Genomic DNA, 57528 nt, shown 5'->3' on the forward strand with positions numbered 1-57528 from the left:
CGGCGGCTTTTATCTGACCTGCGTGATCTTCATCATCGTAGCGCTGGGGCCGGTGGCGCGGCTCTGCGGCTTTTCGCTGCTCAAGCTGATCCGCTACATCTGGGAAGAGCTGCTGATCTGCATCGCCACGACGTCGTCGGAGACGGTGCTGCCGCGGATGCTGACCAAGCTGGAGAAGGCGGGCTGCGAGAAGAGCGTGGTCGGGCTGGTGATCCCGACCGGCTATTCCTTCAATCTCGACGGCACTTGTCTGTATCTCGCCGCCGCCTCGGTATTCCTGGCGCAGGCGACCAACACGCCGTTCGGGCTCGCCGAGCAGATCGAGCTTCTGCTGATCCTGCTCGTGACCTCCAAGGGCGCGGCGGGAATCGCGGGCGCGGCCTTCGTGGTGCTGGCGGCGACGCTGTCGGCCACAGGCTCCATTCCGGTGACGAGCGTCGCGCTGGTGCTCGGCATTCACCGCCTGATGTCGCAGGGGCTGACGCCGACCAATCTGATCGGGAACGCGGTCGCGACCATCGCGATTGCCAAATGGGAAGGCGCGCTCGATAGCGAGCGCCTGAAGCGCGTGCTCGACGGCGAGGAACAGGCAGCCGTCGTCGCCTGATGAAATTGCTGCCGGCGTGAGGCCGGCGGCCTAGGATGTTGACGAACGAAAGAGGGGAGTAGTCCCATGAAAACAGGTCTCGTGATCACCGCCCATCCCGGCGATTTCGTCTGGCGCGCCGGCGGCGCCATCGCGCTGCATGCGAAGAAGGGTTATCGCATGAAGATCGTGTGCATGTCCTTTGGCGAGCGCGGCGAGAGCCAGTTCGCCTGGAAAGAGAAGGGCGCGACGCTGGAATCGGTCAAGGCTGGCCGCAAGGACGAGGCCGAGCGGGCCGCTAAGCTGCTTGGTGCGGAGATCGAGTTCTTCGATTGCGGTGACTATCCGCTGAAGCTGACCGAGGCGCATTTCGACCGCATGGTCGACATTTACCGCGAGCTCAATCCGAGCTTCGTGCTGACGCATGCGCTGGAAGATCCTTATAATTTCGACCATCCGAACGCCGCGCACTTCGCGCAGGAGACCCGCGTCGTCGCACAGGCCATGGGTCACAAGCCCGGCGCGCAGTACAAATATTCGGCGCCCCCGGTATTCCTGTTCGAGCCGCATCAGCCGGAGCAGTGCAACTACAAGCCGGACCTCCTCCTGAAGATCGACGAGGTCTGGAAGGAGAAGTACGAGGCGTTCCAGATCCTGGCCGCGCAGAAGCATCTCTGGGGCTATTACGAGCGCGTTGCGCTCAACCGCGGCATCCAGGGTAGCCGCAACACCGGCGTGCCCATGACTTATGGCGAGGCCTATCAGCGCCTGTTCCCGACGGTTGCGGAGGAGCTGGCATGAAGCCGGTCGTCGTTCGCAACATCAAGCGTGCCGATCCCGCCGGGATGGCTGACTACGGTGTCTCGACCGTGCACGAGGCCTACGGGCGCATCGGCCTGATGAAGCCGTATCTGCGCCCGGTTTGGGCGGGGGCTTCGATTGCCGGCCCCGCCGTCACCGTGCTGGCGCAGCCCGGCGATAACTGGATGATTCATGTCGCGGTCGAGCAGTGCAGGAAGGGCGACATCCTCGTCGTCGGCTGCACCACCGACAACACCGACGGCATGTTCGGCGAGCTGCTCGCGACCTCGCTGCAGGCGCGCGGCGTGCAGGGGCTGATCATCGATGCCGGCTGCCGCGACGTCAAAGCGCTGCACGAGATGAACTTTCCGGTCTGGTCGCGCGCGGTCTCGGCCAAGGGCACGGTCAAGGCGACGCTCGGCTCGGTCAACGTCCCCGTGGTCTGTGCCGGCGTCAATGTCGATCCCGGCGACATCATCGTCGCCGATGACGACGGCGTCGTCGTGGTGCCCAAGCGCTATGCGGCCGAGGTCGCCGAGAAGGCGAAGAAACGCAACGCGGACGAGGGCGGCAAGCGCAAGCGGCTGGCCTCGGGCGAGCTCGGCCTCGACATGTACAGCATGCGCGAGGCCCTGGCGAAGGCCGGGCTCGTCTACGTCGACAATCCCGAGGACGTCTGAAGCAATCAGCGGAGTGAGCGGATGGATCGTCTGAAGCTGAAGGCCGTGCTCGGCAGTCACCCTCATGTGCAGGCGGTGAAGAGCGGCGAGCTGCGCTCTGACCGCTTCGACCTCGATTTCATCGAGTACGCGCCGACCAACACGGCGTTCAAGCCCATGGTGCGCGACCAGGCCTTTGACGTCTGCGAGATGGCGATCGTCACCTATCTGATGGCGAAGGCGCACGGCAAGCCGCTGGTGCTGCTGCCTGCGACCATGCTCGGTCGCTTCCAGCATTCCTATGCGCTGTACAATCCCGCGCGTGGACGGCTGGGGCCCTCCGATCTCGAAGGCAAGCGCGTCGGTATCCGATCCTTCACGACGACGACGGGCGCCTGGATCAGGGGCATCCTCGCCAACGATTACGGTGTCGATCTCGACAAGATCAAATGGGTGACGTTCGAGGATCCGCACGTCGCCGAATATGTCGACACCACTGAGCGCGCACCCAAGGACAAGAAGGTCCTGCAGATGCTGCTCGACGGCGAGCTTGATGCCGTCCTTGGCGAGACCTCAAACGATCCCAAGCTGAAGCCGCTGTTCCCCGATCCTGCCGCGGAAGCCGCCAAATGGTACGCCCGGCGCGGCGTCGTCCCAGTCAATCATCTCGTGGTCGTGACCGAGCAACTGGCGAAATCGCGCCCTGACGTGGTTTCTGGCGTCTATGATCTCCTCAAGCGGAATAAAGAGCAGGTCGGGCACGTGGCTACGCCCGACCTCGTTCCGTTCGGGATCGAGGCGAACCGAAAACCGTTGGAGCTGATCGTCGACTACGCATTCCAGCAGGCGCTGATTCCGCGCCGCTATGCGGTCGAGGAGCTCTTCGACGAGACGACACGAGGACTGAACTGATGTCGAATCCGCGGCGATGGCAGATCGGGTTGGTTGGCTACGGCGAGGTCGGCAGGATTTTGGCCGAGGATTTGCGCCAGCAGGACATCAAGGTCGCCGCCTATGACATCAAGCTCGGAGGCGAGCAGGGCGCTCCGCTGAAGGAGCATGCGGCGAAAATCGGCGTGACGCTTGCGGCGTCTCACGCCGAGCTGACTGCGAAATCCGATTTCATCATCTCCGCGGTCACGGCGAGTCAGGCCGTACCAGTAGCAAAAGCCTGCGCAGCCGCGATCAATCAGGGCACCTGGTTCCTCGATTTCAATTCGGCTTCGCCCGGCGCCAAGCAGCGCGCCGCCGCGCTGATCGACGGCGCCGCCGGGCGCTATGTCGAAGGTGCGGTGATGACCTCGGTGCCGCCTTATCGCATCAAGGTGCCGTTGCTGCTCGGCGGCCCCGGCGCCAGGGAACTCGAGCCGCTCCTGAATGCGATCGGTTTTGCCGCGAAGGTTGCGAGCGACAAGCTCGGCGTATCATCGGCGGTCAAGATGTGCCGCAGCATCATGATCAAGGGCCTGGAGGCCATGGTGATCGAGAGCTTCACCACCGCGCGCGCCTATGGCGTCGAGGATGCGGTGCTGGCCTCGCTTACGGAGACGTTTCCCGCGATCGACTGGGAGAAGCAGGGCGCCTATTTCTTCCAGCGCGTGATCGAGCACGGCCGCCGCCGTGCCGAGGAGGTGCGTGAGGTCGCCGAGACCGTGCGCGAGGCGGGGCTGACGCCGTGGTCGGCGCAAGGCACCGCCGAGCGGCAAGCGTGGGTGGCCGATCTCGCCGATGAAGGCCTGTTCGGAACGAAGGGCACCACGGAGTTCGCCCGCAGCGCGGATTGGCGCATCGAGGCGGATCGCATCCTGGCAAAGATCAAGCGCTGATGCAGCTCAATGCCGTGCGACCGTCGCGATAGTCCGAGATTTCGTGGCGGGCGTGCTCGATCAAGTCGATCAGGCTTTTGGCCTCGCGAACAACTTCCGTTGTGCGCTCGCTGCGGAACTCGGCGAGGATCATGCGAATGCACTTGTCGGCGGTATCGAGCGTCCAGAGCGCGCGGGCGATGTCGTCCTGCGTCTGGATCGCCGAGATGTCGAACCCCGACAGAACTTCGCCGATCCCGCTCAGTCGCTTGACAGCCGCTTCGGCGGGCGTGCTGGACCGAATGGAATGGTAATCGATGCTGCTGAATGCGCTGAACATGTCCATGCTTCCCAATTGAATGCAGATGATCAGAGCACCCGCTAGTATGATCAGGAAGGGCGGTCGTGCAAGGCGCGCGGTTACGGTCCGGGATTCTACCGGACTCGGATTGTGAGCGAGATCACGGGTAAAATGGGATGGGATTGGCCGGTAGTCAGTCGCGTTTCCCGACAATCTTACCGTTCAATGCGACAAGCCGGCCTTCCTTGTAGACGGAGCGCCCCTGCGGCACCGCGACGACGGCCTCGGGAACATGTTCCGCGTGCAGCGTGACGAAGTCGGCCTTGGCGCCGAGGCGCAGGCCGTAGCCTTCGAGGCGGAGCGCCTTGGCGCCTGCTGCGGTGACGATATCGAAAGCGACGCGCAGTTCCTCGTCGATGTTGAAGCCCGAGCGATAGCCGAGCGTCGTCGCCCGGCGCAGCATGTCGCCGTCGCCATAGGGCCACCAGGAGTCGCGGATGTTGTCGTTGCCGCTGAAGACGGTGACGCTGGCGTCGCGCAAGGCGAGGATGGGCGGGAAGGGCCGTGCGCCCGGCGCGTTGGTCATGATCGCGACGCCGGAGCGGGCGAGGATGTCGGCGATCTTCCTGAGCTGATCGATGGAGATGTCGCCGAGCCCGTAAGCATGACTGACCGCAACGTGTCCCTCCATGCCGAGCGCGCGCGTGCGCGCTGCGATCTGCTCGATTTCGAACGCGCCCAGCGTGCCCATGTCGTGCAGATGGATGTCGACATCGACGCCGTGTTTGCCGGCCACGCCGAACACGACGTCGAGATGCTTCTCGATGTCGCGATCGAAGCTCTCAGGATCGAGCCCGCCGACGAGGTCGGCACCGAGCCCGATGGCTTCGTCGAGGAGTTGCGGCGTACCGGGGCTCGCCAAAATGCCGCTCTGGGGGAAGGCGACGAGCTGGATGTCGATCAGGCCCTTGTATTCCTCGCGCACGCGCAAAATCGTCTCGAGCGATTTCAGGCCGACCGAGCCGTCGACCATGACGTGGCTGCGCATCTGTGTGGTGCCGTGGGCGATGCAGAGATCGAGCTGATTGCGTGCGCGCACATCCATCGGCGCTGACACGGCCATGTTCTGGGCCTGGAAGGCGACGCGCTCATGCACGTTGAACCCGTTGGTGCATGGCTTGTGCGGACGCCAGGCGTCGCCATAGAAGCTGGTGTCGAGATGGATGTGGCCTTCGACGAAGCCGGGAACGACGAGGGCGTTGTCGAGGTCGATGGTCTCGGCGCCGGTGGACGGTTTGTCAGCCGGTGTGATCGCGGCGATACGGCCGTCCTTGACCGCGATGTGGTGCCGCGCCCCGCCGTCGAAGCGTGCATTCAGGAAGATCGTGTCGAACGTCATCCGGTTCCTCCGTTGGTGGAGTTAGCTCCGTGGCCTGAACAGAGTGGGCCGCTGTCGCGCAAAAGTCTGCCGGCCAGCCTTGAAGCCCATCATGATGTCGGGCAGCTCCGCAATGGCAAAACGGCTTTCCTGCGTATCGAGCACGATGAGATCGGCGGGATTGCCGATCTTGATGCCGTAATCGCCGAGGTTCATCAGGCGCGCGGGCAGGTCGGTGACGAGATCGAGGCAGGTGTCGAAGTCGCTGACGGAGGCGTGCGCGACATTGGCATAGAAGTTCGCCATCCGTAGCAGCGAGGCGTCGCCAAAGGGCGTGAAGGGATTGAGCACGTTGTTGGTGGCGACCGAGCACAGCACGCCGTCGTCGGCGAGCTTGTGCGCCAGCGTCAGCCCGCGCGGTGCGTTATGGGTGGCTTCGCGGCCCATCAGATAGAGATCGGTTGCGGGCAGCACGGTGACGGCAACGCCGGCCTTCGCCAGTTGTGCAGTGGCCGCCTTCAGCCGCTCCGGCGGCAGTGCCGAGAGTTTTGTGGCATGACCGATCGCCACGCGCCCCCCGTAGTTGCGCCGCTCGGTCTGCCGGCAGACCTCGTCGAGATGCCACCAGGAGGGATCGAGATCGAAATCGAGATGGAGGTCGACATCGACGTCGAACGCCTCGGCGAGATCGAAGATGCGCTCGAGATGGGCGTTCGGGTCGGTGTCCATGTAGGGACAGCCGCCGATCACCTCGCCGCCGTCGCGCAGCGCCTGGACCAGCAGTTCCTCAGTTCCAGGGTCGTTGGTCAGGCCCTCCTGCGGAAAGACACAGAGCGACAGGTCGATCGCCCAGGCGTAGTCGCGCTTCAGCGACTTGACCGCCTCGAAGCCGCGCAGGCCGATGCGCGGGTCGATCTCGACATGGGTCCGCATCCGCGTCGTGCCGTGCACGATCGCGCGTTCGAGCACTTTTGCGCCGCGCGCGTAGACGTCCTCGACCGTAAAGTCCTTCTTCATCCCGGCAACGGCGCGGATGGCCTCCGAGACGCTGCCGTGATTGTGCCCGCAGCGGCCGAGCAGGCAGGCCTTGTCGAGGTGGATGTGGGTGTCGACGAACCCGGGCAGGGCCAGGCGCCCGCCGACGTCGACCTCGACGGCCTCGCAGGCAAGCTTTTCACAGGTGGGCTCGATCGCGGCGATGCGGCCGTCCTTCACGCCGATATCGACGGGGGCGGCGGATGATCGCAACAGCGTGTTGCGGAAGATCAGGTCGAAGGCGGTCTGCGTGGTCATGGCGTCGAATTCAGTTGTGATAGCCTAGCGGAAGGTTTTGGAATGGGCAGCTCCAGATTGTGTGCAATTATGCCACCAGATTGTCTAAAAAATGTGCATGCAGTTTAGGGCGTGAATTGTAGGATATCGATACTCCGGAGAACCCGCCATGTCTGCCCCCGCAAAAACCGAACGCCCGATGACCGACGCCGAGATCGTGGAGGCCTATCTCACGGCCTCGATGATCCCCGATCCCGATGCGGCCGCGGCCTATATGAAGCCGGGCACGGTGATCACGTTCACGGGCGGGCGCGAGTTCGATCATCCGCGCGGGCCGACCGGCTTCAATGCGAAGCGCTATCGCTGGGTCAAGAAGAAGATGGACCGGTTCGACATCTGCCCCGGCGCGGACGAGACGATCGTCTACAGCGTCGGCACGCTGTATGGCGCGTGGATGGATGGCACGCCGTTCGAGGGCAACCGTTATGTCGATCGCTTCGTCGTCAGGGGCGGGCAGATCGTGAAGATGGACGTCTGGAACGACAGCGCCGAGCGCATTCTCGTCCAGCGCGGGATTGAGGCCTAGCTCCTCCGTGCGACCTTCGCCAGCTTGACGACGCGGTCGCCCGCCACCTCGTCGGCATAGGGCGCGAGGATGTCCAGCAGATCGCGGCCGCGCTGCGGAGTGGGGGCGACCAGAGCGCGATTGGCCACGGAATCGAGGTGATGATGCATCAATTCCATCACCTTGGCCTCGTCGCCCTTGGCCAGCGCTGCAATGATGGCCCGGTGCTCGTTGATCGCGCATTCGGTCGAATGCGGCCGGCTGTAGAGCGACAGCGTCAGGCAGCAGCGATAGGCGACCTCGCTGACATAACGCACCAGGATCGGGCTGTTCGTCATATGCGCGAGCAGGATGTGGAATTCGGTGGCGAGCCGGATCGAGGCTGCGTCCGTACCGCCGCGCGCGCGGTCCTCGGCGTCGACATGGGCATTCAGCTCGGCGATCTGGGCCTTCGTCAGCTTGCCCGCGAGCTGGCGGACGACGAGCCGTTCGAGCTCGATGCGGATGTCGAAGGCATCGCGCGCCTCCTGCCAGCTCGGCGTCGCCACCACCGCGATCCGGTTGCGGCGGAGTTCGACCAGGCCTTCTGCGGCAAGCTGCCCTAAAGCGTGGCGGGCGATGGTGCGGCTGACGCCAAAGCGCTCGCCGAGCGAATCCTCGGGCAGCTTGGCGCCGGGCTCGAGCGCCTGCTCGATGATCGCGCGCCTGAGCGCGCGGCAGATCACGCCGACCTTGTCCGATGATTCAGAAGTCTTGCTGGTCTGGCGCGCCGCCATCGGCGAATCCTTGAGAGTGCGGTCGAAACCTCTCTGTAGCACAGGCTCAGCGCAATCCGGCGCTCCAATTGCATGCAGTTTGCTGTCCGGATTGCCTAATTCGAATCCGGCGACCGGGCCCGCCATCCAGCCAAGTCCCTGAATTTCCGAGCGGCGTCGGCTGGCATCCAGCTTGCATGCACTTTGGCTGTGATGCGCATGCAACCCAACGTCCAATTCGACGGCCAGTCCGTTCCTGAAGGCTCCGGCCCTGTTGCCATCGAGCTGTCCGAGGCCTCCGTGACCTTCGGGCGCGGCGACCGCGCCGTGCCCGCTTTGTCGACGACGACACTTCGGATCGCCAATGGCGAGTTTGTCGCACTGGTCGGCCCGTCCGGATGCGGCAAATCGACCATCCTGCGTCTCGTCAGCGGCCTGGTGCAGCCCACCAGCGGCGTCGTCATCGTCGGCGGCCGCGAGGTCGCGGCGCGGGCGTTGCGCGTCGGCATGGCGTTCCAGAATCCGACCATGCTGCCCTGGATGACGATCGAGCGGAACATCATGCTGCCGCTGAAGATCGTCGAGCCGTTCCGCTCGAACTTCCGCAAGCTGCGCAAGACCGAGTTTCGCGACAAGGCCAATGCGCTGCTGGAGCAGGTCGGCCTAAAGGGGTTTGGCAGCCGCTATCCCTGGCAGCTCTCCGGCGGCATGCTCCAGCGCGCCAATCTGTGCCGCGCGCTGATCCACGAGCCGCGCATGCTGCTGCTCGACGAGCCCTTCGGCGCGCTCGACCAGTTCACCCGCGAGGAGCTGTGGGCGATCCTCCAGAACCTCTGGATGACGCACAAGCCGACGGTGCTGCTCGTCACGCACGATCTGCGCGAGGCCGGTTTCCTTGCCAGCCGTATCTGTGTGATGAGCGCACGCCCCGGCCGCATTCTCGACGACAGCCGCGTCGAATTCGCGCGCCCGCGCACCGTCGCCATGACCTTCGAGCCGGACTTCGTCGCGCTGAACCAGAAGCTGCGCGCCTTCATCGAGGATGCGCGCAGCGCGGCTGAGCAGGGGACAGGCTGATGATGTTCGGAATCAATGTCAGGCAGAAGGCGTGGTCGGCGGGGCTGATCGTGCTGTTCTTCGTCGCCTGGGAGCTGTTCTGCCTGATGACGGGTATGTCAGACCTGGTGCTGCCGCGGCCGTCGCAGGTGTTCGTCACACTGTTCCAACGCTTCCCCGTGCTGTGGCCGCACATCGTGCAGACGCTTGCGACGACCATGTTCGGTTTCGTCCTTGGCGTCGCGCTCGGCGTCGCACTTGGTGCCATCATCGGTGTTTCCAAGACCGCCTATGATACCTGCTATCCGTTGCTGATTGGCTTCTCGTCGATCCCCAAGGTTGCGGTGGTGCCGATTTTCGTACTGTGGTTCGGCTCGGGCACGGTGCCGGCGGTGCTGACCGCGCTTTCGATCTGCTTCTTCCCGATCGTCGTCAACATCGCCACGGGCCTTGCGACAACTGAGCCCGAGCTCGAGGATGTGTTGAAGGCGCTCGGCGCCAGCAAACTCGACATCCTCTGGAATGTCGGGCTGCCCAGGACGATGCCGTTCTTCTTTGCCTCGCTGAAGGTCGCGATCTCCTACGCTTTCGTCGGCGCGGTGCTGTCGGAGACCGTCGCCTCCAACCGGGGCATCGGCAACGTCATGATGACCGCGTCCTCCAATTTCAACGTGCCGCTGGTGTTTGCCGGGCTGTTCGTGCTCGCCGGTCTCGGCGTCGCGCTCTACGTCGTGTTCTCGCTGATCGAGGGCCGCGTCACCGGCTGGGCCACGCGCAAGAACGACGTGATCGCCACCTGATTTTTCCAATCGTCACGCAACGAAGCTTGAGGAGGTCTCGATGTTGAGAAACGTAACTGCCGCACTGCTGGGATTGGCCCTGTCCACGAGCGCCGCAATGGCTCAGGAGACTACGATCAAGTTCACGCTGGGCTGGAAGACCCAAGGCAGCGACGCCGCGTTCTTCTACGCCAAGGACAACGGCTATTTCAAAGAGGAGGGCCTCAACGTCGTCATCGACCAGGGCGAGGGCTCCGGCGCGACTGTTACGCGCGTGATGTCGGGCGCCTATGACGCCGGCTTCGGCGACGTCAACGCCATCATCCAGAACGCCTCGACCAAGCCGCAGGAGGCGCCCGTCATGGTCTACATGATGTGGAACCAACCGCCCTTCGCGATCGTCGCCAAGAAGACCAGCGGCATCAACACCATCAAGGACTTTGAAGGCCACACACTCGGCGGCGCGCAGGGCACGCCGACGACGCGCCTGTTGCCGGTGTTCACACGCAAGAACGGTCTCGACGGCGAGAAGATCAAGATCTCCAACATGGCGCCGAACCTCCAGGAGCCAATGCTGATCAAGGGCGACATCGACGCCGCGCTGGTCTTCAACATCACCAGCTATTTCAATCTCGTGCTCAACCGCCAGGACCCGGACAAGGACTTCAAATGGTTCTCGTTCGGTGAATACGGCCTCGATCTCTATTCCAACGGCGTGATGGTCTCGAAGAAGCTGATCGCGTCGAACCCGAAGGCGGTGGCCGGCCTCGTGCGCGCCATCAACAAGGGCGCGATCGCGGTCGCCAAGGACCAGAACGCCGGCATGAAGGCCGCGTTGAACTATGACAATCTGATCGACGTCGCGGTCGAGAAGCGCCGGCTGCAATATTCCTTCGATAAGTTGATCGTCTCGCCCGAGATGAAGGAGATCGGCATCGGCGACATCAAGGACGAGCGCATGACCCGCGCCATCGGCATCGTGGTCGAGGGCTATCAGCTCGGCCGCGCGCCGACCCCGGCAGAGGTGTTCTCGCGCGAATTCCTGCCGCCGCGCGCCGAGCGGGAGTTGGTGTACACTGCCAACTGAACCCGGAGAGACGATCATGGCCACGGAGATTTCGGCAAGCAGCCTGTTCCGTGGCCCTGACCTCGTCATCAGCGATAACGTCGTGTTGCGGCACGACGGCGGCGTCATCACCGGCATCTCGGAAGGAGTGGGGCCCGCGAGTGGGCCGCGCTCCTTCGTTGTTCCGGCTTTCGTCAACGCCCATGACCACGCCCGCGCCACCGCGTCGTCCTTCGGCGCGGTCGGCATGCCCCTCGAAAGCTGGATCCTGCGGACTGCGCTCGGTACGCCGGTCGATCCTTACCTGACCGCAGCCTCCGCCTTCGCACGGTCGGCCAGGGCCGGCTGCGCGGCCATGATGGTGCACTATACTCGCCCGAGCGGAACGATGCCGTTGGTCGACGAGGCTAAGGCCGTCGCCAAGGCCGCGTCTGACGTGGGTATCCGCATCGCTTTCGCGATCGCAGTGCGCGACCAGAACCCGATCGTCTATGGCGACGCCGAACCGGTGCTTTCGGGTCTGTCCAGCGAAGACCGCAAGACCATCGAAGACCTCTTCGTCCGCACGCCGATGTCGCCGAAGGCGTATGTCGAGCTGACTGACGCGATTGCCGCGGCCATCGCCGGTCCGATGGTCGACGTGCAACTCGGGCCCGCCGGCGTGCAATGGTGCTCGAAGCCGCTGCTGGAAGCGGTGGCGGAAAACTCGGCGCGAACCGGTCGCCGCATCCACATGCATCTGTTGGAAACCGTGCATCAGCGCGCCTGGGCCGATCAGAATTTCCCGGACATGGTGCGGTGGCTGCGCGACATCGGCTTCCTCTCGGAGCGGCTGACGCTGGCGCACTGCATCCACGCAAGGCCGGACGAACTGGAGATGATAGCGGCCTCGGGCACGCGGATCGTCACCAATTTCAGCTCGAACATTCATCTGCGTTCGGGGCTCGCCCCGATTGCCGCCGCGTATGAATGCGGCTGCGCCATCGCGGTTGGCGTCGATGGTCTCGCGCTCGACGAGGACGACGACATCCTGCGCGAGATGCGGCTGGTGCAGATGGTCCATGGCGGGCTTGGTTTCAGGGCGACATGGACGCCGGTCGAGCTGTTCGGGCTTGCCATCCGCAACGGCCGCCGTGCCACCGGCGCGCCCGGGACTGGCGAGCTTGTGCGCGGCAATCCCGCCGACTTCGTCGTGATCGATCTCGACCGTCTCGATCGCGACCGGATCATGCCGGTGGACCCCATGGCCCTGCTGTTCGCGCGCGGCAATGCATCCCTGGTGAAGGAGGTCGTCGTTGCCGGCAAGTCGATCGTGCGGGATGGGGTTTGTGCCGGTGTCGATCTCGCGGCCATCGAACAGGAGCTGCGGGGCATGTACCGCGCCAATGTCGGCAAGCTCGAAGGCTTCCAGCGGATGTGGCCGCCGCTGTCGGAACGGCTGGGCAGCTGGTTCGAGCAGCAGCTCACCTGCGAATAGGATGGGGGACGACGCCCCCCTGGGTCCGGCCGATATAAAACCGCGATAGCTGATAGGCGGAACCTCGTCTGGCGATTGGTCCGGCTCTGGGTTATCACACGCGCGGCTGCGCGCTGGCGCGGTCCATGACCCCCTTGAGGAGCAGCCGATGCGTCTTCCCACCGTTATCCTGGCCCTGACCTGCCTTGCCGGCACAGCTTCAGCCGAAGACCTGTCGGGCACGCTCCAGAAGGTCAAGGAGACCAAGAAGATCACGCTGGGCTATCAGGAGGCTTCGGTCCCGTTCAGCTATCTCGACGGCAACCAGAAGCCGGTCGGCTTTGCCATGGACATCTGCCTCAAGATCGTCGATGCCGTGAAGAAGCAGCTCGCTATGCCCGACGTCGCCGTCGACTATCTCGCCGTGACTTCGTCGAACCGAATTCCGCTGATGGTCAACGGCACGCTCGATCTGCACTGCTCGGCGACCACGAACAATGCCGACCGCCAGAAGCAGGTCGCTTTCACCAACACGCACTTCCTGAGCGCGACGCGCTTCGCCGCGAAGAAGGCTTCGAAGATCAACACCATCGATGATCTCAAGGGCAAGGCGGTGACGGCCGTGGCTGGCTCGGTCAACCTGAACCAGCTCGCCAAGGTCAATACCGAGCGCAATCTCGGCATCAGGATCATGCCGGCCGTGGATCAGGCAGAAGCGTTCCTGCTGCTCGAAACAGACCGCGCCCAGGCCTACGCGCTCGACGACGTCCAACTCGCGGTCGCCATCGCGCGCTCCAAGGAGCCGGCCCTGTTCATGATCAGCGAGGAGACCTTTGCCAAGGCCGAGCCTTTCGGGATCATGCTGCGGCGGGAGGACGCGCCGTTCAAGGCGCTGGCCGATCGCGCCACCGCCGAGCTCTATGCGAGCCCCGAGATCGAGGTGCTCTATCGGAAATGGCTGGAATCGCCGACGCCGCCGAACGGGATCAACTACAACGTCCCGATATCTCCGGCCCTGCGCAACGCCTTCAAGAACCCGAGCTCAAGCGCCGATCCGGACGTGTATCTGATGAAGTGAGGCGAGGGCGCTAGCGCGTCCGCGGCGTGTCCAGCAGTTGCCCCGCCAGCGCCGCACCGATCGCCGCGATCGCAGCCATTGCGAGCGCCCACGGGACGAACAGCCGATGACCGATTAGCGCGCCGCTCAGCAAGGGCGCGCTGATATTCGCGCCCGACATCAGCGACTGGTTGAGGCCCATGATCATGCCCTGGCGGTTGATCGCGGTGCTCCGCGACAATTCCGCCGTCAGCGTGCTGCGCGCGAACATGGTGCCGACGATGATCAGTGTCAGGTTGATTGCGAGCAGGCCGACATTGTCGCGCGCCGCAAGACCTGCAAATCCGATGCCCATGCAGGCGAATGCCGCTATCACGATGCTGCGGTCAGAGACGATCAGGCTCACGCGCGTGATGAGAAGCCCTTGGACCACCATGCTGAGGAATCCGGCATAGGCGAACATCCAGCCGAGCTCGCGTGCGCCGAAGGGATGTCCGTCCCAGGAGAACCGCGCCGATAGGAACAGGCCGATCTGCGACAGGAACATCGAGTTGACGAAGAAGAATACGATGAGCAGGCCGAGCAGCCGCCAGGCGTAGCGTAGGCCGAGCAGGCTGCGCATCCGCGTCGGCTCGGGCGTGAGGTGCTGGTGGAGCGGCTCGGACGCCGGGTGATCCGGCGGGAGCAGGGCGATCGTCGCGACGATGCTGATCAGCGAGAGCGCTGCTGCGGCCCAGACCGGCGCGGTCTGGCCGTAATGCACCAGAAAGCTCGACAGTGCCGGGCCGAGCAGAAGTCCGGTCCCGATCGCGCCGCTGGTCATGCCGAGCGCCTGCTTCCGGGTCGCTGGCGCACTGTGCTCCGCGGCGTAGGCGTGTGCGACCGAGATGTTGCCTGACGTCAGGCCGTCGATGATACGCGCCAGGAACACCAGCGTCAGATTGCCGGCCAGCGCGAGCAGCACGAACCCGATCAGCGTTCCGATCTGGCTGACCACCAGAACCTTCCTCCGCCCGTAGCGATCCGAGAGCATGCCGACCGCGGGGCCGGCAACAAGCTGGCAGGCGGCATAGACCGAGATCAGCGCGCCGAGCAGGAAGGGCGTTGCGCCGAGCCGCTGCGAATAGAACGGCAGCAGCGGCAGAATGATGCCCATGCCGGTGGCATCCACGGCCACGACGACGAAGGTCGGAAGCAGCGTGAGCGCGCTCTCGCCCGCCATCGCCTCCCGTGCCCCGGTCGCGGAACCCGATGCCATCTGCGTGGTCCTCGTTCGCTTTTGCGTGATCGATCCGAATATACGAGGCTATATAGTTGCAGGCTAATAGTTTGCGTCCTATCTAATTTGCATGGCTCCCTCGCAGGCTCATATCCAAGCCGAGATCGGCCGGCTCATCGCGCGCCTGGCCCGCGTCTGGCGCCGCGAGTCCGATCAGGCGCTCTCCGATCACGGGCTGTCCTATGCGACCGCGATCCCGCTGCTGGTGCTGTCGCGGCAGGGCGAGAACGTGCGGCAGGGCGTGCTCGCCGACGAGCTCGGCATCGAGGGGCCGTCGCTGGTCCGCCTGATCGATCTGCTCCAGGCCGAGGGGCTGGTTGAACGCCGCGAGGATCCGAGCGACCGCCGTGCCAAAACGCTACATCTGACGAAAGCGGGCGAGGCCAAGGTCGAGGAGACCAACCGGATCTTGCGGCGCGTTCGGGCAAGCCTGCTGAGGGATATCGGGCCCGAGGAACTTGCGATAACCTTCGAGACTCTTCAGCGCATCGAGCAGCGCGCCAGTCGCCTGCAGGACACCAAGACCGGTCCAGAGACGAAATAGCATGCGTGCGCAAGAGCCGTTCCTGGTCCGCCACGCGGACCTCATTTTTGCTTTGAAGACGTTTGCCGCGTCGATCCTGGCGCTCGTCATCGCGCTCGCCATGGACTTGCCGCGGCCCTATTGGGCGATGGCGACGGTCTACATCACTTCGCAGCCGCTGGCGGGCGCGACCAGCTCGAAGGCGTTCTTCCGCGTGATGGGTACGCTGGCCGGCGCCATCATGACGGTGGCGCTGGTTCCGAACCTGATCAATGCACCCGAGCTCCTGTGCCTTGCCATCGCGCTCTGGGTTGGGCTGTGCCTTTATCTGTCGCTGCTGGATGGCACGCCGCGCAGCTACGTCTTCATGCTGGCGGGATACACGGTCGCGCTGATCGGCTTTCCGTCGGTCTCCGAGCCCGGTGCCATCTTCGATACCGCCGTTGCGCGGGTGGAGGAGATTTCCCTCGGCATCATCTGCGCGAGCCTCGTCTCCACCATCGTCTTTCCTCGCAGCGTCGCGCCGGCTGTCGCCAACCGCGTCGACGCCTGGCTGTCGGATGCGCAGCGCCTGAGCGAGGCGGTGCTGCTTCGTCAGGGAACGAGCGAAACGCGCCGCGGCAGGCGACTGAAGCTTGCGACCGACATCGTCGAGATCGACACGCTTTCCACCCATCTTGCGTATGACCGGCTGACCGATCGCAATGCGGTGACTGGCCTCGCCGAGATCCGGCTGCGCATGCTGATGCTTCTGCCGGTGATCGCCTCGCTGGAGGATCGGCTGGCCGCGCTGGGGGAGGAGGCGCTGCGCCGGCAGCCCGAGCTGAAGCGGCTGCTGGAGGATCTGGCGCAGTGGATTGCCCGCGACGTCGGCGCGCGGCTGCCGGCAAAGCGGATCCGCGCCGAGATCGCAGAGCGTCAGGCGGTGCTCGACGACAGCACGTCATGGGAGCGGATCATCACCACGAGCCTGCTGCTGCGGCTGCGCGAGCTGGTCGACCTCTCGCGAGACTGCCGCGCGCTGAGCGAGGCCATCGCCGGGAGCCACGATGTTTCAACGCTCGATCTGGCCTTCCATTCGGAGGCCGGTGCCGCGCCGGTGCGCCATCGCGACCGCGGCCTTGCCTTGTGGTCGGCGGCCGGCGCGGCCACGGCGATCCTGATCTGCTGCGCATTCTGGATCGGGACCGGCTGGCCGGACGGCGCGTCGGCACCGATGATGGCGGCGGTCGCGTGTTCCTTCTTTGCCGCACAGGATGAGCCCGCGCGTTTTATCCGCAGTTTCGGCCTGTGGTCGCTGGTCGCCATCGTGGTCGTGGCGATCTACCTGTTCGCGCTGGTGCCTGCGATCTCCCATCTCGAGGTGCTGGTTCTCGCGCTGGCGCCGACCTTCCTGCTCTACGGCTTCCTGATCGCGCGACCGGCAACGGCTGGCACCGGCATGGCGCTCGCGGCCAACACCGCAACGCTGCTGGCGCTGCAGTCGACCTACAGCGCGGATTTCGCATCCTACGCCAACTCCGCGGTCGCGTTCTTTGTCGGCGTCGCCATCGCCGAGCTCGTGACCCGGATCGCGCGCGGCGTGGGCGCCGAGTGGATCGCCAATCGCCTGGTGCTGTCGAGCTGGAAGACGCTCGCGGTCGCTGCCGAACGCCGCGGCAAGCGCGATCGGGCGGAATTTGCGGGCCTCATGCTGCACCGGCTCGGTCTTCTGGTGCAGCGGATCGCCTTTCTGTCCGAAAGCGATCGCCGCGACACGGACAGCCTTGTCCAGCTGCGCATCGGCCTGAACATCATCGATCTGCGACGCGCCCGCTATGGCCTGGCGGCATCGACCATTGCCGTCATCGACGACATGCTCGACCAGCTGGCCATCGCCTGCCGCAAATATACGGGCGATGGAATGCCGTTCGAGCTTCTGGCAAGCGTCGATCAGGCGCTGGCCCGGGCGGTGAAGGATCCCAACGACAAAGCGCGCGAGGATGCCCTGATCGGCCTCGTCGGCATAAGGCGCGGCCTGTTTCCGGACGCGCCGGCCTATCGACCGCGTGCAGGCGAGAGTGTTGCGGCATGAGATACCAGATCGACATCTACGGCGTGCTCGTGCCGGCGCTGCTGCTGTGGATCATCGTCGCTTACGCCCTGAGCGCGCTTCTGCGCCGGCTCATGCAACGCTTCGACCTCTATCGTCTGGTCTGGCACCGCGCGCTGTTCGATTTCGCGATTTTCGTCTGTCTTCTCGGCGGCGTCGTCTACCTCTCGGAGTTTCTGCCATGAAAGGGAATGTCGCCTGGCTTGGCCGCATTGCGCTGACCGTCCTCGCCGTTGTTGCCGCGCTCGCGGTCGGCCGCGAACTTTGGGTCTACTACATGGAGCAGCCCTGGACCCGCGATGGCCGGGTCCGCGCCGACGTGGTGCAGGTCGCGCCCGATGTGTCGGGCTTCGTGACCGAGGTGCTGGTCAAGGACAACCAGAAGGTCCACCGCGGCGACGTGCTGTTCAAGATCGACCGCGAACGTTTCGCGCTGGCGCTGCGGCAGGCCGATGCGTCGGTGGCCGGTCATCAGGCCACCCTCGATCAGGCCAATGCCGATTTGAAGCGCTACAGCGCGCTGACGACGGACGCGGTATCGCAGCAGAAGCAGGAGCAGGTTCTGGCGACCCAGCTTCAGGCCAAGGCGGCGTTCGATCAGGCCGTCGCCGACCGCGCGGTCGCCCAGCTCAACCTCGATCGCAGCGAGGTCCACGCTTCCGTGAACGGCGTCATCACCAACATGGATCTGCGTCCCGGCGCCTACGTCACGGCCGGCAAAGGCGTCATGGCGCTCGTCGACGCCGACACGCTGCACGTGGAGGGCTATTTCGAAGAGACGAAGCTCGCGCGCATTCGCATCGGCGACAAGGTGCAGGTTCGTCTGATGGGCGAGAAGGTCACGCTGTCAGGCCATGTCGAGAGCATCGCCGCCGGTATCGAGGACCGCGACCGTGCCGACGGCGCCAGCCTGCTTGCCAACGTCAACCCGACCTTCAGCTGGGTGCGTCTCGCCCAGCGCGTGCCCGTGCGCATTGCGCTGGACCCTGTGCCTGAGGGCATGTCGCTCGTTGCGGGACGTTCGGCGACGGTGGAGGTATTGGACTAACGCAGCGAGCAGATGGATCGCACTTGGTCTGGGGAAAACCGGCAACGAGCGTTTCAATGCCAAATCGTAGAGCTAATCCTGACTCGCGTGTGTGAGTCGGGGAGCTGTATGGGCGTTTGGTTTTTAGTCCTAGCGGTCTGCGTCGTCGGCGCGTTGCTCCTTTTGGCATTCTGCCGATAGGGCCGACAGCGGATGCACTTGTTGCCGCGAAGCATCAGCGAGACGCTGAATAGCGGTTCCAGACCGATGGTTTTTGACTGTGCATGGATGAGCGCGTTCACTTCCGGGATCGGAGGCGGACGTGAGTTGGTTGCTCGTATTTCTCATTGCCGCGAGCGCAGTCGTTCTGATCGCTCATGCGATTGATGCGATGCGCTCCTGATAATCCCTGTGCCACGTTTTCGTCGGTAGCCCTGTACGCGACGAGAATGTTCCAGCGCGGACGAGTGTCAATTTGAGGAACGTGGCCTGTAGGCCAAGGTTGTCACAGCAGGAGGAATACGATCATGCTTGCTTTCTATCTGCCGATCATCATTTTCGGAGCGATACTCGAAGCAATTTCGAAGCAGAGTGCGTCTGCGTCCATCGAGGAGACGCCGAGCTTCGATTAGACTCCGATTCGCATGCGAAGGCTCCAGTCTGACGAGCCCACGGCTCGTTAGGCATTCGAGTACTTCTTCAGCTCGAACCGCGCGATCTGGTTCCTGTGGACCTCGTCCGGTCCGTCGGCGAGACGCAGCAGGCGCGCGGTCGCGTAGGCCTGGGTCAAGCCGAAATCGTTCGACGTGCCGCCGCCGCCATGGGCCTGGATGGCCCAGTCGATGATCTGGCAGGCCATGTTGGGCACGGCGACCTTGATCATCGCGATCTCGGCTTTCGCCACCTTGTTGCCGACCGTGTCCATCGCGTAGGCGGCGTTGAGCGTCAGCAGCCGGGCCTGCTCGATCATGATGCGGGCTTCCGCGATGCGCTCCTGCGTCACTGTCTGCTCCGAGACCGGCTTGCCGAAGGCGACGCGGCTGCGGACGCGGCGGCACATCTTTTCTAGCGTGCGTTCGGATAGACCGATCAGCCGCATGCAATGATGGATGCGGCCGGGGCCAAGGCGACCCTGCGCGATCTCGAAGCCGCGGCCTTCGCCGAGCAGCATGTTCTCCTTCGGCACTCGCACGTTGGTGAAGATCACCTCGGAGGCCCGATCGGGTACGCCGTAGAAGCCGAACACGGGCAGGGGGCGTTTGACCTCGATGCCGGGCGTGTCCATCGGCACCAGGATCATCGACTGCTGCTTGTGGCGGTCCGCATTGTCGGGATCGGTCTTGCCCATGAAGATGCAGATCTTGCAGCGCGGGTCAGTCGCATTGGTCGTGTACCATTTACGTCCGTTGATGACGTAATGGTCGCCGTCGCGCACGATCGAGCTTTCGATGTTGGTCGCGTCGGACGAGGCCACCGCCGGCTCGGTCATGGCGAAGCAGGAGCGGATCTCACCGGCGAGGAGCGGCTTCAGCCAGCGCTCCTTGTCCTTCTCCGTGCCGTAGCGCTCCAGCACCTCCATGTTGCCGGTGTCGGGCGCCGAGCAGTTGAACACTTCGGGCGCCAGATGCGAGCGCCCCATCACCTCGCAGAGCGGGGCGTATTCGAGATTGGTGAGACCGGCGCCGTGGGCGGACTCCGGCAGGAACAGATTCCAGAGGCCTTCGGCGCGCGCCAGCGGCTTCAGCTCCTCCACGACGGGATAGACCTTCCACGGCCCGAGCTCTTCCGCCTCGCGATAGAAGCGCTCCTCGTTCGGATAGATGTGCCGGTCCATGAAACTCTCGAGCTTGCGCTTGAGCTCGACGACCTTGGGCGACATTGGGTACAGCATCTCTCTGGTCTCCTTGATCGATCGGCCGTGGACTACCCTATTTCGAGATAGTCCGGTCCCGGCAGCTTGGGGAACGGCGCCGTCGGCAGCGTCTGGTACCAGAACGCGACCGAGGCGATGTCGTCCTGCAGCGGAAGATATTTTGCTTCCTTGACGCCCGGCAGCCAGCCGAGCGCCTGGATCGTCACGCGCAGGTCGGAGCGGAAGCGCACGGGATCGGGGATGTGCCAGCGGTACATGCCGAATCGCTGCTGCGATTTGTAGACGCCGTCGGGGCGGATCACCTGCGGCAGGCCCGCATAGGGCGTTGTGAACTCGACGTAGCGGGATTGACCCTGGCCCGCATGCGCGACATGGGGATCGAAATTATAGGCGCCGCAAAAATAATCCTCGGTGCCGGTACCGCAGATGGTCGGGAACGCGCCGTCGCCGTCGATGAAGAACTTGATCTCGCCTTCGCCCCACCAGCCGTTGTTGTTCACGCCCCAGGCCATGTAGGTGCCGACATAATGGCCGCTGCCGCTGACGCCGTCGAGGATGGTGTAGACGTCCTTATAGGGTAGCGGATTGGTGCGCCGGAACTGCGCGTGAAAGTACGCGCATTCTTCCGGAACGTCGGTCAATGTGTAGTTGATCTGGTAGTAGGCGGTGAGCTGCTCCTCGCTTCGGTTCTCCAGAGTGAAGCGCGCGCGCTTGCGGAACGGCATTTCCCAGTAGCAGTTGAAGGCGCGGCCGGGATTGACGCAGACCGCGAGCGAGGACACCTGCGCGAACTCCTCCCATCCGCAGGCGAAGAAATCACCGGCCGGACATTCCACGCTTGGCAGCTCCTGGTCGTCCCAATAGACGCGCAGGATCGAATGGCGCAGCCGCCCGCGCGCCAGGGTCATCCAGATTTGCTGGATCGCGCCCTGGCCCTCGATGTCGGCGAGCGTGAAGGTCGCGCCCGGTTCGATGACGACGTAAGGAGAGACTTTCCAGCCCTGGCCGAGATCGCGGGCCTGGCGCGCGGCGGCACCGTCGACCGACATGCCGCCCTTGCCCTTTTCGCCGGTAAAATTCTCGGGGCTGATCGAGCGCGTCTGCGCGTTCGACAGGCGCGACAGATTGCCGAGATGCAGGCCCAATCCGGAAAACGCCATGGTGTCCTCGATAAGGGATTAGCGACGTTCCGATATATCGCCCGCGAATCTACCAAAAGATGAAGACCGCGCACGGAATTGTCCGCACGCGATCAGGTGTCGTCATGCGACGCGGTACTCCCTGAACTTCTCGCGCAATGCGGATTTGAGCACCTTGCCGGTGCCGGTCATGGGGAATTCATCCAGAAATTCGACGGCATCCGGCAGCCACCAGCTCGCGATCCTGGGACGCATGTGGTCGAGCAGCGTCTTGCCGTCGACGGTCGCGCCCTTCTTGCGGACGACGAGGAGCAGGGGGCGCTCCTGCCATTTCTCGTGGTTGATCGCGACCACGGCGGCTTGAAGCACATCGGGGTGCGACAGGGCGACGTCCTCGAGCTGAATCGAGGAGATCCACTCGCCGCCGGACTTGATCACGTCCTTGGAACGGTCGGTGAGCGTGACGTGGCCTTGTGCGTCGATCACCGCCATGTCGCCGGTGATCAGCCAGCCGTCGCGGTCGAGGCCTTCATCTAACTTCATGTAGCCGGAGGCGACCCACGGACCGCGGGCGCGCAGATGTCCGACGGCCTTGCCGTCGCGCGGCAGCTCGTTGCCGCCGTCGTCGACGATGCGCAAGGCGGTGCCGAAGCAGGCCCGGCCCGACACCTGGCGCCGGTCGAACTTCTCCTTGTCGCCGAGATGCTCGGAGCCCGGCCGCAAGCTTGGCATCGAGCAGCCCAAGGCCTCGGTCATGCCCCAGGCCTGGATGTAGTCGATGTCATAGTCGCGCTTGAGCTTCTCGACCATGGCGCGCGGCGGCGCCGATCCGGACGACAACGTCGCGCGCAACGTCGAGAATTTGTTGCCGGTGCGGCCGAGCCAGTCGAGCAGGATCAGCCAGAAGCTCGGTACGCCCGCCGACAGCGTGACCTTCTCGCCTTCAAGCAGCTCGTAGAGCTTGTCGGGCTCGTAGTTGCGGCCGGGCAGCACCAGCTTCGACCCTGTGTAAGGCGCGGTGAACGGCATGTTCCAGCCGTTGCCGTGGAACAGCGGCGCCATCGGCATCATCACCTCGCGCACGCCTTCGACATGTCCCGGCAGGAAATCGAAATTGCAGCAGGTCATGGTCTGCAGGATCGCGGCGCGGTGCGAGTAGATCACGCCCTTCGGATTGCCCGTCGTGCCCGACGTATAGCAGATGGTGGACGCGGATTTCTCGTCGAACTCGGGCCAGGCGAAGCCGGCGTCGTTTTCGCGTCCCAGCAGCTCCTCGTAGCAATGGACGTTCGCAAGCTTCGTCTCCGGCATCCGCTCGCGCGAGGACATCACGACGAAGGCCTCGATCGTCTTCAGCTGCGGCGCGATCGCCTCGACGAGCGGCAGCGTGGCGCGGTCGATGAACAGCAGCCGGTCTTCGGCGTGGTTGATGATGTAGACGAGCTGCTCGGGAAACAGCCTGGGATTGATGGTGTGCAGCACATAGCCCATGCCCGGCGCGGCGTAGAACATCTCGAAATGACGGTGCGTATTCCAGGCCAGCGTGCCGACGCGGTCACCACGCTTCATGCCGAGCCGTTTCAGGGCCAGCGCCATGCGCTTGATGCGCGGATGGGCATCCGCATAGGTGTAGCGATGGATGTCGCCCTCGATCTCGCGCGCGACGATCTCGGCTTCGCCGTGATAGTCGGCGGCATACTGGATCAGGCCGCTGATCAGAAGCGGCATGTCCATCATCAATCCCTGCATGGTCTCCTCCAGACCGCCGCGTCGTTGCGCGGCATACGCTTGTGATTTACGCGTGAGGTTAGCGGAACGTCACGCGGCATTCACGCAAAAAGCATTGGACGTGATTGCATGCGTCACTTTTTCGGGGCTAACTAACCTGAGCTGCCGGCGAAGCAGCGTTCGCCGTGGAGGAAGTGGATGTCAGCGGAAAGACACAAGACCGGTGCAACCGGCGAATCTAGGGTCGACATTGAGGCACTCCGTGCGCGCTATCGCGACGAGCGCGACCGCCGCCTGCGCACCGAGGGCAAGGCGCAATATGTCGAAGTCACAGGCGATTTCGGCCGCTACCTCGACGATCCCTGGGCCGATCCCGGATTTGCACGCGCACCTCTGAGCGAACAGACCGAAGTGCTCATCGTCGGCGGCGGCTTCGGCGGCCTCTTGTGCGGCGCTCGCCTGCGCGAAGCCGGCATCGATGATTTCCGGATCGTGGAAAAGGCCGCCGATTTCGGCGGCACCTGGTACTGGAATCGATACCCCGGTGCCGCCTGCGACACCGAGAGCTACATCTACCTGCCGCTGCTGGAAGAGACCGGCTACATGCCGGTGCGCAAATATGCGCGGGCGCCCGAAATCTACGAACACTCCCGCCGCATCGGCCGGCACTTCAGCCTGTATGAGCGGGCGCTGTTTCAGACCGTGATCTCGCGGGTGGAATGGCAGGAAGACGAGGCACGCTGGCTGGTGGAGACTGATCGCGGCGATCGCATCGACGCGCGCTTCGTCATCCTGGCCGGCGGCCCGCTGAGCCGTCCGAAGCTGCCGGGCATTCCCGGCATTGAAACCTTCAAGGGCCATAGCTTCCACACCAGCCGCTGGGACTATGACTACACCGGCGGGACATCTGAAGGCGGGCTCGCCGGTCTTTCAGACAAGCGCGTCGGCATCATCGGTACCGGTGCGACTGCCGTGCAATGCGTGCCGCATCTCGGCCGCTCGGCGAAGGAGCTCTACGTCTTCCAGCGCACGCCATCGGCGATCGGCGTGCGCGACGACCGTCCGACGGACGCAACCTGGGCGCAGAGCCTCAAGCCCGGCTGGCAGCGCGAGCGCATGGACAATTTCACCGCGGTGATCTCGGGTGAGCCGTTCGAACAGGATCTGGTGCAGGATGGCTGGACCGGCCTGCTCGGGGAGATCCTGCTCGCGCCGCGCCGCCAGCCGCAGCCGGTGACCTCGATGGAGGAGGCGCTGAAGGTCATCGAGCAGGCCGACTACCGCAAGATGGAAGAGATCCGCGCGCGCGTCGATACGGTCGTGAAGGACGAAGCAGCCGCGGCAGCGCTCAAACCCTGGTACAAGGCGTTCTGCAAGCGGCCGTGCTTCCACGACGAATATCTCGACACCTTCAATCGTCCCAACGTGCATCTCGTCGACACCAGGGGGCAGGGCGTCGAGCGCATCACCGAGAACGCCGTCGTAGTCGACGGCAAGGCCTACGAGCTCGACTGCCTGATCCATGCCAGCGGCTTCGAGGTCGGCACCGATTACGCGCGCCGCATGGGTTTCGAGGTTTACGGTCGCGACGGCATGAGCCTGTCCGAGCGATGGCGCGACGGCGTCAAGACGTTGCACGGCTTCTACAGCCGCGGCTTCCCGAATTGCTTCCTGATCGTCACGGTGCAGGCCGGCCAGAGCGCCAATTTTCCGCACATCATCGACGAGCAGTCGCAGCACATCGCCTATGTGATCGCCGAGGCGCGCAGGCGCAAAGCGCGAACCCTGGAGCCGACGCTCGCCGCCGAGAACGCCTGGGTCGACGAAGTCGTCAAGGCCGCGCTCGGCCGCCAAACCTATCTCGCCGAATGCACGCCGGGCTACTACAACAACGAGGGCGTGTTCGATCCGATCGCGGCGCGAAACAGCCAGTACTGGCGCGGGCCGGTGGCGTTCCTCCGGCTGCTCGCCAGGTGGCGCAAGGAAGGCAATCTGGACGGGCTGGAATTGACTTCCGGCGGGCCGGCTTGACCGGCATGATCCCGGCTCCGACGGGCGCGACGCGGCTCTGCGTCATCATCGGCGATCCCATCGCGCAGGTGCGTTCGCCGGCTGGCGTAACAGCCGCCTTCGCCGCGCGCGGCCATGACGGCATTCTCGTGCCGGCCCAGGTTTCGGCTGCAGACCTTGCTGATTTTCTCTCTGTGGCGACACGGCTGAAGAATCTCGACGGTATCGTCGTGACCATTCCGCACAAATTTGCCTGCTACCAGGCCTGCGCAAGCGCGACGGAGCGCGCGCATTTCCTGGGCACCGTGAACCTGATGCGCCGCCGCGCCGACGGCGCATGGCATGGCGATATGGTCGATGGCCTCGGTTTCGTCGGTGCGGCGCGGGCGAGGGGGATCGATCCCCGGGGCATGCGGGCACTGCTCGTCGGCGCCGGCGGCGCGGGATCGGCGATCGCACTTGCGCTGGTCGAGGCCGGCGTGAGCGATCTCGCAGTTCACGACAGCGCGACTGGGCGCCGCGACGGGCTGATCGGCCGGCTCAACGGGCTCGGCAAGGCGCCCGTGCGGATCGGCTCGGAGGACCCGGCCGGCTTCGATTTTGTTGCCAATGCGACCCCCGCGGGGATGAAGCATGGCGACCCGCTGCCGGTCGATGTCGCGCGGCTTGCGCCGTCGGCCTATTGCGGCTGTGTCATCACAAAGCCCGAGATCTCGCCCTTTATCGCGGCGGCCAGAAAGGCCGGCTGCGTGACGGGCACCGGCACGGACATGTACGAGCAGCACCAGGGCATCATGGTGGACTTCCTGCTTGGCCGCGACGGCTAAGAATAGGCGCCTTGCCCCGTGTCAAGGCGTCCATTGCGACGGGTGGGGCTTGAGCGATCGGGGCCGACGTAGGATCATGCGCCCGCGCGAGCCGGTCGCGCACCTTTAAGCGAGAGGACCAAGGAATGACCAAGGGCAGGACCGTTGCGACGGCCATGATTGGCGCTGCCGCGCTGCTTCTCTCGCTGGCGCCCATGTCGCTGATATCCATGGCCGAGGCTGCGCAATGCGGCAGCTCGCCGGCGGGTTTTGAGGCCTGGAAGCGCGAGTTCAGCGCGGAGGCGCAGGGCAAGGGCGTCGGCCAGACCGCGCTCTCGGCGCTGATGCAGACCAATTACGCCAGTGCCACGATCGCAGCCGACCGCGGGCAGCGCAGTTTTTCGCTGACGCTCGACCAGTTCCTCGCCAAGCGCGGCGCCACCACCATCGTCGCCAAGGGGCGGCAGCTCAAGCAGTCGCAGGCCGCCTTGTTCGCCTCGATCCAGCAGCGCTACGGCGTCCCGCCCGGGCCGCTGATCGCGATCTGGGGCATGGAGACCGGATTTGGCAGCCAGCGTGGCAACCAGAACATGCTGTCGTCGATCGCGACCCTTGCCTATGACTGCCGCCGTCCCGAATTCTTCACCGACCAGCTCTATGCCGCCCTCAAGCTGATCGACCGCGGCACGCTGTCGGGGGCGACCCGCGGCTCCATGCATGGCGAGGTCGGCCAGACCCAATTCATGCCCAAGAACATCCTGGCCTATGGTACCGGCAATCTGGAGGTTGCCGCCAATGCGCTGAACTCGACGGCGAATTTCCTGAAAGCGCATGGCTGGCGCGCAGGAGCCGGTTACCAGCCGGGCGAGCCGAATTTTGCCGCGATCGAGGCCTGGAATGCCGCCGGCGTCTATCAGAAGGCAATCGCCCTGATGGGACGGCAGATCGACGAGGGCGGTGGGGCGGCGGCCTCGCGTTAATCGGTTCAGCAAGGCGTGATGCGGCAGCACGAGAAAGTTGTTGCCATCAGGAACTGAGGGCACGAGGTTTGCTTTGATCAGGTTCGGGGCTGGGCATGAGGAGACTCAAGATGGCAACCCAGATCGTGATGGACCAGACTGGCGATACGCGCCACGAGTTTGATCCTGGCAATGCCGAAGCGCTGGCGCGAGCCGAACAGCGCTTTCGTGAGCTGACCGGAGCCGGCTTCACCGCCGCCTATCGAACCGGCCCCGGTGAAGTCACCCGTATCAAGTCATTCGATCCGACCGCGCAGGAAACACTGTTCTATCCCCGCCTGGTCGGCGGTTGATCTGAGCTGCTCATGATTGCGGCAGTTTGGCTCCGTGCGCCGGCGCGTGCGCGTCTGCATGCGCTGCGCGAACTCTATCGGCGCTTCTTCGGCGAGAACACGCCGGATGCCCGCGGCCGCCGGCTTTTGGCCGACTGGCTGTCGCCGGCGCAGCGCGCGCAATTCGAGCAGCATCGGTATTTCGATGTCATCGGCTGCGATACCGGCAAGACGTATCGCATCCACTACGGCACGGCCGCCAATGTTCATGAAATCGACGACGAAGGACATGCGATGATGGGATGGTGCTTCGTCCCGTCAGGCTTTCTCGTGCCCGGCGACGTGATGCTGGCGCAGAAGATCGCACTCGAGACCGACGAGAACGCAGCAATCGCGCTCGCCAACCGGTTTCCGCCGGCAACGCATTCGGAGCACTTCTACCGGCGCCCGTTCTAGGGCCGGAGCATACGGGCACGCCTTGGTTCACCTCTCCCTTCGGGGAGGTGAAGCGAGCGCCCGCGAAGACTTCCGATCAGGAGTGCGTGGTGCGATAGGCGTCCAGCGCATGCGCCGCGAAGACACCGACGCTGCAAAGGGCGAGCAGGGCTGAGATCAGCTCGATCATAGCTCATCCCCCCGTAGTGACTGGGAGACGAGGCTCTGGCAGCAAGAATATTCCCGGATGAGGTCGAGGAAGAATTGCATGGTGGCCGTCCCTGTATGATTTTGACAACTAGATAACCGGCTATCTGTTTCAGGCGTGTTTCGTCGTTTTCGGAAACGGGTTTCGCGGGGAACCGGGGGCTAGTTTGTGCGCCGCAGACCCGCTAAATCCGCTCCTCCTCAGTCCCTTCAGCCGCGCCTCTCCGGCGGGCGGCACGTCAGATTGCGAGGCAAAATCATGGTGCAGGTCGAGTGGTTCGACGATCTTACCATCGGAATGCGGTTCAAATCCCCCGAGGTGCAGGTCACTGAAGCCGACATCAAGCGCTTTGCAGCCGAATTCGATCCGCAACCGATGCATCTCGACCACGAGGCGGCCAAGCAGACCCTGTTCAACGGGCTGGCTGCGTCGGGATGGCACACCGCCGCGATCGCCATGAACCTCGCGATCCAAGCCCGCCCGTTCGGCCCGCATCCGCTGATCGGCGCGGGCGTCGACGGCCTGCGCTGGACCATTCCGGTGCGGCCCAATGACCGCCTGCATCTGGTCGGCGAGGTCATGAGCCTGACGCCGTCGAAGTCGAAGCCGCAGGGCATCGCGCTGGTGAAATGGACGATGTTCAACCAGAACGCCGAGGAAGTTTACACCTTCACCCCGATCGCGATCGTTCCGCGGCGGGTGTAAGGCCGGCGCCGTCTCAAGCTCTTGCGGGCCGCCGGGAGAGGTGGTCATCTCCGCGCGGGGACACGCTGGAGGCTGACATGAAACGATTCCTTCTTGCCGCTTTGCTGACCGCGGGCGCCCTGGGTGCAGCCGTCTCGAGCACCAGGCCGGTGCTCGCGCAGCAATCCAGGGTCGGCGACTGGACCATCGAGAAGCGCACGCAGGATACGCATTGCAATGCGAGCCGCGGCTACAAGGACAAGGAAGACGAGAACCGCGACTACGTCATCGTGATCACCTATTCCGAAAAGGCCATCGTGATCGTGATGATCTATGACGGTTGGGAGTGGGACAAGGTCGGCGAGATCCTCCGGGCCGATGTCGGCACCGACGACGCCGACATCATGAAGAAGGCGAAGTGGGAGGTCATGGACAAGACCACCGTGCGCGGCATCTTCGAATACGACCAGTCGATCATGGACAGGCTGTCGAAGGCCAGGCGTCTCTCGCTCGATTTCGAGGACGATGACGAGGACAGCATCGAGATGCAGATCCCGCGTGCCGGCGAGGCGCTCGCCGCGCTGAAGTTTTGCGAGGAGAACCGGAAGTAGATGGCCGACGACCGCGGTGATGCCGGCGGGAACTGGTGGCAACAAAACGCGGCAGCAGCGCGTGAGCGCGTGACACAACGCACACAGTCCGCGCGCTGTTCGTATTTATCCTAGTCTTTGGCGAAAACGTCCAAGCCGCACCCTGCGGTTGACGTTACGCAAGGACGATGTTCGATATTCCAGCATTTCGCTGCACTGCTTTTTCCTCGTCGAAGGCGACGGTCGACCGGTCTGTCGCCTCCACCGATTTTCAATGCGCGAGCCCCCTTTGCCGCCGGGGCAGCGCGCCGATCGCGTCGTCGCTGCGATGACGATCCTCCAGGCAAATCGATTTTCGTCGCTCGTCGGAGAGATCTACGATGCCGCGGCCGATCCTGCACTGCGCAGCGGCGCGCTGGAGCAGGTCTCATATTTTGTCGGCGGATGTGCCGCGACCATCCTGTCCCGCGATGCATCGAGGCTTTCGATCGAGATTCACCAGCATTTTGGCACCGAATCCCGCTTCCGCCAGCTCTATCGCGACAGATATGTCGAGCAAGATCCTCTGCTTGATCGCCACCTCGCTATCACTGCCGAGCAGACCATCGGCGTGACCGATGTCATGCCTCATGCGGATTTCGTGGTGACGAGCTTTTATCGCGAGTGGGTCGAGCCGCAGGGCGCGATCGATCTCGCGACCGTCACGCTCGAAAGGTCGGACACGCGCACCACGGTCTTGCAGGTGTTGCGCCACCGATCGCGTGGGCCCGTCGACGACGCGATGCGCGAGCGCATGCGGCTGCTCGCGCCCCACATCCAGCGTTCCAGGATCATGGGCCGGCAGATCCGGGCGCGCTCGCATACCGTGGACGATCTTGCCGAGGTCCTGGACGGTCTGAGCACGGCGATCTGCCTGCTCGACGCAGACGGCCGGGTCGTCCACGCCAACGCGGCGTGCCGGCAGTTGTTCGTCGATGCCAATCTGCTCGCAATGGTCGGTGACAGAATCGTCGCCCGTAACACCCAGACCGACAAAATATTCCGCGGCCTGTTTGAAATCGTCTCGGATTCTGGAGCTCATTCGAGCGGTCGCCGCCGGATCGAACTCGCGACGTCGGCCGATGGACAACACTATCTCATCCACGCCCTTCCTTTGAAGCGGGAGCGCAATCTGCCGCGCGATGTCGCGGCCACGGTGCTCCTCGTTCAGAGGGCGGCGATGCTGCCGTCGCTCGTGCCCGACGCGATCGCCTCGGCTTTTCGGCTGACGCCGTCGGAATTGCGCGTGCTGATGGCGATCGTCGAGATCGGCGGCGTGCCTGATATTGCGGCAAAGCTCGGCATTGCCGAGACGACGGTGAAGACGCATCTCGGCCGCCTGTTCGAGAAAACGGGAGCCGGCAGGCAGGCGGATCTCGTGAAGATCGCCGCCGGATTCACGGCGCCGTTTGCACGGCGGACGAGCAGCGACGACGCCGACGTGTGATTCATTTCACAGCGCGCGCCGTCGGACGATGCAATCTCAATCCATTGTGATGAGCGGGATCGTCAGGTCCTCCGAACGTAGGACGCATGTCGTTTGAGACTTTCGTATATGGCGCCACCTGGAATGAGAAGGGCAGCGTGCGCCACTGAACAATGCGCGCCGGCACCGGACGCGGGTGCGGAGAGACAGCAACGCGTGGCCGATCCTGTTCATCGGTTGGAGAGATTGCAGTGAGCGGCAAGGACGAATTTTCCATTCATAATGTTTCAACGGACCACATTCCCGAAGACGAGCGCGTGCCGCTGCTGCGCGAATTCTACTGCCGCGGCGTGCTGAAATCGGAGGTCGAGGCGACGGACGAAAAGCCGTTCGCGGCGAATCTCACGTCCCATAGTTCGCCGGATGCTCAATTGGTGATCGGCGGGCTGATCGGAGCGCGCGTCATCCGCACCAAGCAACTGGTCATCGACGGGAACGACAGCCTTGGCCTGATGGTCAACCGATCCGGCATCGTCGAAGTGTCTGCGCGAGGACGGGATCTGCGGCTGCATCCTGGTGACGCGGTTCTGACGAGTGCGGAGGACGTGACGATCTATGAGCGTCTCTCGCTTGGGAATTGTCTGTCGATACGTGTGCCGCGGCGGGTGCTGGCACCCCTGATCGTGGATATCGACGATGCCGTGATGCGCATCATTCCGGAGCATGCCGCCGGACTTCGGTTGCTGGTCGATTATGCGACGTCCCTGCTGCGGGAGCGCGCGTTCGCGGTGCCCGCGCTGCGCCAGCTTGGAGTTGCGCATATCCATGATCTGATGGCGCGCGTTCTCGGCGCGACGGATGAGGTTCACGAGCTGGCCGGGCGGCGCGGCGTCAGGGCCGCGCGGCTGCGCAAGGTGAAATCCTTCATCGTCAACCATTGCTGGCAGCAGGAGCTGTCGGTCGCGACCGTGGCGCAGGAATTCGGTGTGACCACGCGCTATCTTCAGCGTCTGTTCGAAGCCGACGGAAAGACGTTCTCGTCCTTCCTGACCGAGCAGCGTCTCAAGCGCGCCCATCGCATGCTGCGCGAGCCCGATTTCGCCGGGCGGCCGGTGAGCTCGATCGCCTACGACGTCGGCTTCGGCGATCTCTCTTATTTCAATCGCTGTTTCCGGCGGGCCTATGGCGCGACGCCAAGCGGCGTCAGGAGCGGCGAAGCTCTGTGAACGCGGGCGACTGAATCTCAGCAAACCGTCGGTTTCAATCAGGAAGGATTTGACATGACCCCGATCGCAGACGCGCGGGCGCGGCGGCGCCGGCAGTTGGAGTGTTGAATGCGCCGTTTCTTCTTTGATCTCCTGGTCGACAATGTCGTGAAGATCGATCCGGGCGGCATGGTCTTCGAGCAGGCCAAGGCCACGTTCGTCGTGGCCGACGAGATGGCGCGACATCTGTTCGTCTGGCGTGACGACCTGCGCGATCGCGATGCCTGGATCCGCGTCAGGGACAATGGCGGGCGCGAGATCTATCGCGCCGCGGTCTGGTCGGAGAACGCGGAGAAGGTCGGCTGGGACCAGGCGTAATCCGTTCGGGGGATGGTGTCGCAACTCTGCATCAGTGCGGCACGAAACCGGCATCAGTTCGTTTGAGGCTAAGACCCGGACGTATCAGTCCAAGTCGGAAGCGGCGCCGCTTTCTACCTTGGCGTTCAGCGAATCCAAATTCGCATGAGCTGGCGTCCTCCAGTCGAAGGAGGCCGCTGGCAATGTGGCTGTGCGCCGAGGGACCGAAAATGATTGTGACGGGTGTGGACCGTATTGCGCGATGGCGTTTGGCGTGGCGATCGCTACGGTTTTTGCCGCTGGCCGCACTGGTCATCCCGGTGTTCATCAGCGAGCCCGCCATGGCGGCTTGTACGCCAACCGCGCCGGTCAGCAACGCGACGGTGGTGTGCGCAAGCGATACCGACACCCAGCAGGGTGGCGGCACGGGCTACGGTACCAGCAACGACGACAACAACTCCTACGACATCCGCACGGGCGTGACGGTCCAGGGAAGCAACTTTGGTTTCAAGGTTGGCTTCAACAGCGTTTTCACCAACGCGGGCACGATCAGTGGAACGAATGCCGCGGGTATTACCGGCGGCGATATGACGATCACCAACCTGGTCGGAGCGACGATTGCCGGCTTCAACGCGATTACGCCGACGACAATCGTTCTCAGCAATGCTGGCACGATCAGGGGCGAGGACAGGGCCATCGACACCAGTGGCAACGCAACCATCACCAACCTCAGCTCAGGCCTGATCACGCAGACGCGGACGTCGGGCGTCGCGATCTTCTCCGATCGTCTGGCGACGGTGAACAATTCCGGCACGATTTCCGGCCACGAAGCCGGCATAGCGGCCGGAAACATCAACCTGTCGAATTTTGCTACCGGTACCGTCAGTGGCGCGAGCGCCGTGATCGCGGACGAAGTTGCCACGGTTGGCAATGCGGGCTTGATACAGTCGACCGGCAACGCGATCGTGTCGCGAACCGGCGACATCAACCTGATCAACACGACATCCGGCACGATTTCCGCAGGCGCCGACACCATCGCGACGAACGCGAACCCGCCGACCGGGAAGGGCAATATCACGATCAACAACGCCGGACTGATCCGTACGACCACGTCGCTGGCAGCCGTGATCTCCGCCAGCAACCTCGCCGACGTCACCAATTCCGGGACCATTCAAGGCGGTTCGTCCGGTATCGATGGTGCAAACGTCAAGCTGACAAACCTCGCCGGCGGCACGGTGATCGCGCATGATGCGGCGGTCTTTGCCGGGACGTCCGCGGTCATCGACAATGCCGGGAACATCACGACCGACGGCAGCTCTGGTGTTGCCATTGTCGCCGATTCTGGCAACGCAACCGTCCGCAACAGCGGTACGATCACGGGGATCTTCAACGCCATCAGCGCCAACCAGACCGCAAACGTGGTGAACAGCGGGACAATGTCCAGCGGATCTACGGTGATCTTTGCCAGCACCGTCAACGCGACTAACACCGGGCTTATTTCGACGACGCTCGGATTCGGCTTGAGCGGCGTTACCGTGAACCTCGACAATTCTGGAACCGTGATGGCGGATCGCGGTGTCAATGCGAACTTCGGCAACGTGAACAATTCCGGAACGATCATCGGGAAGGGCGCAGCCGTCAATGCCGTTACGGCGAACGTGACCAACACCGGCCTCCTTCAAGCCTCCACCGTCAACGGCGACGGCATCCTGACGACGCAGGCGACAGTCAACAATTCCGGCACCATCATCGCCAGGCGCGGTATTACCTCGACCGACGGATCAAACGTCACGAATTCGGGCACGATCACCGGCACGGGCGGGGTCGCGATTCAGCTCTCCAACAGGGCCGACACGCTAACGCTGCTGCCGGGCTCGAAGATCAACGGCGTGGTCGATTTCGGCTTCGGCAACGATGTCGTGAACCTCAACTTCATCCCGCTGAGCAGCCGGGTGTCGTCGCTGACGAGCATCCAGCTGCCGACCTTCGTCAACTTCAACGGCACCATCAACACCAATGCCTCGGGCGGAAGCTTCAACGGCCCGTCGGTCTTTGCCGGTGGCACGCTGGCGACTCTCGATGCCACCGCACTCGCGCAAACGGACCGCACGCTGATGGATTTCACAGGAGGGGTGTCCTCGCTGGTGCAGGGACGCCTGGACGGCGGCAGTGGCGCGGCTGGCAGCAACATGATGGCGATGGCCTATGCGCCGGAGACGGCGCAGGCTGGTCCCTTCACCAAGGCGCCGCGCAGCCTCTGGACTGATCCGGCACCGATCACGGTTTGGGTCAACAGCTTTGGCGGCCAGCGCATTCAGGACGAGACCGCTGCAACGCTCCGTGCAACCTCGACAGCGTGGGGCGGGGCGATCGGAATCGATCGCAAAGTGCAGCCGAACTGGCTGGTCGGCGCCTTTCTCGGCGGCGGGCAGAGCGGTCTCTCGGTCGATCTCAACTCGCAGTCGGTCGACACCAGCTACGTGTTCGCGGGTGCCTACGGCCGGTTCGAATGGGCTTCGCAGTTCTTTGACTTCACCTTCCAGGGCGGCAATGCCGACAACAGATCGCGCCGCCTGGTGCTGAACAACGCGGTTGTCGGCGGCATGGAGACGGCGAGGGCGAACTACAGCGGCTGGTATGTCAACCCGGAGATCGCCTACGGCTACAGGCTCGAGATCGGCAACGGCTATCTGCTCACGCCGACGGGGCGGCTGCGTTACGTCGCGGGCCGGTTCGAGGGCTACAGCGAGACCGGTTCGGCGCAAGGGCTCTCGGTCGGCGGTCGTACGCTCCAGGATTTCGAGGAGCGCGGCGAGGTCGATCTCTCCCGGGTCACGAGTCTTGCCGGCGGCGAGCTCAAGGCCAACATCCACGGCGGCGTCATCGCGCTCCAGCGCGTCGGCGACGCCAATATCAACACGGTGCTGCTCGGCCAGAACCTATCCTTCATCACGCCCGGCAGCCGCAGCACCGTCGGCGCCGTCGCGGGCTTCGGCTTCGACTACCGCACCAGCCGCGACGTGTCCGTGTTCGGCGCGGTCGAGGGCATGATGATGTCCGACCAGAGCCGCACCGGCACGGCGAAGGGCGGCGTTCGCGTCGCGTTCTGAGCCGGCATCAGCCCTGGCGGCCTGAACGCGATGCCCGCCGGCCGGGCGCCATCTGCCCGGCCGGCGCCTCCTCCGATCGGAGGACGCCGCATGCTGTGGTTGTGGTAGTTTGGTGATATTGATCACTCAGGCCATTTCAAGCCATGCACGAAGCTCGGAAACTACCCGAACTGGTCGAGTCCATTTATGACGCCGGCCTCGATCCAGCGCTGTGGAATAACGTCGTCGGCGGCATCCGCGACTTCGTCGGTGGGCAGGCCTGCGGGCTTTTTTCCAAGGATTCGATCAGCAAATTCGGTGTCACCCATTATTATTGTGGCGCGGACCCGCACTACATCCAGCTCTATTCCGAGACCCATTCGAAGTTCGACCCGTTGACGGTGCTGCCGCCGCATGGCGAGATCGTCAGCATCCCGGATCTCGTCAATTTCGACGAATATAGGAGAGGGCGCTTTTACCAGGAATGGATGCAGCCGCAGGGCTGCAGCGACGCGGCCAACGTCGTGCTCGAGACATCGAATGCGAGCTGCCCCGTGATGATGACGGTGCTGTCGGGCCGGCGCATGGTGGATCCGGCCATGAAGCATCGCCTCTCGCTGATCGTGCCGCATGCCAGCCGCGCACTGCTGATCAACCGCGCCATGACTTCGCAATTGACGCTGGCGACGGCATTGGCGGATGTTCTGGACAACCTTGCGTCGGGCATTTTCCTGCTCGATGCCTGCTGCCGAGTGGTGCATGCGAATTCGGCGGGCCATGCCTTGCTCGCCGCCGACGACGTGGTCCGAACCGTTGCCGGGCAGCTCGTGACCTCCAGCCCGGAGGCCAATCAGACGCTGCGCGAGGCGTTTGTGACCCGCAGCGAAATTGCCCTGCTTGCCGCAAGGGGCCATGCGATTCCCCTGCTGTCGCCGAGCGGGGAGCGCTACGTCGCGCATATCCTGCCGTTGTCATCCGTGCTGCGCAATGGCAGCGAGCGGGTCGTCGATGCCGCCGGTGCGCTGCTGCTGCGCAAGGTGTCGCTCGGCGGGCAGTCCTATGGCGAATTGATCGCACGGACGTTCGATCTCACGCCGGCCGAGCTGCGCGTGTTCCTGTCGATCGTCGAGGTCGGTGGCGTGCCGGAAACGGCGGCAGCGCTCGGTATCGCGGAAACCACGGCGAAGACGCATCTGCATCGGGTGTTCGCCAAGACCGGGGTTTCCCGACAGGCCGATCTCGTCAAGCTCGCGGCTGGATTTTCCAATCCGCTCGTCAACTGATCGATCAATCTCCGCCGAAGTTGAACCTTTTGCTCCCGCGATAGACTCACAGAAGCCGCCGGGCATCAAGAACATTTCGCTGTCTCCAAGTCACCATTGGCTGTTCCGATGCCCCGACCTCCCCAACAGTCCGAGCTGATCGAGGATATATACGACGCAGGTATCCACCCTGAGTTGTGGGGCGAGGTCGTCGTCAAGCTCAATGCGTTCATCGGCAGCCAGGCCTGCGGGCTGATCTCGAAGGATCCGGTTAGCAAATCAGGTGCGACGCATTACTACTGCGGGGTCGATCCGCACTACATCCAGCTCTATGCCGAGACCTACGCCCGCCACGATCCGCTTGCGCGGCTTCCTCGCTACGGCGAGGTTCGCAACATCCCCGATCTCGTGAATTTCGAGGAATATCGCCGCGGGCGGTTCTATCAGGAATGGCTGCGGCCCCAGGGCTGCGTCGATGTCGCCAACGTGGTTCTGGAACAGTCGAAGTCGCCGTGTCCGATGCTGCTGACCGTGATCCCGGGCAGGAAGATGCTCGACGCCGCGCAGCGCGCGCGGATGCAGTCTTTGGTCCCGCATGCGAGCCGGGCGTTGCTGATCAACCGGGCGATCGAACGGAAGCAGCAGCGCGCGATCGCGCTCGCCGACGTCGTGGATCGGCTGAATGCGGGCGTGATCCTGCTCGATGCTTCCTGCAACATTGTTCACAGCAATCCGGCCGCGGACACGATCCTGGCCGCCGACGATTTCCTGCGATCCGTTGCGGGCCGGTTGGTCGCAAGACAGTCCTCGGCAAATTCGGCCCTGCGCGATATCTTCCGTGACGCGGGGGAGGTTGCCCTGGCGGCGGCTGCGGCGCGCAAGATTCCGTTGATGTCGCATGACGGCTCGTATTACGTCGCGCACGTCATCGCGCTGCCCTCGTTGTTGCGCGAAGGCGCGGCGGAGCGCAATTCAGCCGTCGGCGCCTTGTTCATCTGGAAGGCGGAGCTCGACGGCCGCTCATGTGCCGGCCTCATCGACCGCACGTTCGCGCTGACCCCTGCGGAGCTGAGGGTCCTGCAATCGATCGTCGAGGTCGGCGGCGTGCCGGAGACGGCGGTTGCGCTCGGCATCGCCGAGACGACGGTGAAGACGCATCTGCATCGGGTGTTCGCGAAAACAGGCGTTTCGCGTCAGGCGGACCTCGTCAAGCTTGCAGCGGGATTCTCCAATCCGCTCGTGCACTGACGCGCGCTCCAAGGCGCAAGCGAGTCGCTCCGGCTCGCAATAGGTTCAAGCAGCAGCTTCATTAGAAAGTTATCGCGGGTCGTTCGATCGTATGACGCGATTTTCCGCGTTCTCTTCTACGAGAGATCACGCGTTTTCTTGTTCGGCGCGTTCGAGCTTCGTGTGAAGCAACTCACAGCAAGTGGAAGTGAATCCCGTCAAGCTCTCGCGCAAGTTGAGATGAGGTTGTCATGCGAACGGCGTCAACTGGCCTGGCCGGCAGGTTCCGCGACATCGCCGCCCGCATCGGCGCTGCATTCCGCGCGCAGCGCGAGATCGACGCGAAACGCGCGTTGCAGCGCTACCGCCACTTGCTGGGGCAGCCGCATGAATCGCCGCGTTTGAATGAAATTATTCCTGTCTGCAGCGAAGAGGATGTTTTTGAAAATGCCAACGGAGTTGATCCGCGCGAGCGCGCGACCGGCCGCACCACGTTCGAACGCGCGTAACGTCAATATCGTCGCTGTCGCGCTGACGGCGGTACTCGTCACGCTTCAACTGGCCGGGCTGGCAATGCTGGAGCGTTCGCACGCGCGACCCGTCTCTCAGCCTCTCCTGAATTCGCATGATGCCGAGCTCTGCACCGGGAGTGCCGACGTTCCGGCGACGCAGACGCCCTACGACTGACCCGGAGAACGCATCGTGCCTGACATCACGACCAGCATTTTGGTGAGCGTTGCCGTCTTTGCCGGCGCCTTCGTCTCGGGGCTCTCGGGCTTCGCATTCTCGGCCGTGGCGGGCGCGATTCTGCTCCGCGTGTTTCAGCCGCTGGAGGCCGTGCCGCTGATGATGGCGTGCAGCATCGGCGTGCAGGCCACAAATCTGTGGGCGCTTCGGCGCAGCATCCGTTGGGAGGGCAGCCTGCTGCTGATCGTCGGCGGATTGATCGGCGTTCCCATCGCGGTGTCGTTGTTGCAATCCACGGACACGCATCTGCTGCGGCGCGGCTTCGGCATCATCGTCGCGCTCTATGCGGCCTACATGCTGCTGCGGCCGACGCTGGTGACGGCCGGCGAGGCGGTCGGCCGGCACTGGGTGGCACTGATCGGGTTCGGGGGAGGGCTGGTCGGCGGCCTGACCGCGATGCCCGGTGCGATCCCCACGATCTGGTGCGATATGCGCGGCATGCCCAAGAGCGAGCAGCGTGGCCTGGTGCAACCGTTCATCGCCGCGATGCAGCTCTTTGCGATCGCGCTGCTGGTCGGGCATCAGGATCTGTCGTCAAAGGTCTTCGTCGACCTCGCGATCAGCCTGCCGGCGCTGTTCGCGGGCTCCGTGCTCGGCGTCCTCGCCTTTCACCGGGTCAACGAGACGGTCTTTCGCAAGACCGTGCTCGTTCTGTTGCTGGTGTCGGGCCTTTCCCTGATCTAGTGACCCGCGCCTTCGTGATTCAGGCCCTGAACCGGTGCCGCGCTGGTGTCGCTACCGTGATGCACCAGCGGCTTCATGCCGGTGACGGTCCGCAGCAGCACATAGAACACTGGCGTGAGGAACAGGCCGAACACGGTGACGCCGATCATGCCGGAGAACACCGCGACGCCCATGGCGCGCCGCATCTCCGAGCCCGCGCCGGTCGAGAGCACCAGCGGCAGCACGCCCATGATGAACGCCATCGACGTCATCAGGATCGGACGCAGCCGCAGCCGGCTCGCCTCGATCGCGGCCCGGATTGGCGTGCGCCCCGCGAATTCGAGCTCGCGCGCGAATTCGACGATCAGGATGGCGTTCTTGGCGGAGAGTCCCACCAGCACGATCAAGCCGATCTGCGTGAAGACGTTGTTGTCGCCTTTCGATATCCAGACGCCGAACATCGCCGCCAGCAGCCCCATCGGCACGATCATGATGATCGAGAGCGGCAGGGTCAGGCTCTCGTAGAGCGCGGCCAGCACCAGGAACACCAGCAGGATCGCCAGCGGGAATACCCAGAGGCCGGAATTGCCGGCGATGAACTCCTGATAGGTCAGGTCGGTCCATTCGAAGGCAAAACCGGGCGGCAACGTCTCCGCCGCGATCCGCGTCGCAGCCTCCTGCGCCTGGCCCGATGAGAATCCGGGAGCTGCCGCCGCGTTGATATCGGAGGACAGAAAACCGTTGTAGCGGATCGCACGCTCAGGTCCCGCGCTCTGGCGGATCTTGAGCAGCGCCGACAACGGCACCATGTCGCCGGAGGATGAGCGCACCTTCAACTGCCTGATGTCGTCGGCGCGTGCGCGGAACGGCGCATCGGCCTGGACATAGACGGAATAGGTGCGGCCAAACTTGTTGAAGTCGTTGACGTAGTAGGAGCCCAGGTAAATCTGCAGCGTGTTGAATACCTCGGTCACGGGCACGCCAAGCTGGAGCGCCTTGGTGCGGTCGATGTCGGCGAACAGCTGGGGCACGTTGACCTGGAAGCTCGAGAACACGCCGGCGATCTCCGGCGCCTTTTGCATCGCCGCCATGAACGCCTTCGTCGCCTCGTTCAGCGCCTCATAGCCGAGACCGGCACGGTCCTCGATCTGGAGCTTGAAGCCGCCGATGGTGCCGAGGCCGTTGACCGGCGGCGGCGGGAACATGGCGATGAAGGCTTCCTGGATCCCAGCATATTTCTTGTTGAGGTCGGCCGCGATGGCACTGCCGCTCAATGCCGGACCCTTGCGCTCGTCGAATGGTTTCAACGTCGAGAACACGATGCCGGCGTTGGACGAGTTGGTGAAGCCGGAGATCGACAGGCCGGGGAAGGCAACCGAGCTCTCGACGCCGGGCTGGGTCAGCGCGACGTCGCTCATCTTGCGGATCACCTCTTCGGTACGGTCCAGCGTCGCGCCATCCGGCAGGCGCGAGAAGCCGACCAGATATTGCTTGTCCTGTCCCGGCACGAAGCCGCTCGGCACCTGCTGGAACAGGAAGGCGGTGAGGCCGACCAGAACCACATAGAGACCCATCACCGCGGCCTTGCCGGAGATTACCTTGGTGACGGTGCCGCTGTAATTCTCCGAGGAGCGCGCAAAGGCCTTGTTGAAGCCACGGAAGAACCAGCCGAGGCTCTTTTCCATGATCAGCGTCAGCCGGTCCTTCGGCTCGTTGTGGCCCTTGAGCAGCAGGGCCGACAGGGCCGGCGAGAGCGTCAGCGAGTTCACCGCCGAGATCACGGTCGAGATCGCGATCGTCAGGGCGAACTGCTTGTAGAACTGCCCGGTGAGGCCGGAGATGAAGGCGAGCGGCACGAACACCGCGATCAACACCATCGCGATCGCGATGATCGGCCCCGACACCTCGCGCATGGCCTGATAGGTGGCGTCGCGGGGCGACAGTCCGCCCTCGATGTTGCGTTCGACGTTCTCGACCACGACGATGGCGTCGTCGACGACGATGCCGATGGCGAGCACCAGGCCAAACAGGCTGAGCGCGTTGATGGAGAAGCCGAACACGTGCATCACCGCGAAGGTGCCGACGATCGAGACGGGCACGGCCAGCAGCGGAATGATCGAGGCTCGCCAGGTCTGAAGGAACAGGATCACCACCAGCACCACCAGCGCGATCGCCTCCAGCAGCGTATGGATGACGGCCTCGATCGAGGAGCGCACGAACTGGGTGGGATCGTAGACGATCTGGTAGGACACGCCTTCCGGCATGTTCTTCTTGATCTCGGCCATGGTGGCGCGAACGTGGTCGGAAATCTCCAGCGCGTTGGAGCCCGGCGCCTGGAAGATCGGGATCGCCACCGCCTGCTTGTTGTCGAGCAGCGAGCGCAGGCCGTATTCGGAGGCGCCAAGCTCGATGCGCGCGACGTCACGCAGGCGCACGACTTCGCCGCGCGTGCCGGTCTTGACCACGATGTCGCCGAACTGCTCCTCGTTGGCCAGCCGTCCTTCCGCATTGACTGACAGTTGGAGGTCGATGCCCTTGACGTTGGGGGAGGAGCCGACGACGCCGGCGGCGGCCTCGACGTTCTGCGCCTGGATCGACTTGACGATATCGCTTGCGGTCAGGCCGTGCTCGGCCGCCTTCTGCGGATCGACCCAGACCCGCATCGAATAATCACCGGCGCCGTAGAGCTGGACGTCGCCGACGCCGTCGATCCGCGCCAGGCGGTCCTTGACGTTGAGCACCGCATAGTTGCGCAAATACGTCATGTCGTAGCGGTTGTTCGGCGACAGCAGATGCACGACCATGGTGAGGTCGGGCGAGGACTTCTTGGTGATGATGCCGAGCTGTCGCACCACTGCGGGCAGGCGCGGCTCGGCCTGCTGCACGCGGTTCTGCACCAGCTGCGTCGCCTTGTCAGGGTCGGTGCCGAGCCGGAACGTCACCGTCAGCGTCATCGCGCCGTCGGTGGTCGCCTGGCTCGACATGTAGAGCATGCCCTCGACGCCGTTGATCTGCTCCTCGATCGGGGTCGCCACCGTCTCCGCGATCACTTTTGGATTGGCGCCGGGATAGGTCGCGCGCACCAGCACCGAGGGCGGCACCACGTCCGGATATTCGGAGATCGGCATCGCGAACAGCGAGATCAGGCCCGCGAGGAAAATCAGGACCGACAGCACGCCGGCAAAAATCGGACGGTCGATAAAGAACTTCGAGAGATTCATGGCTTTGCCCCTGCGCGAGAGACAGCTTTCCCGTCATTCCAGGATGCGGGCCAGGCCCGCGCCTCTGGAATCGAAAAGTGATGTCCTGGTCGTTCGATGATTTCGCCGTTCCGGGCTCGCACGAGGCGTAGCCCGGAACGAGGTAACTAGCGTTGCACCACGTCCTGGTTGCTGTGGTTCGATGCCTGTTGCGGCCCGCGCGCACCCATCGCGGCGACTTCCGTCTTGAGGAGGGCGCCGGGACGCACGCGCTGAAGGCCGTTGACGATGATGCGGTCGCCGGTCTTCAGCCCCGCCGTCACGATACGCAAGCCATCGACGGCGCCGCCGAGCGTGATCGGCCGGTAGACCGCACGGCTGTCGTCACCAACGGCCATCACGAACTTCTTGTCCTGGTCGGTGCCGATCGCGCGCTCGTCGATCATCACCAGCGTCTGCTGCTTCGGCTGGCCCATGCGCACGCGGGCGAACTGGCCGGGGATGAGACGCCCGTCCTCGTTCTGGAACACCGCGCGGACCCGGATGGTGCCGCTCTGGCCGTTGACCTGGTTGTCGATCAGCTGGATGTGGCCCTTCGCCGAGAGACCGCCTGACGTCGCCATCTCCACCGGGATCTGGTCGAGATTGCCGCGCTTGCCGGAAGCATCCGCGATCGAGTTCAGTGCGCGCAGCACGACCTCTTCGTCCGCATCGAAGGAGGCGTAGATCGGATTGACCGAGACCAGCGAGGTCAGCACCGGGGAAGCGGTGCCGGCGGCGACGAGATTGCCGACAGTGATCTCGATCTTGCCGACGCGTCCGTCCACCGGCGCCCGCACCTCGGTGTAGTCGAGATTGAGCTTTGCGGTCTGGAGCGTCGCCTCGGCGGCCTTGACGTTGGCGATGGCTTCGCGATTGGCGTTGTCACGCTGGTCATAGTCGCGCCGCGTGACCACGGCATTGCCGACAAGCTGCGCGCCGCGCTCGAGCTCGCTCTGGGTGAATACGACGCGGGCTTTCGCTGCTTCGAGCTGGGCGTTGGCCTTGTCGACCTCGGCCGAATAGGGCGCCGGATCGATCTTGAACAAGACATCGCCCGCCTTCACCAGCGCGCCTTCAGTAAAATTGGTCGCAAGGATCGCACCCGCGACGCGCGGGCGGAGCTCGACGCGGTTGATGGCCTCGAGCCGGCCGGAGAAGTCGTCCCACAGCACGGTTTGCCGCGGCTCGATCATCGCGACGGTGACGGAAACGGCCTGTTCAGCCGCGGCGGCCGTTGCCGTCGCCTGGGCTGCATGGAAGTAGTGACCGGTCGCGATCGAGCCGGCCACGGCAAGGGCGCCCACGATGGCGACGCCGCCGAGAAGGCGGCGGAAACGGCCGGTGCGGGGGGAGTTTTGCGAGGGATGCATTTGCGCGCTCCAGATATGTAGTGTTCACTACAGATGTGGAGCTGGATGTCGCAGTGCAAGATACTTATGTACCATTCACTAAGAAAATTGTAGCGGCATACCGCAAGAATTGGAAGTGGCTGAGAAAATAAAGCTAGAACAAATAGATAGGATTTGGCGTTAGCTTCCGTCAGACTGCCAATTCCGAGGAGTACAGGCACATGGGCATGGGACGCCCCCGCGAATTCGACGCTGAAACGGCGTTGGACCAGGCGATGGAAGTGTTTTGGCGCCATGGCTATGAGGGCGCCACCATTGCCCAGCTCACCGAGGCCATGGGCATCAATCCCCCGAGCCTCTACGCCTGCTTCGGCAACAAGGAAGGCCTGCTGAAGGCCGCGCTCGACCGCTACACCAAGCTGCGCGGTGTCTGGATGGATGAGGTGGTTGCCGCCCCCACCGCCCGCGCAGTTGCCGAGCGGATGCTGATGGGCATCGCCGACAAGCAGACCGATCCCGCCAATCCGCCCGGCTGCCTGCTCGTGCAGGGCGGCATCGCCTGCGGCACAGGCTCGGAGAACGTTCCCTTCGAACTCGCCGCGCGCCGCGCCCAGAACGAGGACCAGCTCCGCGACCGCTTTATTCGCGCCAAGGCGGAGGGCGACCTCAAGCCGACGTCAGATCCCGCCGCGCTCGCCCGCTACGTGTCGGCGGTGTCGGTCGGCATGGGTGTGATGGCGTCTTCGGGCTCGGATCGCGAAGCGCTGCGGCAGGTGGCGAGCGTGGCAGTGCAGGCGGTCGAGGCGCAGTCGGCAAAAGCCTAGATTAGCTAAAGTAAAGACAGACGCTGCATGGCGCGGCCACTGGCCGCGTTTGCCTCAACGATACCTACGCAGCCCTGTTCATCCAACGAAGAACGGCACGAACCGACTTAAAAACCCCGACGAGGTCGCATGTGAAATGTTGCGAGTTGAACAAAGTAGTCGTCAGCTACCGGATCGGTCTTGCTCTTTTTCACTGACGCCTCACGTTGATCAGGGGAAACTGGCTTTCCCCGCTTTCCAATTAGCGGGCGCAGATACAAACGTTCGACAGGAGGGCTCTGGTTCGGAGAAGTCATCGGTTTGTCCGGCATTCGAGATCGCTCCCTTTCGGAAATCAGAATCGTCTGCTGGCTCTCTGAGTCCGACTTCTCCTTCTTTGCTCCCCCCTTCGCGTCCGACGGCGGTCGCCTGGCACTACGCTTTTTCGACTTAGCCATCTGTGTCGGTCTCGCCTTTGCTAGCTGCGCAAATGCTTTCAGCGCTAAAAGCAATCCTTGCAAGCCGCATATGACGATCCCAAACAGGCGACACAAGCCGCTCCGAAGGTATCAACGCAGGCGACAGCGCAGGGGAGCACGACCGTGGCGCATTCGAGCCAGTTACATCCCTGCTGTTCGAGGCTTTTCGCCTGATATGCGCGCGTTTGGCCCCGAGTCACGGGAGCAGCTTGGATGGGCAGGTTCATTTCTCCCTCCTATGGCCAAAGTTGCGGAGGCTGCCGGCCCACCATAGCGCCGGCAATCTTCGCGACTAGAAGCAGCTCTTGCATTCGTCCCATGCAGAACCAAGACACGATATGCACCCCGCATTAAACGGGTTGGGTATGCACCGCGACGCGCACTCGATAACCTTTGAACCGCATTTGAAGATGTTGCAGCTCTGATCGAGTACGTTGGCCTGATAGGCACGAATGTAGCCTCGCGACACTGGGGCCGCCTGTAAAGGTGCGTTCATAGTATAAACTCCGCTGTTGGCAGTGGACTTAGAATGTCACGAGTCGGCACTCTAGTTCCGACGCCGGGAGGCGCATCAGCGCAGAGTTGTCAGCACTGCCCGATATTCGGAATGCAGCCCCCAACGCAGCGGCCGAACACGCAGGTGCCTACGCAGCATTGGCTGGGACCGCAGCAATCCGATTGCATGAGTCCTCGTTCGTCATTAAGCCGCGTTAGCACCGCGTTGCGGTCAACCGGCTTTGCTTGCACGGGCATTCTCATGGCTATTACCTCGCTCTCACGGCTCCCCCCGGGACGACGAGCCATGATAGTTTGCCTTGGCAGCACTCCCGCAGTGCGATCACTCGCTTGCGAATAACTTCGAAATTGCACAAACGACCCGAGCCCTCAGCAACCGAGCGCCGGCCTCATTGCGCACCGAGCCTTACCGCCCAGTTTCGAACCGGCCCGACGGTAACTGGCAGCACCTCGCTCACATCAACAGTGTAGCGGTAAACACGTCCGGCACGACGTTCGTTTTCCGGATCGAACATTTGGAGCTTAACATCCCAGCAGTCCGAATCCGGTCGACAAATCGGGCTTTTGACCACCTCGATTGAATCGAGCGAATAGTTCCGCGCTGCCGCTTCGGCGAAGGCTTGGCGGGCTTGGTACGCGTTCGTTGCAGCGTAGTTCATAGCTCGCTCTTGCGGTGAAACGCCGAGATTGCGAAGCTCATAATAAACACGGTTCAAGAACTCCAGCACCGCTTCGTCCGACGGCGGCGTGGGAGGCCCAACCTGTAATGCGAGCGTTGCCGCGACCAACTCGGCCGCACGCCACATATACATTCCACGCAAATCAGGAAACACGATCGGCACGCTCATGCCGTTCATCAACCGCGCCGTCCCGCTGATATAGCCTGGAAGCGAGACCCTTTGCTCCTTGCCACGATCAGTAATCGATGCTTCCAGCGCATCGAGCATGGCCGTGTAAGTTTGTAATGCGAAAGCGCCGGCAGGCTGAATAGCGTAAAGTGGAATTTGGTCCTGCATCAGGATGAATGTGATCCCGGCGAGAAACTGCGGATTGCTGCGCAGGAAACCGAATAGCTCAGGTGGATTGTTGGCCCGGATCGGATCGCCGAGTTGCTGAACGATCGCGTCATAGCGGGCTTCCGTGCCGAAGTCGAACCACAGCGATCCGAGCGCATAGACAATTTGCGGCGGTTGTCCGCCTCCACAGGAACAGCCAAGCTGTTTGACAGCACTCGGCAAAGCCTCCTGTGCAACCGACTGCGACGGAACCAATATGGCCCCCTCGCTCAGCAAACCTTGTGGTTTGACTGCCTTGTTTTCCTCTTCATCGACCGCTTTGGTCTGACAAGAGCACGCGGAGGGTAACACGTCCGATGGCCGAATTGCTGTAGTATCGGCAGGTTCCAAACCTGAATTCAACATAGCAAAACTCCCCCTCAATACTGCTTGGTCTTGAACTAGATTCGTGATGTTCCTCTCAATTGGCTCCGGCTTTGCAACCCGGATTTCGCGCGGCGCGCTACCCTTGCTCCCGACGCGGCGCAGCATGGCGAGCGCTGCAGCCGCGTTGAGGTTGCCGACGAGATAGCGATCGCACGCTCCCTTACCTTCCAACTCGCATGACGTCGCCGTATCAATAAGGATATCGCGGATATCGGCCGCATCGATCCTGTACCCTTCACGCTGTGCGGTCGACAAAAGTAGCGCGGCGACCCCCGAAACGACTGCGGTTGCGTAACTCGTCCCGGTGGCATTCGTGGTTCCGCTGCCCGGCGCGGCGACAAGGATGTTTTCTCCGGGCGCAAGCAAGCCGTTGCGCCGATACTCCGCACCCCAATTGCTCGCTTCGATCGGCTTTCCGTCAGCATCGGACGCTCCGACTGCGAGCGTATACTCTACTGCAGCCGGGAGGTGTATGCAAGCGCAGCTATCGTTTCCGGCTGCTGCAACCAAAAGTGTTCTGTGATCAATACAATTTCGGAGCGCCTGTTCAAGATGGGTTTCAGCCTCAGCGGTAAAAGTCTTTTGACCCGCGCTGACATTTATGATCGAGACGCCCCGCTCAAGCGCGAACGCAATGGCCCGAGCGAGATCAAGTTGGGACGCGGGCCTAACCCGATTTTCTGACTTGTTGCCGAAGAAGATCGGAAGGACGAGGCCGGAGCATCCGGGCGCGATTCCGCGAATCTCATTGCCATGACCAAATATGACGCTGCAGATTCCCGTTCCGTGGACATCGGGGGCGCGAGAATCGGCTGGGATCATCGCCTCGAGAAATTCAATAGACGCCGACTTGAGAGACGGATGCGACATATCCGGCAAGCCGTCTACAATACCCACGACGACATCAGGCGCGCCTGGATAGACGCTCGACAGGGCGTCTCGAAGATCAGCCAAAATGTCACTATCTTTAGCTGCATTTGGCATGAGGCCAATCTAGCCAGCATATTTCTTGTTAGTCGAGTAGATTGTTTCATCGATCTTTTAGATTGAATCGCAATCCTTCGACATCGGGAGAGCGCTGGCTCCAAATTGACGTCGTTGATCTTCACATTGGCATCCGGTGGGCAGAAGCGTCAGTATGACTGACCTGCATACCGGTTTCGCCATCGGCGTCGTTATCGAGCATAGTAATGGAAAAGTTGGCTGGCCTCCGTTTGCGACAGCAACGTGGCAGAGGGCACAGAGGTAAAGTGATCGATGCCATCCGCGCTTGGGGGGATTGAATTCACGCCAAAGACCGCTCATCCGTCGCTAGCGTGAGAACGGAAAAGCGGAAGATTGCGTCAGCGATAGCGTATTGACGCCGTGCTCACCCTGCTCGGCTGTACCCAAGAGCACTGCGCACTGGTCGACCAAGACGCCGAACAGCTGCGCCGCGCGCTTCTCGATCGTCAGCGCGACGCCGCGCATCTCGGGGAAGCGATGATGTGGTTGATCGGTTGCGAATGATCGGAATCAGGCAAGTACGATACCGCACGGACATCGAAACACTCTAGACTAGCGCAATTTACCTGCTCAGTGGTTCCATCTTTCGAGGCGCATTGTTCAGCGATGCTCCTCAAGGATGAGGTCTCACACTTCATGGTGAGTAGCACGGCTACACCATGCGTCTAGAACCATGAGCCCGTACAAACGGAAATGCCTAGTAGATCCCAGGCCGTGTGCCCATAAAACCGTCGGCCTGACGCGACGAGGCCACGCCCGCTTGCCCGATACCGAACAAGTTCGTGCGGCAGCGCAATCTGTCGCCGGCGCAACAGCAGACGTGATGCGATTTTGTGAAGGCGAGATGCGCGGTTAGCGCCGCGAGGTCATCGCCGCGCGCTTGCCAACGAGCTTGCTTTCGAGCCTGGGCGGTCGCGCGAAGCACCGCCCAGGCGCAAAGCCAGGTAACCGCGTATGATCCGACTCTACGCTGCAGGTCGGAATCGAATGACGTTGCTTAGTCCTCGTCCTCCAGCTGTGCACGACGTCGTTCGACGACATCACTCATATCGTGGAGTACAAAGATCGCGAGGGCGGCCATGCGCTGCCTCTGTTCGGGATTAAGCGTTTTGTATAGTGGCTGCCACGCTTCGGCGAGTTTATCCAAGTCGGCTGATCGTTGAGCCAATGCTTCGGACCGTCGTTGCAGAAACGCGATGGGGTCACGATTGCGCATGGCGTCGACGCGGCTTTCGTCGGCCCGCCTACCCACCGTTTCCTGGATTTTTGCAACACGCGCTTTCCGATCCTCCGCCCTGGCCCGAATAGCGCTTTCTACAGACGGCCAAAGCTTTTCCTGCTCAGGTGTCAGCTGCAACGCGGCCTTTATCAGGTCAATCCTCATGTCCGTCAGGTTGTTCCGGTCCGCTGCATTTAACCGATCCGGAGACGTGGAAGCAGAGGTTTGCGAGTTTTGCGCGCTGGCAATCGACGATGCTGTAAGGAAAAGTGCAGTTGTTCCGAACACTACTATTTTCATCATCGGCGATCTCCTAGGTAAAATTGCCCCCAGGCACCTCGCTAATGGTGATCGCTCACTACGAGGTCGCGTTGATTCAAATCAAAGGATATTTTTTGACGTGCTACCGCGTGCCGGGCAGATCCGTCGTATCGGTGATGCAGCGACGATGGCCGTACGTGTATGACATGGCGCTGATCGCCAAGCGCTGCGGTATGTGGAGGTGGAGGCGGTCGAGGCACCACCGCCTTTGTCAGCTCGCCGAATGCATTGGCGGCAGCGACGGCGGTAGCACGAAGCCTCCGAACTCGCGTTCGAGTAATCCGGCCAGCGCAATCGTCGTCCGATCTTCTAGATATGGCCCGATGATCTGGACGCCGATCGGCAGGCCCGACGGCGCGTGCTCGATCGGGACGGCGGTCGCCGGCAGTCCGCAGGTCGAGGCGGGGTCGGCCCAGATGAAGCACGCATCAGAGTAATTATAGAGCTTTCCGTCGATGTTCAGTTGCCGTGCGTCGAACGGTTCGGAATGATCGTGCGGAAAGGCCGGCACGGCGGCGGCCGGATAGATCACCGCGTCGAACTCGCGGAAGAGGTGATGCCACTTCTGTTGCAGTTGCAGGCGGGCCGCATCAATCGCCAGCCACTCGCGATGGATCATGCCCCAACCGCGGGCGCGTTCGGCCTGCAGGCTGCGGTCGTCGGGTGAGAGTGCTGCGGCAACGTGTTGCGCCTCGGCGAGGGCGGCTGGTGTCAGGCGCGAGCTGCGCGCGCCGTTGAGCAGCTTCATGTAGAGCCGCGCGGATTCGGCGAGATCGGGCAGCGACGTGCTCGCGCGCGCGACCCGAGCGCCGGTGCGCTCGAGCCGTTCAGTTAACCGTCCAATGGCTGAACGCACGGCATCACCCGTCGGCATCAGCGGATGGGTATCGATCACGAGGATCCTGAAATCCTTGAGATGGATATGGCGCGGGGCGGGCAGCGCAAGGCGATAGCCGATCCCGTCGCGGGTCTCGTCGGGGCCTGCGATCACGTCGAGCGACAATGCGAGATCCTCGGCGGTGCGCGTCATCGGTCCGACGACAGCCAGATCGCCCTGGCCGGGAACGGGCGGCGCCGGTGGCAGGCTGTAGCCGCGTAGCGGGACCAGGCCGAGGCTCGGCTTGTGTCCGAACACGCCGCAAAAATGTGCGGGCACCCGGATCGAGCCGCCGATATCCGAGCCGATCGAGAGCGGACCGAAGCCCGCGGCCAGCGCCGCGCCACATCCGCCCGAGGAGCCGCCGGGCGAGCGGCCGAGATCCCATGGATTGTTCGTCGCCCCGTAGATCTCGTTGTAGCTCTGGAAATCCCTGAGGCCGATCGGGATGTTGGTCTTGCCGATGATGACGGCGCCTGCGGCCTTCAACCGCGAGACGACGAGGGCATCTTCCGCCGGTTGGAAATCCCTGAAATGCGGAAAGCCCCATGTCGTCGGCAGGCCGGCGACGTTGAATGGCTCTTTCAAGGTCACGGGGATGCCGAGCAACGGCAGCCGCTCGCCGCGGGCAAGCGCAGCGTCGGCGGCGCGCGCGGCGTCCCTTGCACGATCAAAATCGCGAACGACGATGGCGTTGATCCGCCCGTCCAGCGCCTCGATGCGCGCGATCGTATGCGCGAGCAATTCTGACGCAGAGATCTTGCGCGCGTACAGGGCGCCAAGGAGTGCGCCGATCGAGCCGTAGTTCAGGTCAGCTGCCTCTGCGGTCATCGCGAACTCCCTTGCATTGCGTGGTCTCGGCGAATCGAACATGCAATGTTGGCGGCGAGATGAGGAGGCGACGCAACGGGAACCAGATCTGCCCGCCTGTCGGGGCGGGAGGCGTGCGTATTTGAAAAATCTACGGGAGACGTTATGCCCGGGCTTGTCCCGGGCATCCACGTTCTAGGTGCTGGGCAGTCAAAGCGTGGATGGCCGGGACAAGCCCGGCCATGACGTTGTGGAGAGTGTCAGGAAGCTTCCTTGAGCACCGGCGAAGCGGTTTCCTCGGCCTTCAGCTCTTCGAGACTGCGATGCCGCGGCTCGATGCCGAGCGCCCAGACCGTGATGATCTGCACCACCAGCAGTCCGATCATCAGCGCCATGACGCCGGCCACGCCCCGCGTCTCGAACAGTGACACGACGAGGAACGGTGTGACGATCGTGGCGCCGCGGCCCAGCGTGTTGACGATACCGGACGCGCGCAGGCGGACCTCGGTCGGAAACAGTTCGGGAATGTAGATGCCGAACAGAAGGGCGACCAGGACGTAGATCGGCACGGTCAGCGCAAAGCCCACGGCGGGCAGCAGGATTGGATCCGAGATCGAGGGATAGAGGATGCCCAGCGCCACCGTGATCAGGGACGCGCCAATGATGGTCGGCTTCCGGCCCCAGCGGTCGGCGGTCAACGCGCCGATCGCCGAGCCGATGGGCGCGCCAAGTGCCATCAGCAGCGAGTAGCCGAACGAGGTCGCGATCGAGAGGCCCTGCTTGACGAAGAACACGGGCAGCCAGGTGACGAAGCCGTAGAGCAGGGTGTTGATCGTGATCAGGCAGATCGCGCCGACGATCATCCGCGATAGCAAAGGCGCGGTGAACAGCGTGCCCAGATCAGCCGCGACCGGGGCTGGTGTGGTGGGCGCGGGAGCAGGCAAGGGCTGACCTTGCGCCGCCTCCTTCTCGATGGCCTGCATCAGCGCTTCGGCCTCGGCGGTGCGCCCCACCGCTTCCAGCCAGCGCGGCGATTCCGGCAGCGACTTGCGCATGTACCACACGACGAGCGCGCCGACGCCGCCGAGTACGAACATCGAGCGCCAGCCGAATTGCGGCACCACCACGGATGCGACCAATAGCGCCACCGGCAAACCGGTGACGACGCACACGGTCGTGAAGCCGAGCCATTTGCCGCGCGTGCGCGCGGGCACGAATTCCGTCATCGTCGAATAGCCGACGACGTTCTCCGCACCGAGCCCGACGCCCATGACGAAGCGGCAGGCGATCAGGAAGGCCATGTTCGGCGAGAAAGCCGCGGCAAGGGAGGCGACGCCGAAAAGGAGCAAATTGAATTGATAGGTGAAGCGGCGTCCGTAGCGGTCGCCGAGGAAACCGGTGCCGAACGATCCCAGCATCATGCCGACGAAGGTTGCGGAGATGAAAACCGCGTTCTGGGCGAGCGTCGAAAAGCCGGTCTTCAGCGTCACGCTGAGCACCGTCCCGGCGATATAGATGTCGAAACCGTCGAAAAACATTCCGATGCCGATCAATAGCATGATGCGGCGGTGGAATGGGCCGATCGGCAGCCGATCAAGACGGCTGCCTGCGTTCACCGATGTCGACATATACGCTCTCCCTTGACTGTTGTTCTGGTTGATGCGGCCCGCCTTCTATGGGCGGTCGGCCGCTTGCAGTTCTGTTAGTTCAGCCGCTTCTGATTGGCCGTGTCGCGGTACCAGTCGAATGGCTGCTCGTGGGTCGCGACCATCACGCTCTTGGTGTTGAAATGGTCGTTGAAGCTTTCGGTGCCGCACTCGCGGCCGATGCCGGAATCGTCGACGCCGCCCCAGGGCGAGGCCGGGTCGAGCCGGTGATGATCGTTAATCCAGACGATGCCGGCCTTGACCGAGGCGGCGACGCGGTGCGCGCGGGCGACGTCGCGGGTGCGGATCGCGGCGGCGAGGCCGAACGGCGAGTCGTTGGCAAGCCGCAGCGCGTCGGCCTCGTCCTTGAACGGCGTCACCGAGGTGAACGGACCGAACACTTCCTCCTGGAAGATGCGCATGTCGGATGTGACGTCGGCGAACACGGTCGGCTCGACGAAATAGCCGTTGTCGTGACCCCGCACCTTCGCGGCAACGCCGCCGGCGACGAGACGCGCGCCGTCCTCGTGACCGTAGCCCACATAGGCGAGAACGCGGTCGCGCTGCCGGGCGGAGATCACGGGACCCATTTGGGTGTTCGCATCGAAGGGATCGCCGACGCGGATCGTGCGGGTCTTGGCCTGCAGCTTCTCGACGAACTCGTCATAGATCGAGGCCTGGACGAGATGGCGGGAGGCGCAGACGCAGGTCTGGCCGGCGCCGATGAAGGCGCCGAATGCGGCATAGTTGACGGCGCGGTCGACGTCGAAATCGTCGAACACCATCACCGGCGTCTTGCCGCCGAGCTCCATGGTCTGATGTGCGAACACCTTTGCGGCCGCGCTGCCGGCGATGCGGCCGGCTTCGGTGCCGCCGGTCAGGACCAGCTTGTTGATGTCGCCGTGCTCGGCCAGCATCTTGCCTGCGCTCTGGCCGAGGCCCAGCACGATATTGAAGACGCCGGGCGGAAGGCCGGCTTCGGTGAAGATCTGCGCAAGCTTCAAGGTCGTCAGCGGCGTGTATTCGGACGGCTTGACCACGGTGACGCATCCGGTCGCCAGCACCACGGCGAGCGACTTGCACAGGATCATCAGCGGGTGGTTGAACGGCGTGCAATTGGCGACGATGCCGATCGGCGTGCGGAGCGTGTAGTTCAGATACGCGCCTTCGACGGGAATCACGGAATCGCGCCGCGACAGCGCAACGCCCGCGAAATAGCGGAAGAAGTCCGGCAGGCGGGAGAGCTGGGCGCGGGTCTCGTTGATCGGGCGGCCGTTGTTGAGGGTCTCCAGCCGGTACAGGCTGTCAAGATTGGCTTCGAACGCGTCGGCGAGTTTGTTGACCAGTCTGGCACGCGCACGCGTGTCCATGCCGCCCCACGCCTTGCCTTCGAACGCGGCGCGCGCGCTCTTCATGGCGCGGTCGATATCTTCGGTGGTCGAATTGGGAATGCGGGCAATCACGTCGCCGGTCGCGGGATTGCGGACGTCCAGCATCGTGCCGCCTCCGGCTTCGACTTCACGTCCATCGATGAAATTGCCGTGGATTTCGACGTCGATCGACGCGGGTTTCGAGGGAATGTTCATGATGACCTCTCTTCGACGATGACGGCGTTGCGCTTGAGCGCCGGCAGAACGCGTTTTTCGGTGGCCCCGATATGGGCCTTGATGATGCGCGCCGCGGTTCGCGTCTCGCGGCTCTGCATGGCGTCGATCAGGGCGACGTGCTCGGCGACGAGCTTTGCCGGGTCGTGGCCCTTCAGATTGGAGATGCTGACGCGGACCAGCCGGTCGGCCTGGCCGATCAGGTCGCACAGCGCCGTCGCCATGCGGCGATTGCCGGAGGCGTGAGCGAGCGCGGTGTGGAAGGCGCGGTTGTAGGCGATGAAGTCTTCGTGGTTGCCGGAGAAGCAGCGAAATTCGTCGAGCGATTTCAAAACGCTGTCGGGTGCACTCTCGATCGCTTCGGTGACGCAGGCCGGCTCCAGTGCAAGACGGAAGCGCAGGAGGTCGCGGGCGTCGGACAGCGAGATCGGAGTGACCCGATAACCCTGGCGCGGCTGCACAGTCACCAGATGCTCGCGCTGCAGCCTCAGAAGCGCATCCCGAACCGGTTGCCGGCTCACTTCATAACGCTCGGCCAGATCCTGTTCGCGCATTTCATCGCCCGGCGCAAAGCGGCATGCTAAAATATCAGATCGTAGACGATCATAGATATTCTCGCGCAAAAGCATCATATTTCAGTTCTCCTTGGCGTTAATATCTCAGTCGTGATATTTCACGTCAAGAGCCAAATGCTTGAATTCCCTGACAGTTGATTTATCGGTCGGGGCCTTCGGGCACGCGAATGACCGATGAAATGAAGGAAAGGCCGGACATGGACAGGCTTCTTGCCAACGGGACCGTCAACGCAGCGCAATCGGGTGAGGGGCCGCCGCTGTTTCTCTTTCACTCGCTGTTGTCGGACCGCGCGAGTTTCGATGCGATCGTGCCCGAGCTCGAAGGATCGTTTCGGACTATCGTGCCGGAGCTGCCGGGCTTCGGCCGTTCAGGTGCGGTCGAGGGCGGACTTGTCGCGGTCGCAGACCGGATGGCTGAGGCCGTCCGCGATGCCGCGGGCGGCGCGCCGGCGGTTGTCCTCGGCAACGGCTATGGCGGGTTCGTCGCTTTGCAGATGGCGATCCGGCATCCGGAGGTCGCCGGCAAGCTCGTTCTCGCCGACAGCGGCGCTGCCTTTTCTGAGCCCGGCCGCGAAGCGTTTCGCAACATGGCGAAGGCATCGCGCGAGAAAGGGCTGGAGGCCATCACCGATGTCGCGATGCGGCGCCTGTTCGCACCCGAGTTTCAGGCGCAGCATCCCGAGCTGATGCAGGATCGTCGTGCAGCGTTCCTGCGGACGGATCCCGACGTCTTTCGCGCCGCGTGCGATGCATTGGCTGGTCTCGATCTACGCGCCGAGCTTGCCGCGGTGAAAGTCCCGGTTCTCGTGCTGGTCGGCGAGCACGATGAGGCGACGCCGCCGCCGATGTCGCATGAACTGGCCGCCGGATTGCCGCGCGCCGAACTCAAGATCATCAAGGGTTGCGCCCACGTGCCGCAGCTTCAGTCGCCGCGACAGTTTCTCGGAGCTCTCGAGGGTTTCCTGCTTTGATCTGCGTCTGGCTGAGGCTGACCTTGCGTTCGAAACGGCGATGCCTTCCGAACGGTTAATGGACGCCGTGTTCACGGCGCTGCCCGTATTGAAGCGGAACCCCTAAGAGTTTTTACACACAGTTCTGGCACGGTCCGCGCGTCAATATCCGCAACCCGCATCGTCGCGTCTCATTGCGCGCACGAAAAGACGGGGCCCGCGGGCATCGAGGGGGCGTAAGCCATGACTGCACTTGCTTCGGACGCCGGTCGCGCGAAGGGTGGGATCGTGCCGATCCTGCTGTGCGTCGTGCCTTTCAGCCAGATCCCGCTCGATGCCTATACGCCGGGCCTGCCGCAGATGGTGGTGGATCTTGCAACCGATTCCGCATCGATGCAGAACACCGTCACCGCCTACATGCTCGGCATGAGTCTGGCGCTGGTGCCGGTCGGCATCGCCTCGGATACGCTTGGCCGCCGCAACGTCCTGCTCGCCGGCCTCTCGGTGCTCATCGCGATGAGCATCGCCTGTGCGTTGGCCACCAGTGCATCGCTGTTGCTTGCGCTGCGCTTCCTGCAAGGCGTCGGCGGCTGTACCTGTCTCGTCGTCGCCTATGCGGTTGCGGCCGACTGTTTTCGCGGCCGTGAACTTACCGCGATCTCCGGCCTGCTCGGGGCAGCCTGGGGACTCGCACCCGTGCTCGCACCGGCGGCTGGCGGCTTCATCGTCGAGCTGACGTCCTGGCGCGGCGTCTTCGTCATCATTGCCATCGCCGCGGCCATCGTTGCCGCAATCGTCGTGTTTCTCCTGCCCGAGACGTTGCCTGCGGAGCGACGCGCGCCGTTCGATCCGCGGCGCACGGCCGGTATCTTGCGCGAGGCGCTTGTTCGCCCGGGCTTCCTGGCCTTCGTGCTGGTGTTCGCCGCCGCGGCCAGCGCGCAGCTCGCATTCGGCGTCGTCGCGCCGTTCTTCTACCAGACCGGCCTCGGCTATTCGGCGGCGATCTACGGCCTCGTCGCGCTCGGCCTTGGCGGCGTCAATCTCGCAGGCGAGCTCGGCTGCGCCCATTTCGCGCGCTTTATGCCGGCCCGCGTGATGGGGTTCGGCGCCTTCGCGCTGTTTCTCGCCGGTGCCGCGGTCCTGACCGCGACCGGGATGACCCTCGGTCTCGATTTTGCGTCGATCACGATCGGCGGCGCGCTGGTGCTCGGCGGCTGCGGCGTGCTGTGCCCGATGATGTACGGCATGGCGCTCGGCCTGTTCGAGCGCGACCACGGCCTGATCGGCGGCCTCATCAGCGCGCTCTGCTATCTCGCGGTCAGCGGTGCCATGGCGATCGCTGCGGTGCTGCCGGAAGCGACGCAGGCGCCGATCGGATGGCTCTATCTCGGCCTTTGCGCCGTCGCGGGCACGCTGCTTGCCATCTCGCTGCCCTCGGCGCGCCAGGCCACACA

At 63.5% G+C, this 57528-nt stretch carries 50 protein-coding genes (2 of these 50 running past the window's edge); 34 read left to right on the forward strand and 16 right to left on the reverse strand.

Annotated elements, in window-relative coordinates; genetic code table 11:
* The 5 genes from dctA to NLM15_RS18515 form a co-directional block, all read left to right on the forward strand.
* On the forward strand, window positions 1-607 hold the end of the coding sequence (gene dctA, locus NLM15_RS18495) for a C4-dicarboxylate transporter DctA (protein WP_254118495.1). It extends 695 nt beyond the left edge of the window; the window shows 607 of its 1302 coding nt (coding positions 696-1302); its start codon lies beyond the left edge, outside the window; the stop codon is at window positions 605-607.
* A 66-nt stretch (window positions 608-673) separates the two neighbouring features.
* The gene (locus tag NLM15_RS18500; RefSeq protein WP_027517331.1) at window positions 674-1387 is read left to right on the forward strand and encodes a PIG-L deacetylase family protein; all 714 of its coding nucleotides are present in this window, start codon (window positions 674-676) and stop codon (window positions 1385-1387) included.
* Window positions 1384-2067, forward strand: coding sequence for a 4-carboxy-4-hydroxy-2-oxoadipate aldolase/oxaloacetate decarboxylase (locus tag NLM15_RS18505; protein WP_254118496.1), 684 nt, complete (start codon window positions 1384-1386; stop codon window positions 2065-2067). The genes NLM15_RS18500 and NLM15_RS18505 overlap by 4 nt, the downstream gene beginning before the upstream one ends.
* 21 nt (window positions 2068-2088) lie before the next feature.
* A complete protein-coding gene (locus tag NLM15_RS18510) occupies window positions 2089-2958 on the forward strand; it encodes a hypothetical protein (protein WP_254118497.1) in 870 nt (289 codons plus the stop codon).
* Window positions 2958-3872: a DUF1932 domain-containing protein gene (locus tag NLM15_RS18515; protein WP_375166850.1), complete on the forward strand. Its 915-nt coding sequence runs from the start codon at window positions 2958-2960 to the stop codon at window positions 3870-3872. The genes NLM15_RS18510 and NLM15_RS18515 overlap by 1 nt, the downstream gene beginning before the upstream one ends.
* On the opposite strand, the gene NLM15_RS18520 is transcribed toward NLM15_RS18515, so the two are convergent.
* From NLM15_RS18520 to NLM15_RS18530, 3 genes are all read right to left on the reverse strand, one after another.
* Entirely contained in the window at window positions 3862-4191 is a 330-nt protein-coding gene (locus NLM15_RS18520) for a hypothetical protein (protein WP_254124287.1), read from the reverse strand. The genes NLM15_RS18515 and NLM15_RS18520 overlap by 11 nt on opposite strands.
* 154 nt (window positions 4192-4345) lie before the next feature.
* Entirely contained in the window at window positions 4346-5551 is a 1206-nt protein-coding gene (locus tag NLM15_RS18525) for an amidohydrolase family protein (protein WP_254118498.1), read from the reverse strand.
* A gap of 21 nt (window positions 5552-5572) precedes the next feature.
* Window positions 5573-6823 carry an amidohydrolase family protein gene (locus NLM15_RS18530; RefSeq protein ID WP_254118499.1) on the reverse strand — a complete coding sequence of 417 codons (1251 nt, stop codon included), beginning with the start codon at window positions 6821-6823 and terminating at the stop codon, window positions 5573-5575.
* A gap of 148 nt (window positions 6824-6971) precedes the next feature.
* Here NLM15_RS18530 and NLM15_RS18535 point away from each other — a divergent pair, with 148 nt between their 5' ends.
* On the forward strand, window positions 6972-7388 hold the full coding sequence (locus tag NLM15_RS18535; RefSeq protein WP_254118500.1) for a nuclear transport factor 2 family protein: 417 nt from the start codon (window positions 6972-6974) through the stop codon (window positions 7386-7388).
* Here NLM15_RS18535 and NLM15_RS18540 read toward each other — a convergent pair.
* Window positions 7385-8143, reverse strand: a complete 759-nt coding sequence (locus NLM15_RS18540; RefSeq protein ID WP_254118501.1) for a GntR family transcriptional regulator — start codon at window positions 8141-8143, stop codon at window positions 7385-7387. The genes NLM15_RS18535 and NLM15_RS18540 overlap by 4 nt on opposite strands.
* Before the next feature lie 198 nt (window positions 8144-8341).
* On the opposite strand from NLM15_RS18540, the gene NLM15_RS18545 reads away from it, so the two are divergent.
* The 5 genes from NLM15_RS18545 to NLM15_RS18565 all read left to right on the forward strand — a co-directional run bounded on the left by NLM15_RS18545 (window position 8342) and on the right by NLM15_RS18565 (window position 13557).
* Complete coding sequence (locus NLM15_RS18545; protein WP_254118502.1) at window positions 8342-9199, forward strand: ABC transporter ATP-binding protein; 858 nt, start codon at window positions 8342-8344, stop codon at window positions 9197-9199.
* A gap of 2 nt (window positions 9200-9201) precedes the next feature.
* Window positions 9202-9978 (forward strand): ABC transporter permease, encoded by a 777-nt coding sequence (locus NLM15_RS18550; protein ID WP_254124288.1) that lies wholly within the window; start codon window positions 9202-9204, stop codon window positions 9976-9978.
* Between the two features lie 40 nt (window positions 9979-10018).
* The gene (locus NLM15_RS18555) at window positions 10019-11044 is read left to right on the forward strand and encodes an ABC transporter substrate-binding protein (protein ID WP_254118503.1); all 1026 of its coding nucleotides are present in this window, start codon (window positions 10019-10021) and stop codon (window positions 11042-11044) included.
* Between the two features lie 16 nt (window positions 11045-11060).
* Window positions 11061-12500: an amidohydrolase family protein gene (locus NLM15_RS18560; RefSeq protein ID WP_254118504.1), complete on the forward strand. Its 1440-nt coding sequence runs from the start codon at window positions 11061-11063 to the stop codon at window positions 12498-12500.
* A 148-nt stretch (window positions 12501-12648) separates the two neighbouring features.
* Window positions 12649-13557, forward strand: coding sequence for an amino acid ABC transporter substrate-binding protein (locus tag NLM15_RS18565; protein ID WP_254118505.1), 909 nt, complete (start codon window positions 12649-12651; stop codon window positions 13555-13557).
* Window positions 13558-13567: 10 nt separating this feature from the next.
* On the opposite strand, the gene NLM15_RS18570 is transcribed toward NLM15_RS18565, so the two are convergent.
* A complete protein-coding gene (locus NLM15_RS18570) occupies window positions 13568-14794 on the reverse strand; it encodes an MFS transporter (RefSeq protein WP_254118506.1) in 1227 nt (408 codons plus the stop codon).
* Between the two features lie 91 nt (window positions 14795-14885).
* Here NLM15_RS18570 and NLM15_RS18575 point away from each other — a divergent pair, with 91 nt between their 5' ends.
* Genes NLM15_RS18575 through NLM15_RS18590 form a run of 4 tightly spaced genes read left to right on the forward strand, consistent with a single transcriptional unit; the run spans window position 14886 to window position 18478 of the window.
* Window positions 14886-15359: a MarR family winged helix-turn-helix transcriptional regulator gene (locus tag NLM15_RS18575; RefSeq protein ID WP_254118507.1), complete on the forward strand. Its 474-nt coding sequence runs from the start codon at window positions 14886-14888 to the stop codon at window positions 15357-15359.
* 1 nt (window position 15360) lies between these two features.
* Window positions 15361-17412, forward strand: coding sequence for an FUSC family protein (locus NLM15_RS18580; RefSeq protein ID WP_254118508.1), 2052 nt, complete (start codon window positions 15361-15363; stop codon window positions 17410-17412).
* Window positions 17409-17615 carry a DUF1656 domain-containing protein gene (locus NLM15_RS18585; RefSeq protein ID WP_254118509.1) on the forward strand — a complete coding sequence of 69 codons (207 nt, stop codon included), beginning with the start codon at window positions 17409-17411 and terminating at the stop codon, window positions 17613-17615. The genes NLM15_RS18580 and NLM15_RS18585 overlap by 4 nt, the downstream gene beginning before the upstream one ends.
* Window positions 17612-18478 (forward strand): HlyD family secretion protein, encoded by an 867-nt coding sequence (locus NLM15_RS18590; RefSeq protein ID WP_254118510.1) that lies wholly within the window; start codon window positions 17612-17614, stop codon window positions 18476-18478. Before NLM15_RS18585 ends, NLM15_RS18590 begins: the two co-directional genes overlap by 4 nt.
* A 658-nt stretch (window positions 18479-19136) precedes the next feature.
* Here NLM15_RS18590 and NLM15_RS18595 read toward each other — a convergent pair.
* From NLM15_RS18595 to NLM15_RS18605, 3 genes are all read right to left on the reverse strand, one after another.
* Window positions 19137-20348, reverse strand: coding sequence for an acyl-CoA dehydrogenase family protein (locus NLM15_RS18595; RefSeq protein WP_254118511.1), 1212 nt, complete (start codon window positions 20346-20348; stop codon window positions 19137-19139).
* Window positions 20349-20380: 32 nt separating this feature from the next.
* On the reverse strand, window positions 20381-21490 hold the full coding sequence (locus NLM15_RS18600; protein WP_254118512.1) for a glycoside hydrolase family 172 protein: 1110 nt from the start codon (window positions 21488-21490) through the stop codon (window positions 20381-20383).
* 102 nt (window positions 21491-21592) lie between these two features.
* Window positions 21593-23218 carry a long-chain fatty acid--CoA ligase gene (locus NLM15_RS18605; RefSeq protein ID WP_254118513.1) on the reverse strand — a complete coding sequence of 542 codons (1626 nt, stop codon included), beginning with the start codon at window positions 23216-23218 and terminating at the stop codon, window positions 21593-21595.
* Window positions 23219-23395: 177 nt separating this feature from the next.
* On the opposite strand from NLM15_RS18605, the gene NLM15_RS18610 reads away from it, so the two are divergent.
* The 15 genes from NLM15_RS18610 (at window position 23396) to NLM15_RS18680 (ending at window position 39257) form a co-directional block, all read left to right on the forward strand.
* Window positions 23396-25228: an NAD(P)/FAD-dependent oxidoreductase gene (locus NLM15_RS18610; protein WP_254118514.1), complete on the forward strand. Its 1833-nt coding sequence runs from the start codon at window positions 23396-23398 to the stop codon at window positions 25226-25228.
* Between the two features lie 5 nt (window positions 25229-25233).
* On the forward strand, window positions 25234-26034 hold the full coding sequence (locus NLM15_RS18615) for a shikimate dehydrogenase (RefSeq protein WP_254124289.1): 801 nt from the start codon (window positions 25234-25236) through the stop codon (window positions 26032-26034).
* A 125-nt stretch (window positions 26035-26159) separates the two neighbouring features.
* Window positions 26160-26993: a lytic transglycosylase domain-containing protein gene (locus tag NLM15_RS18620; RefSeq protein ID WP_254118515.1), complete on the forward strand. Its 834-nt coding sequence runs from the start codon at window positions 26160-26162 to the stop codon at window positions 26991-26993.
* 110 nt (window positions 26994-27103) lie between these two features.
* Window positions 27104-27325, forward strand: a complete 222-nt coding sequence (locus NLM15_RS18625) for a hypothetical protein (protein WP_211409289.1) — start codon at window positions 27104-27106, stop codon at window positions 27323-27325.
* 12 nt (window positions 27326-27337) lie between these two features.
* Complete coding sequence (locus NLM15_RS18630) at window positions 27338-27760, forward strand: hypothetical protein (RefSeq protein ID WP_254118516.1); 423 nt, start codon at window positions 27338-27340, stop codon at window positions 27758-27760.
* Between the two features lie 445 nt (window positions 27761-28205).
* Window positions 28206-28652 (forward strand): MaoC family dehydratase, encoded by a 447-nt coding sequence (locus NLM15_RS18635; protein WP_254118517.1) that lies wholly within the window; start codon window positions 28206-28208, stop codon window positions 28650-28652.
* Window positions 28653-28729: 77 nt separating this feature from the next.
* Complete coding sequence (locus NLM15_RS18640) at window positions 28730-29242, forward strand: hypothetical protein (protein WP_254118518.1); 513 nt, start codon at window positions 28730-28732, stop codon at window positions 29240-29242.
* Between the two features lie 307 nt (window positions 29243-29549).
* Entirely contained in the window at window positions 29550-30707 is a 1158-nt protein-coding gene (locus NLM15_RS18645) for a LuxR C-terminal-related transcriptional regulator (protein ID WP_254124290.1), read from the forward strand.
* A gap of 230 nt (window positions 30708-30937) precedes the next feature.
* Window positions 30938-31912 (forward strand): AraC family transcriptional regulator, encoded by a 975-nt coding sequence (locus tag NLM15_RS18650; RefSeq protein WP_254118519.1) that lies wholly within the window; start codon window positions 30938-30940, stop codon window positions 31910-31912.
* A gap of 108 nt (window positions 31913-32020) precedes the next feature.
* A complete protein-coding gene (locus tag NLM15_RS18655) occupies window positions 32021-32269 on the forward strand; it encodes a DUF6894 family protein (RefSeq protein WP_254118520.1) in 249 nt (82 codons plus the stop codon).
* Window positions 32270-32589: 320 nt separating this feature from the next.
* A complete protein-coding gene (locus NLM15_RS18660) occupies window positions 32590-35358 on the forward strand; it encodes an autotransporter domain-containing protein (protein ID WP_254118521.1) in 2769 nt (922 codons plus the stop codon).
* Between the two features lie 143 nt (window positions 35359-35501).
* Entirely contained in the window at window positions 35502-36620 is a 1119-nt protein-coding gene (locus NLM15_RS18665; protein WP_254118522.1) for a helix-turn-helix transcriptional regulator, read from the forward strand.
* A gap of 108 nt (window positions 36621-36728) precedes the next feature.
* Window positions 36729-37847, forward strand: a complete 1119-nt coding sequence (locus NLM15_RS18670) for a helix-turn-helix transcriptional regulator (RefSeq protein WP_254118523.1) — start codon at window positions 36729-36731, stop codon at window positions 37845-37847.
* A 230-nt stretch (window positions 37848-38077) separates the two neighbouring features.
* On the forward strand, window positions 38078-38335 hold the full coding sequence (locus NLM15_RS18675; protein ID WP_254118524.1) for a hypothetical protein: 258 nt from the start codon (window positions 38078-38080) through the stop codon (window positions 38333-38335).
* A gap of 193 nt (window positions 38336-38528) precedes the next feature.
* Entirely contained in the window at window positions 38529-39257 is a 729-nt protein-coding gene (locus NLM15_RS18680; protein WP_254118525.1) for a TSUP family transporter, read from the forward strand.
* Here the strand turns inward: NLM15_RS18680 and NLM15_RS18685 are convergent.
* Together NLM15_RS18685 and NLM15_RS18690 are read right to left on the reverse strand one after the other, a co-directional pair.
* A complete protein-coding gene (locus NLM15_RS18685; RefSeq protein WP_254118526.1) occupies window positions 39254-42457 on the reverse strand; it encodes an efflux RND transporter permease subunit in 3204 nt (1067 codons plus the stop codon). The genes NLM15_RS18680 and NLM15_RS18685 overlap by 4 nt on opposite strands.
* Window positions 42458-42603: 146 nt before the next feature.
* The gene (locus NLM15_RS18690; protein WP_254118527.1) at window positions 42604-43848 is read right to left on the reverse strand and encodes an efflux RND transporter periplasmic adaptor subunit; all 1245 of its coding nucleotides are present in this window, start codon (window positions 43846-43848) and stop codon (window positions 42604-42606) included.
* A gap of 200 nt (window positions 43849-44048) precedes the next feature.
* Between NLM15_RS18690 and NLM15_RS18695 the strand changes: the two genes are divergently transcribed.
* Window positions 44049-44651 (forward strand): TetR/AcrR family transcriptional regulator, encoded by a 603-nt coding sequence (locus NLM15_RS18695; RefSeq protein WP_254118528.1) that lies wholly within the window; start codon window positions 44049-44051, stop codon window positions 44649-44651.
* 1363 nt (window positions 44652-46014) lie between these two features.
* Here the strand turns inward: NLM15_RS18695 and NLM15_RS18700 are convergent.
* Window positions 46015-48051: a PatA/PatG family cyanobactin maturation protease gene (locus tag NLM15_RS18700; protein ID WP_254118529.1), complete on the reverse strand. Its 2037-nt coding sequence runs from the start codon at window positions 48049-48051 to the stop codon at window positions 46015-46017.
* A gap of 381 nt (window positions 48052-48432) precedes the next feature.
* Here NLM15_RS18700 and NLM15_RS18705 point away from each other — a divergent pair, with 381 nt between their 5' ends.
* Window positions 48433-48576, forward strand: coding sequence for a hypothetical protein (locus tag NLM15_RS18705; protein WP_254118530.1), 144 nt, complete (start codon window positions 48433-48435; stop codon window positions 48574-48576).
* A gap of 493 nt (window positions 48577-49069) precedes the next feature.
* Here NLM15_RS18705 and NLM15_RS18710 read toward each other — a convergent pair whose 3' ends face one another.
* From NLM15_RS18710 to NLM15_RS18730, 5 genes are all read right to left on the reverse strand, one after another.
* Window positions 49070-49594, reverse strand: a complete 525-nt coding sequence (locus tag NLM15_RS18710; RefSeq protein WP_254118531.1) for a Spy/CpxP family protein refolding chaperone — start codon at window positions 49592-49594, stop codon at window positions 49070-49072.
* Between the two features lie 229 nt (window positions 49595-49823).
* On the reverse strand, window positions 49824-51320 hold the full coding sequence (locus tag NLM15_RS18715; RefSeq protein ID WP_254118532.1) for an amidase: 1497 nt from the start codon (window positions 51318-51320) through the stop codon (window positions 49824-49826).
* A 239-nt stretch (window positions 51321-51559) separates the two neighbouring features.
* A complete protein-coding gene (locus NLM15_RS18720) occupies window positions 51560-52927 on the reverse strand; it encodes an MFS transporter (RefSeq protein WP_254118533.1) in 1368 nt (455 codons plus the stop codon).
* A 74-nt stretch (window positions 52928-53001) separates the two neighbouring features.
* A complete protein-coding gene (locus NLM15_RS18725) occupies window positions 53002-54531 on the reverse strand; it encodes an aldehyde dehydrogenase (protein WP_254118534.1) in 1530 nt (509 codons plus the stop codon).
* Window positions 54528-55178 carry a GntR family transcriptional regulator gene (locus NLM15_RS18730; RefSeq protein WP_254124291.1) on the reverse strand — a complete coding sequence of 217 codons (651 nt, stop codon included), beginning with the start codon at window positions 55176-55178 and terminating at the stop codon, window positions 54528-54530. Before NLM15_RS18730 ends, NLM15_RS18725 begins: the two co-directional genes overlap by 4 nt.
* A 143-nt stretch (window positions 55179-55321) precedes the next feature.
* Here NLM15_RS18730 and NLM15_RS18735 point away from each other — a divergent pair, with 143 nt between their 5' ends.
* Together NLM15_RS18735 and NLM15_RS18740 are read left to right on the forward strand one after the other, a co-directional pair.
* Window positions 55322-56095 carry an alpha/beta fold hydrolase gene (locus NLM15_RS18735; protein WP_254118535.1) on the forward strand — a complete coding sequence of 258 codons (774 nt, stop codon included), beginning with the start codon at window positions 55322-55324 and terminating at the stop codon, window positions 56093-56095.
* A gap of 222 nt (window positions 56096-56317) precedes the next feature.
* Window positions 56318-57528 carry the 5' portion of a multidrug effflux MFS transporter gene (locus tag NLM15_RS18740; protein WP_254118536.1) on the forward strand. Its footprint extends 7 nt past the window's final position, so only the first 1211 of its 1218 coding nucleotides appear in the window; its start codon is at window positions 56318-56320; its stop codon lies beyond the right edge, outside the window.

The sequence above is a fragment of the Bradyrhizobium sp. CCGB20 genome (assembly GCF_024199855.1).
GTDB lineage: Bacteria > Pseudomonadota > Alphaproteobacteria > Rhizobiales > Xanthobacteraceae > Bradyrhizobium.

Bases quoted from the DNA above. Each gene is read 5' to 3' on its own strand.
- NLM15_RS18500 (WP_027517331.1), top strand. From the start codon at position 674: ATGAAAACAGGTCTCGTGATCACCGCCCATCCCGGCGATTTCGTCTGG.
- NLM15_RS18505 (WP_254118496.1), top strand. From the start codon at position 1,384: ATGAAGCCGGTCGTCGTTCGCAACATCAAGCGTGCCGATCCCGCCGGG.
- NLM15_RS18510 (WP_254118497.1), top strand. From the start codon at position 2,089: ATGGATCGTCTGAAGCTGAAGGCCGTGCTCGGCAGTCACCCTCATGTG.
- NLM15_RS18515 (WP_375166850.1), top strand. From the start codon at position 2,958: ATGTCGAATCCGCGGCGATGGCAGATCGGGTTGGTTGGCTACGGCGAG.
- NLM15_RS18520 (WP_254124287.1), bottom strand. From the start codon at position 4,191: ATGTTCAGCGCATTCAGCAGCATCGATTACCATTCCATTCGGTCCAGC.
- NLM15_RS18525 (WP_254118498.1), bottom strand. From the start codon at position 5,551: ATGACGTTCGACACGATCTTCCTGAATGCACGCTTCGACGGCGGGGCG.
- NLM15_RS18530 (WP_254118499.1), bottom strand. From the start codon at position 6,823: ATGACCACGCAGACCGCCTTCGACCTGATCTTCCGCAACACGCTGTTG.
- NLM15_RS18535 (WP_254118500.1), top strand. From the start codon at position 6,972: ATGTCTGCCCCCGCAAAAACCGAACGCCCGATGACCGACGCCGAGATC.
- NLM15_RS18540 (WP_254118501.1), bottom strand. From the start codon at position 8,143: ATGGCGGCGCGCCAGACCAGCAAGACTTCTGAATCATCGGACAAGGTC.
- NLM15_RS18545 (WP_254118502.1), top strand. From the start codon at position 8,342: ATGCAACCCAACGTCCAATTCGACGGCCAGTCCGTTCCTGAAGGCTCC.
- NLM15_RS18550 (WP_254124288.1), top strand. From the start codon at position 9,202: ATGTTCGGAATCAATGTCAGGCAGAAGGCGTGGTCGGCGGGGCTGATC.
- NLM15_RS18555 (WP_254118503.1), top strand. From the start codon at position 10,019: ATGTTGAGAAACGTAACTGCCGCACTGCTGGGATTGGCCCTGTCCACG.
- NLM15_RS18560 (WP_254118504.1), top strand. From the start codon at position 11,061: ATGGCCACGGAGATTTCGGCAAGCAGCCTGTTCCGTGGCCCTGACCTC.
- NLM15_RS18565 (WP_254118505.1), top strand. From the start codon at position 12,649: ATGCGTCTTCCCACCGTTATCCTGGCCCTGACCTGCCTTGCCGGCACA.
- NLM15_RS18570 (WP_254118506.1), bottom strand. From the start codon at position 14,794: ATGGCATCGGGTTCCGCGACCGGGGCACGGGAGGCGATGGCGGGCGAG.
- NLM15_RS18575 (WP_254118507.1), top strand. From the start codon at position 14,886: ATGGCTCCCTCGCAGGCTCATATCCAAGCCGAGATCGGCCGGCTCATC.
- NLM15_RS18580 (WP_254118508.1), top strand. From the start codon at position 15,361: ATGCGTGCGCAAGAGCCGTTCCTGGTCCGCCACGCGGACCTCATTTTT.
- NLM15_RS18585 (WP_254118509.1), top strand. From the start codon at position 17,409: ATGAGATACCAGATCGACATCTACGGCGTGCTCGTGCCGGCGCTGCTG.
- NLM15_RS18590 (WP_254118510.1), top strand. From the start codon at position 17,612: ATGAAAGGGAATGTCGCCTGGCTTGGCCGCATTGCGCTGACCGTCCTC.
- NLM15_RS18595 (WP_254118511.1), bottom strand. From the start codon at position 20,348: ATGCTGTACCCAATGTCGCCCAAGGTCGTCGAGCTCAAGCGCAAGCTC.
- NLM15_RS18600 (WP_254118512.1), bottom strand. From the start codon at position 21,490: ATGGCGTTTTCCGGATTGGGCCTGCATCTCGGCAATCTGTCGCGCCTG.
- NLM15_RS18605 (WP_254118513.1), bottom strand. From the start codon at position 23,218: ATGCAGGGATTGATGATGGACATGCCGCTTCTGATCAGCGGCCTGATC.
- NLM15_RS18610 (WP_254118514.1), top strand. From the start codon at position 23,396: ATGTCAGCGGAAAGACACAAGACCGGTGCAACCGGCGAATCTAGGGTC.
- NLM15_RS18615 (WP_254124289.1), top strand. From the start codon at position 25,234: ATGATCCCGGCTCCGACGGGCGCGACGCGGCTCTGCGTCATCATCGGC.
- NLM15_RS18620 (WP_254118515.1), top strand. From the start codon at position 26,160: ATGACCAAGGGCAGGACCGTTGCGACGGCCATGATTGGCGCTGCCGCG.
- NLM15_RS18625 (WP_211409289.1), top strand. From the start codon at position 27,104: ATGGCAACCCAGATCGTGATGGACCAGACTGGCGATACGCGCCACGAG.
- NLM15_RS18630 (WP_254118516.1), top strand. From the start codon at position 27,338: ATGATTGCGGCAGTTTGGCTCCGTGCGCCGGCGCGTGCGCGTCTGCAT.
- NLM15_RS18635 (WP_254118517.1), top strand. From the start codon at position 28,206: ATGGTGCAGGTCGAGTGGTTCGACGATCTTACCATCGGAATGCGGTTC.
- NLM15_RS18640 (WP_254118518.1), top strand. From the start codon at position 28,730: ATGAAACGATTCCTTCTTGCCGCTTTGCTGACCGCGGGCGCCCTGGGT.
- NLM15_RS18645 (WP_254124290.1), top strand. From the start codon at position 29,550: ATGACGATCCTCCAGGCAAATCGATTTTCGTCGCTCGTCGGAGAGATC.
- NLM15_RS18655 (WP_254118520.1), top strand. From the start codon at position 32,021: ATGCGCCGTTTCTTCTTTGATCTCCTGGTCGACAATGTCGTGAAGATC.
- NLM15_RS18660 (WP_254118521.1), top strand. From the start codon at position 32,590: ATGGCGGCTTGTACGCCAACCGCGCCGGTCAGCAACGCGACGGTGGTG.
- NLM15_RS18665 (WP_254118522.1), top strand. From the start codon at position 35,502: ATGCACGAAGCTCGGAAACTACCCGAACTGGTCGAGTCCATTTATGAC.
- NLM15_RS18670 (WP_254118523.1), top strand. From the start codon at position 36,729: ATGCCCCGACCTCCCCAACAGTCCGAGCTGATCGAGGATATATACGAC.
- NLM15_RS18675 (WP_254118524.1), top strand. From the start codon at position 38,078: ATGCGAACGGCGTCAACTGGCCTGGCCGGCAGGTTCCGCGACATCGCC.
- NLM15_RS18685 (WP_254118526.1), bottom strand. From the start codon at position 42,457: ATGAATCTCTCGAAGTTCTTTATCGACCGTCCGATTTTTGCCGGCGTG.
- NLM15_RS18690 (WP_254118527.1), bottom strand. From the start codon at position 43,848: ATGCATCCCTCGCAAAACTCCCCCCGCACCGGCCGTTTCCGCCGCCTT.
- NLM15_RS18695 (WP_254118528.1), top strand. From the start codon at position 44,049: ATGGGCATGGGACGCCCCCGCGAATTCGACGCTGAAACGGCGTTGGAC.
- NLM15_RS18700 (WP_254118529.1), bottom strand. From the start codon at position 48,051: ATGCCAAATGCAGCTAAAGATAGTGACATTTTGGCTGATCTTCGAGAC.
- NLM15_RS18710 (WP_254118531.1), bottom strand. From the start codon at position 49,594: ATGATGAAAATAGTAGTGTTCGGAACAACTGCACTTTTCCTTACAGCA.
- NLM15_RS18715 (WP_254118532.1), bottom strand. From the start codon at position 51,320: ATGACCGCAGAGGCAGCTGACCTGAACTACGGCTCGATCGGCGCACTC.
- NLM15_RS18720 (WP_254118533.1), bottom strand. From the start codon at position 52,927: ATGTCGACATCGGTGAACGCAGGCAGCCGTCTTGATCGGCTGCCGATC.
- NLM15_RS18725 (WP_254118534.1), bottom strand. From the start codon at position 54,531: ATGAACATTCCCTCGAAACCCGCGTCGATCGACGTCGAAATCCACGGC.
- NLM15_RS18730 (WP_254124291.1), bottom strand. From the start codon at position 55,178: ATGCTTTTGCGCGAGAATATCTATGATCGTCTACGATCTGATATTTTA.
- NLM15_RS18735 (WP_254118535.1), top strand. From the start codon at position 55,322: ATGGACAGGCTTCTTGCCAACGGGACCGTCAACGCAGCGCAATCGGGT.